The organism is Pseudomonas morbosilactucae (assembly GCF_023241715.1).
Classification (GTDB): Bacteria; Pseudomonadota; Gammaproteobacteria; order Pseudomonadales; family Pseudomonadaceae; genus Aquipseudomonas; species Aquipseudomonas morbosilactucae.
On record NZ_JALQCW010000031.1, the window covers coordinates 1 to 55,757 of the forward strand.

A 55,757-nucleotide genomic window follows, 5' to 3' on the forward strand; every position below is an offset into this window, starting at 1 on the left:
GGCCGAGACGGGTGCCGCTGCCGTTGACCACGATGCCGTCGGCCATCACCCACAGCGGCTGCCAGAACATCAGGTTGGCCAGCATGAACGCCAGTCCGCGCTTCGGCAGGCCCCCAAAGGAATGCCGGGATTGCAGGGCAGCAGAAGGCTGGCGAGCCAGGAAGGCAAACTGACGAACGTCCATGTTGTGTATCTCAAGTAAAAATCGGGATTAGAGGAGCATGTCCTAGTAGCCGCTCTCGCCCTTGAGGCACTGCTCCTTATCGCTACGGATCAAGGACTGGCTAGCCGGGGGCTAAACAGCACGTCCTTGCTGCGCGGCCACCAGCCTTTTGGCCCTTCAACGGAGTCGATACTAGATTCGCCCCAGTCACCGACACATCAGGCACTTCTGAATGTTCAAAAAAACCCTTGATCGCGGCCAGAGCAGCAAACCGCCGCTCCCCAGCTCTCACTGAACGCTCTCAGATGCCTTTGTGTGTTCTGGCTTTTGATCCGCACGCCCAGCTCCCACAGCAATGGATGTGCGTACCGACCCAAAACGAGGGGGCGTGTTAGGCCTTGAAGGTCAAAATCGGTGAAAACCGCGCCATCACCGACACCGTGCCCTCTTCCACCTGGGACTGGATCACCTGGCCAATCTCCTTGTAAGCGCCCGGTGCCTCTTCGATCATCCGCTCTTCCTTGGTGGTGATGCACTCCACGCCCTGCAGGCCGAGGAAGGCCTTGTCCTTCTTGGCCTTGAACACCACCTCACTGCGGGACATGGAACGCCCCGCACCGTGGCTGGCCGAGCGCAGCCAGCGTTGGTTGCCCAGCCCGGTGAGCAGGTAGGAATCATGCCCCATGCTCCCCGGGATCAGCAGCGGCTGCCCGGCGTAGGCCGGTGTGGCGCCCTTGCGGTGGACATTGCCGTCTTCTTCGCGCAGCACGATGTTATGGGGCACGTCGACGATCAGCGGCGCCTCGATGCCCGCACCAAAGACTTGCCGCGTACGCTGGCGCACCATCTCGGCGATCAGCGCCCGATTGGCGTCGGCGTAATGGGCAGCGCTGTGCATGGCCAGCAGGTACTCATCGGCCATGTCGCCAAGCAAGGCAAAGATTTTCGATTCGGGGTGCTTGATCCCCAACGGCCACAGGGCCTTGGCCTTGTCCATCCAGCGCCGGCCGACGTAGAAGCCCACGTCCCGGGAGCCGGTGTGGATCATCATCACCACCTGCCCCACAGACAGGCCCTGGGCGAAGCAGGCCTGGCGGTCCACCAGCTCGGTGACCACCTGGATCTCGACAAAGTGATTGCCGCCGCCCAGGGAGCCCAGGCCTGGGTCGCGGAGGATGTTCCGGGAGCGGTCCTGCAGGGCTTCCGGCGCGTAGTCGGCGCTGCCCCGGGCAAAGGAGGAAGGATGCAGCCCCGCCAGCTCGCGGCGCAGTTGTTCGAAATCCGCCCCGGCAAACAGCCCCACCGGGTCTTGCTGCTGCACCTGGGTCCAGAAGTCACCCAGGCCCGAATCAAACAACGCGGTCATGGCCATCGGGCGGGTGGGAATATTGCGCGTACCTTCCAGCAGATCGCCGCGCACCAGGGCGGTCCACTTGGCCTTTTGCGCCATGAACTGCTCGTAGTTCAGCCCCAGTTTGTGCAGGCGCATGCCGCAATTGATGTCGGTGCCGATCGCTTGGGGCACCACCATGTCATGGCTGGTGACAATCACACTGCCCACCGGAATCGGGTTGCCGGTGTGGAAGTCGGGCGTGGCGCAGGCGCACTTCACTTCGCCGCCATGAGGGTGGGCGACCTTGGCGAAATCCATCAGTTGCAGGATGGCTTTTTCTTCGATGGCAAAGCTGTCAGGCAGCAGCAAATCCACCTTGAGCCCGGCAGCATTGGTCGAAGAGATTGAAAGAGAGTTGGCATTCAGGCGTTCAATGGCCACCCCGGAACGGGCGAGCTTGTGCTGAATTCTTTTGAGAGGTGTCTGGGTCATTTTCAACTGCTTTTCTTGGACGCAACAAAACAACCACCCGATTGGTGGCTGGAATTGTCTGGTCAGCAGCGAAACGTAGACGGCGCGGATGATGAGGAATGGGAGGGTGGATGTAAAGACGGGCTGGGAGATTTTTTGCCAGGGGTATCGGGGGCGGCATCGCCGGCAAGCCGGCTCCTACATGGGTCAGCGACCTGGCTCATGAGCAATACCGCCCCCACGCTTTAGAAGCGATTGACCACCGTCACCCCTGCCACTTCGAACTTGTCCATGTTCATCAGCGCATCGATCGACTGTTCCAGGCTGATGGTCTTGCCGATCAGCTTCTGTGGCGCTAGTTTGCCCGACTGCATCATGGCGAACATCGCGTCGTAGCGGTGCGCCTGCATGCCGTGGCTGCCGAGGATTTCCAGTTCCTTGGCGATCACCGTGCTCATGGGAATGATCGGCGTGCTCTGCTCGCCCAGCATCAGCCCAACCTGCACATGCTTGCCGCGTTTACGCAGGTTGCTGATGGAATTGAAGCAGGTCGTGGGGTGGCCCAGGGCATCCAGCGAGACGTGGGCGCCGCCCTGAGTGAGGTCACGAACGGCCTCCACCACGTTCGCCACTTGGTTGGCGTTGACGGTGGCGACCGCGCCCAGGCTGCGGGCCAGTTCCAACTTGTCTTCGGCGATGTCGATGGCCACTACGTTGGCGCCCATGGCACTGGCGATCATCACCGCCGACAGGCCCACGCCGCCACAACCGTGGACCGCCACCCACTGCCCGGCGCGGACCTGGCCCTGGTCGACCACGGCGCGAAACGAGGTGACAAAGCGGCACCCCAGGCTGGCGGCGGTGGTGAAATCCAGGCTCTCGGGCAGTGCAACCAGGTTGATGTCGGCCTGGTGCAACGACACGTATTCGGCAAACGAGCCCCAGTGGGTGAAGCCGGGTTGGAACTGCCGGTCGCACACTTGGTGGTGGCCGGCACTGCACTCCGGGCAAGCGCCGCAACCGCCGACAAAGGGCACGGTGATGCGGTCGCCGACGTTCCAGCGGGTCACGTCCTTACCGACTGCCTCGACGATCCCTGCCAGTTCGTGCCCGGGCACGTGAGGCAGTTCAATGTCGCTGTCGTGCCCGACCCAGCCGTGCCAGTCGCTGCGGCATACGCCGGTGGCCATGACCTTGACCACCACGCCGTGATTCTCGGGCGTAGGGTCGGCGACGGTCTGGATGGTTGGCGGCGCGGAGAATGCTTCGAAGACCACTGCTTTCATGAACTGCTCCTTATCTGAAACATTCCATCAGTATGAAGACGCTGAGTGAATTTACCTTTCTATTTACCGTTGAATAATCGAAGAACTCGAAATAGTCTTACAGATCTCCAACCGTTACTGAAAGGATCTTGCAGGTGGAAAAATTCGACAAACTGGACGCCGCCATTGCCGACCGCCTGCAGCAGGATGGCAAGCTGTCCAACGCCAAGCTGGCCGAGCAACTGGGGATGAGCGAGGCCTCTTGCTGGCGCCGGCAAAAGCGCCTGGAAGACGCTGGGGTGATCGAGGGCTACCAGGCCTTGCTGAACCGCCGAAAGCTCGGCATGGGGGTCATGGCTTTTGTGCAGATCGCCTGCACCCAGCATGGGGAAGAGGTCACCGCCGAGTTCGAAAACATCATCATCGCCTGCCCCAACGTCCTGGCTTGCCACAACACCACGGGCGAAGCCGATTTCCTGTTGCAGGTGGTGGCCCGGGACCTGGACGACTACAGCCGCTTCGTGGAAAAAGTCCTGAGAAAACTGCCCGGTGTGCTGAGTATCTGCTCGAACATTTCCCTGCGAGACATCAAGGTCAGCAACACCTTGCCTCTCACCTACCTGACGTTGAGCTGACCCCCTGACTGACGAGCCAAGGCCCGGCCCTGCCGAGTTGCGCGACTCGATAGCCCAGGGGGCGCCATCGTGCGTATCCATTGTCTCGAAACCTTTACAAAATTCCCCGGCCGGCGGGCGTATAACGGCTTCACCCGGCCACAAATCCCACGCTACACTCGCCCAGCTTAATTTCAATTAGCCATTATCCGTTACCTCATCACCACCTTCGGGCCAGGGCAGGCCAAGCAGGCGTGCCCTCCCCCTCGAGCTTCATTGCCGGAGGAATCGCCAGCCAGGATATTGCCCCATCGCCGGAGCACAATCGGCCGAGCCCGGTTCAACACAGCCCGTTCGAAACAGGGAACCCCGAACGGCACCGGACATTCACGACACAGGGCAACAGGCGCACTCTGAACGGCAACGGCAACCTCTCGACACTGCCTCGACCCATCCCCTCCTGGCCACCTCCCGCACAACGGCGGCCATGGCCAGGAAGGCCAGCAGCACTGCACCTGTTCGGGCACTGCGCACGAACCTAAACGTCGTCAATGGAGACATGGAATGTCACGCCACCCCAAGTGTGTCCCACCGCCTGCCTGCCCGTCCCCTTTGGAGCACGAACGCCTGCGGATTGCCTGCCAACTGCACGATCACGCCGGACAGCATCTGGCACTGGCCCAACTGCGCCTGGCCGAGCTGGGAGAGCAGGTTGCCGCCAGCGACGTCAAACCCTTGGTCGAAGAGGTCCAAGCGTTGATTCGCGAAGCCTCCAGCAGCCTGCGGCGGGTCCTGGATGACCTCGGCAACCAGGCCCCGCCGCCCTTGGAACAAGGGCTGGCCAGGCTGGTCCGGGAAGTCGGGGCGCGTTTTCCCGACGCTGCGCCCATCACCCTGGAGCTGCAGCACCTTCACAGCCCATTGCCCCCGGACACCACCAAGGCCCTGTTGCGCATGGCCGAGGAGTTGCTGAGCAATGTGCGCAAGCACAGCGGCGCCACCCAGGCCACCCTGCGCTGCACCTATCAGGACCGGCAGTTGACCCTGAGCGTCGAAGACAACGGCTGTGGCTTTCCACCGGGGGTCAGAGGCTCGTCCCGAGGCTTCGGCCTGTGCAGCATCGCCTTGCAACTCAAAGCCCTGCAGGGCTCGCTCGTGCTGGATGGCAACGCAGGCCAGGGCGCTCGCGTGCACCTGCTGGTGCCAGGCCAACCGCTCGGCCGCGCGGCACGGGGTGCCTCATGACGCCCAGCCCGATGAACATCCTGTTGGCCGACGACCATGTGCTGTTTCGCCAGGGCCTGGCCGCGTTGCTGAGCAAGGAGCCCGGACTGAAAATCGTCGGGCACGCGGCCAATGGCCTGGAAGCCTTGGCGCTGATCGCCGAACAACCTGTGGACCTGGTGATCATCGACCTTGAAATGCCGCTGCTGAACGGCATCGACACCATGCTCCGCGCCCAACGCAAGGCTCTGGCGCCGCGTTTTCTCTGCGTCTCGGCCCACGGCGAGCAACGCCGGGTCAGTGCCGCCCTGGACGCCGGGGCCTCGGGGTACCTGCTCAAGGACTGCGCCGTGGATGAGTTGCTCAAGGCCGTGCAGGCCGTGGCCCAAGGCAAGTTTTACCTGTCCCCGGAGATCGCCACCGCGATGGTCATCAGCCAGCGCTCGAACCCCGCCCGACAATCCGGTGGCGACGGGCCTCCCTTGAGTCCGCGGGAACGGCAGATCCTTCAGTTGCTGGTGGAGGGCCTGACCACCCGGGACATTGCCGAGCGCATGCACATCAGCAGCAAGACCGTCAGCACCCACCGCGAGCACATCATGCGCAAGCTGGGGATCAAGGGCATTGCCCAGTTGACCCGCTATGCCCTGCGCGAAGGCTGGTGTTAATGCCCGGAGGCATCGGTAAACATACCGATGGGAAATCAGCCTCCCGGAGGCCGCAAATCAGCAGCAGGCGCAGATTCACGCACGCCACCAACCCTTAGTCTTTTGTTCCCGGCGAGCGATGGATGCACCCCATCGAGCGCTACTGGAGGTCGTGGCAGTGGCCACGATGCGCGGTTTTCCCAACCGATATGGAGCAAGACGACATGGCTAATGTGGATACGCTGGACTTGTGGAAAAAATGGATGGGAGAGCTGCAGGCAATCGCCCTGCCGGCTGGCATTGGCCCGCAGCAACAATTCAGTGCTGGCTCGACCACCCTCAATATCGATTTGGGCAATAGCGAGCCCGCCGTCGGCAACTATTACATCCATGGCCTCGGCGATGTGGTGCCGGCCAACAGCCCATCCTACTCGGCCGGCAGCAGCCTGCTTTCGAGCTATGCCACCTTCCTCGACTGGATCGACCCGGGTGCCGTGCTCAACCCGAACCTGACCAGCCAGGTGAACATCGCCACCGCCAATCTGAACTCGGCGCAAGACACCTTCACCACTGCCCAGGGCAAAGCCTTCAGCGCCTATAACACGGCCAAAAACATCTTCCCCAACATCCCGGCCTTCCAGGATTGGGTGGGGCAAAACTACCCGGCCTATGTTTCAGCGAACAATGCACTGATCGGCGCTGCCAGCGCCTATGACAGCCTGATGATCCAGGTCTACGGCCCCGGCTACACCGTCCTCCAGCAAGCCAGGACCAAAGTTGGGCTGAACGGCGCGCAAAGCCTGCTGGGCCAGAATGCCTTCAACATGAAGGTGGCCTCTGGCAGCATCGCACCACCTGGCTCCCAGCCGGTGACGATCGGCGGCAACGCGCCAACGCCCACCAGCGACCTGGTTTTCTCACTGGCACCGTCCTACGCCCTCCAGGCATTCGGTACCAAATACAGCGAGTGGCAAGCCGCCAGCGTCGCGGGCAAGCACCAAGCCGGAGGGTCGATCCGCATTACTTCCAGCAGCAACTCCTACAGCCTGGACCAGTTCGGCTGGAGCGCCTCCGCCAATGCCAGCCTGTTCGGCGACTTCTTCAACTTCTCTCTGGGAGGCTCCACCAGCGGCCAGAAAACCAGCATCAACACCAGCAGCAGCGACTTCTCCCTGCAAGTGGACTTCACCGGGCTCGGCAGCTTTTTCATCGCACCAGGGCAATGGTGGGATGCCGGCCTGGTAGCCCTCAATCACAACCGTCTGAAGTCCGGTGCACCGGCGTTTTTCGGCGACGGCGGGGCTTTGTCCGCGATCGCGACCCAAGTGGTGCTGGGTTTTGAACCCACGGTGACCCTGACCATGAACGCCAATGACTACAGCAACGTTAAAAGCAACTGGCAAGCCAACACCACCACATCGATCGGCATCGGTCCGTTCCGTCTCGGCTCCCTGAGTACCTCGACCAACGGCAGCAAGCAGGACATCAAGTTCAACGATGCCTCCGCCTCGGTGACTATCGGCCCACTGAGCAGTACCGTGCCGATCCTACTCGGCGTTATCAGCAATAAACTCGGCGTCTAGCCCCTGCCCGACTCCCCCTTGGCCACGACAACCAAGGGGGAGTCGAACGCACCACACAGAGCCTGCCTCGTGCCGAACGACTCCTCGATCTGGCAGTTGTACCAACAGACCCTCACCGAGTGGGCACAGGTCGCCATCGGCGAACAACTGTCCATCACCGCCATCAACACCTTCAGTGACCTGGGCAGCGCAGACCCCGGAATCCGCAACTGGAGCATCTACCAACTGGGCAATACCATCCCCGCCCCCACGCCCAGTTACTCGCCCCACAGCGACCTGTTTTCCGCCTACGGGGTCTACCTCGACTACCTGCTGAGCAGTGCGCCGCCCTTGCACCCGGCCGCGCCCGGCACGTCGCCAGCCATTCCGGTGGCGCCCTTGCTGACGGCCCTGAACCAATACCGGCTGGCCACCCTGCAACAACCGACCGCCGTCAATATGGCCGCCAACGCAGCGCAGGCCAGCGCCTTGTTTTGCCCCAGCTACCGCCTGGACAACTGGGACCAGACACTGCCCACTTGGCGCAACAGCACCGCGGTGCTCAGGGGCCCTGGCGCGCACCCACCATTGCTGAACCGGGTCCGTATCCGCGTATCACCCAGGCCTCAACCCGCCTTGCTGGGGCAAACCCTGGGAGGAGCACAATGGCCGCCCTTTATCGAACGGCGCCAGAGCTCGTCATTGAAATCGACCTCGCCTCCAACGGGCGATACCTGGGTCGAGATGGATCTGTCCCTGGAGCAGTTTGGGCGCTTCCCCCTCAGCCCTGGCGCCTGGTTCAACCCGGCGCTGTTCGATCCCGATCGGTACCCGCTGCCGCCGACCGCACCCGATTTCTTCAGCGCCAACGGCGCCATCGGCCTGCTGCCCAAAGGGGCACTGGTCGGCTTTCGGCCCAACATGACCCTGAGCGCCCACAGCCTGGCGCAAGCCCAGGACCTGGCCGGCAATGTCATTCGCATAGGGCCGTTTCACGTCCAGGCCACGGCGGTGATCGCTGGGGCGGGCACAGGTGAAGTGACGGTCCACTTTGCGGCGCAGGATTCGGACATGCCCGTATTGCTGGGTGTGCTCAGCCAGCCGCCGTTGCCCACGTCGTAAAAACCTCACCGGCCTCTACCAACGTTCGCTGGCCCAATGCTCCGGCAGGCCGACGACCAAGGGGAGCGCATCGTCGGTTTACAGGCCCGGTCTCGGCGCAATGGCACCGCCCAATTCCAGCACCGTCACCGGCCCTGCGCGAAAGGTCGGTTTGCACTCGCCCATGGTCACATTGGCTTGGCCGGTGCCTATGCGCCCTTCGTCTGAATGGATAGCATATGGCCACCCCGCCACCCCTTGGCGACCGACACATGGATGTTCTTATGCGCTCACTGCTCCTGCTTGGCGTTGTTTCGCTGCTGACCGCCTGCAGCATTACCCAGCACGTATCACCGGTGAACCCGACGCCCGCCGCAGGTAGCAAAATATGCCTGATCCCCGCTACCGGACTACGTGAGGGCTTCACCCAGGCCTATGGCCAGGCCCTGCAAAACAAGGGTTTCGAGGTGCTGACCCTGCCTTCTACGGCCCAGCCTGACGCCTGCCCGCTGTCCAGCCAATACATCGGCCTGTGGCGGTGGGACATGGCGCTGTACATGGCCATGGCGCAGATCACTGTGTATCAGGACGGCAAGCCCATCGGCAGCGCCAGTTACAACTCGCAATCCGGTGGCGCACGCATGGACAAATTTATCAATGCGCAGGAAAAGATCGAGGAATTGACCGACCAGCTTTTCCCCGTGGGTGTACATCCGCTACCCTCCGCCCCGTGAAATCCATCTGCAATCAAGGAAGCGGCAAATGCGTGCAATCGGCAATTTTCTCTGGTTTATCCTCGGCGGCGTGTTTATGGGCCTGCTCTGGTGGCTCTATGGCCTGCTGGCGTTTATCAGCATCATCGGCATCCCTTGGGGCCGCGCCTGTTTTGTGATCGGCAGCTTCTCGTTCTTCCCGTTCGGCAAGGAGGCCATCAGCCGCAAAGAGTTGAATAACCGAGAGGACCTGGGCACCAGCGGCCTGGGCTTGATCGGCAACATCATCTGGTTCCTGGTGGCAGGCATCTGGCTGGCCATCGGGCACCTGTGCTCGGCCCTGGCGTGCTTTATCACCATCATCGGCATCCCGTTCGGGATCCAGCACTTGAAGCTGGCCGGGATTGCCCTGGCGCCCATCGGCAAGACCGTGGTCAGCAAGGAAGTGGCTGCCGCTTCTCGTCGTTTCAACGCCGAGAGCGTGGCCCTGAAAGTGCGTCAACCGAACTGACAGGCATTAAAAAAGGCATCCTGGGATGCCTTTTTCAACGATAACGAAATTCAACGCATCAGCGGTCAGCCCAAAAGCGTCAGCATGACGATGGCGAACGCCGCCAATACCAGCAGCATCCCTGAGGCGTACATCACTAAACCTCGTCCCATCATCTGTGCTCCCCAGTAACCCAACGTTGTTGCCGCGGCTCTCTGATGGAGCCTGCGGTCTGAGGCGCATAGTAACCGCGAGCGACATCATTTTGACACGCCTCTCTTGAGGCGCTTTTTCATCTCCCGACAAATGGCAATGAACGCCAATTTAACGTCGCCATTTTTCCAGCTGCCCGACCTCTTTGAACCGCTCGCCAGGCTGCTTCAGCACAGGGTCGAGCGCGGCTCACACCGCGCTCGGGGCCATCAAGGCAGCACGCTTTCCACACCCTGCACCGGCGCCAGCGGCGACAGCAGTACCCGGGTCACCCGTCGCTCCTCCACGGCCGCCACCTGCAGGCTCCAGCCTTGCCACTCCAGGCGGTCGCCCTTGACCGGCAAGCGGTCCAGCAGGCTCATCACCAAGCCGGCCAGGGTCTGGTAGTCCTCGGTGGCTTCGGCCTGGAAGCCGGTGCGCTGGCGGATCTGCGACAGGTTCAAGGCACCGCTGACCACAAAGCCGCCCTGCTCCTCGACAATGTCCGGCCCTTCGATTTCGCTGGCGTCGGGCAGCTCGCCGGCAATCGACTCCAGAATATCGGTCATGCTCAACACGCCGACAAAGTCGCCGAATTCGTTGATCACAAAGGCAATGTGGGTCGAGGCCTTACGCATCTGCTCCAGGGCGTTGAGGATCGAAAAACTGTCCAGCAGGTTGATCGCCTGACGCGCCAGGTGTTCCAGGTTCGGCTCGTTGCCGGCCAGGTATTCCTTGAGCAACTCCTTCTTGTGCACGAACCCCAGGGGTTCATCCACCGCACCGTCGCGAATCAGCGGCAGACGCGAGTAGGACGAATGCATCAGCTTGGTCCGGATCACTTCCGGGCTGTCGGCCAGGTCGATGTAATCCACATCGGCACGCACCGTCATCAGGGTGCGAATCGGCCGTTCGGCCAGTTGCAGCACACCGCTGATCATCACCCGCTCACGGCGGTCGAACAGCTCGGCGGTGTTTTCCTCACCGTTGTCCAGCAGGTCGGCAATCTCTTCGCCCACCTCCTCGGCGGCCAGCTTGCGCCCACCCAGCAAGCGCAGAACCGCATGGGCGGTGCGCTCACGCATAGGGCGCAGGCCCTGCATGGACTTCTTGCGCCGCGCACGGGCGACCTGGTTGAACAGCTCGATGAGGATCGAGAAGCCGATGGCCGCGTACAGGTAGCCTTTGGGGATATGGAAGCCCAGGCCTTCGGCGGTCAGGCTGAAGCCGATCATCATCAGGAAGCCCAGGCACAGCATGATCACCGTCGGGTGTTCGTTGACGAAGCGAGTCAGCGGCTTGCTGGCAACGATCATCACGCCAATGGACACCACCACCGCAATCATCATCACCGACAGGTGCTCGACCATGCCCACCGCGGTAATCACCGCGTCCAGGGAGAACACCGCGTCCAGCACCACGATCTGCGCCACGATCGGCCAGAACATCGCGTAAGCGGCATTGCCGGTCCGTTGGCTGACGTGGCCTTCCAGGCGTTCATGCAATTCCATGGTGGCCTTGAACAACAGGAACACACCGCCGAACAGCATGATCAGGTCACGGCCCGAGAAGCTCTTGTCGAACACCTCGAACAGCGGCTGGGTCAGGGTCACCATCCAGGAAATACTCGCCAACAGGCCCAGGCGCATCAGCAGCGCCAGGGACAGGCCGATCAGCCGCGCACGGTCACGCTGCTCCGGTGGCAGCTTGTCGGCCAGGATGGCGATAAACACCAGGTTGTCGATGCCCAGCACCAGCTCCAGGACAATCAGGGTCAGAAGGCCAAGCCAGGCCGTGGGGTCTGCAATCCATTCCATATAAACGACGCTATCTCTCTAGTGATTTCAGACGGCCAGGCACGACCAGGCGTAAACCCTGGGCGAACGGCGAACGATGGGGCAACGTTGCACGGCAAGCCCGGCAAGGGTGGGTGAGCGTCGAATGAAGGGTAGACCGGCTAGGCAGCCGAACCGCTGAGCGAGCGAAGGCCGCGAGGCGGATTGAGCGAGGTTAGAACGGTGCGCGCGCGAGTGGCGACAACTGGGAGGCTCCGAACGGGTGTTCATGCAAATCCTGAAAGAAAAAACGGACTTGGAGATTACAGGGGCGGGTCACATTTCCCCCAGCGGGAAATCATTTCAAAGTTTTAAGAACAGCCCCGGCGCTGCCTTCACCTCCATCCGCTGCTGCAACGCTGGGCGCCTGGCGACAATTAAACGGAATCATCGGCCCGCGATGGCGGTCCTTTCTTCAGCGAACGACATCCCTTACCCCGGCTGGAGAACTCCATGGCAACCACCACCCTTGCCCAGCAACTGGCGACCACCCTTGAACAAGCCGGCGTCAAACGCATCTGGGGGCTGACCGGCGACAGCCTCAATGGCCTCACCGACGCGCTGCGCACCATGGACAGCATCCAGTGGATGCACGTGCGCCACGAGGAAGTCGCGGCCTTTGCCGCCGGCGCCTATGCGGCCGCCACCGGCGAACTGGCGGTCTGCGCAGGCAGTTGCGGGCCGGGCAACCTGCACCTGATCAATGGCCTGTTCGACTGCCAGCGCAACCATGTGCCGGTGTTGGCCATCGCCGCGCAGATTCCGTCCTCGGAAATCGGCCTCAACTACTTTCAAGAGACTCACCCCCAGGAGCTGTTCAAGGAGTGCAGCCACTTCGTCGAGCTGGTCAGCAACCCGGCGCAAATGCCCCAGGTGCTGCACCGAGCCATGCGCAGTGCCCTGCTCAACCGCGGCGTGGCGGTGGTGGTGATCCCCGGGGACGTGGCCCTGCAAGAGGTCCCGAGCCCGCAAAAACCCTGGACGCCCCTGCGCACGCCACGCACCCTGCCCGCGCCCCCGGACCTCGACCGGCTGGTGGAGATCCTCAGCCAGAGCAAGGCCGTGACCCTGCTCTGCGGCAGTGGCTGCGCCGGCGCCCACGATCAGGTAGTGGCCCTGGCCGAGGCCCTGGGCGCTCCGGTGGTGCATGCCCTGCGCGGCAAAGAACATGTGGAATGGGACAACCCCTTCGACGTCGGCATGACCGGGCTGATCGGCTTCAGCTCGGGCTACCACGCCATGCTCAATTGCGACACCCTGGTGATGCTCGGCACCGACTTCCCCTATCGCCAGTTCTACCCCAGCGACGCCACCGTGGTGCAGATCGACCGCGACCCGCAGGCCCTCGGGCGCCGCGTGACCCTGGACCTGGGTATCGCCGCTGATGTCAGCGAAACCCTCGCCGCCCTGCTCCCGCGCCTGCCCTACAAGGCCGACCGAAGCTTCCTTGAAGAATCCCTGGCGCACTATGCCAAGGCCCGCCAGGGCCTGGACGAACTGGCCCAGCCCTCTCCCGCCAACCAACCAATCCATCCCCAGTACCTGACCCGTTTGCTCAGCGAACTGGCCGACGAGGACGCGATTTTCACCGCCGACGTCGGCACCCCCACGGTGTGGGCCGCGCGCTACTTGAAGATGAACGGCAAACGCCGCCTGCTTGGTTCGTTCAACCACGGTTCCATGGCCAACGCCATGCCCCAGGCCATGGGCGCCCAGGCGGCGTTTCCCGGGCGGCAGGTAATCTCGCTGTCGGGGGACGGCGGCTTCAGCATGTTGATGGGCGATTTCATCTCCCTGGCCCAGCTCAAATTGCCGGTGAAGATCATCGTCTACGACAACGCGTCACTAGGGTTCGTGGCCATGGAAATGAAAGCCAGCGGCTACCTCGACACCGGCACCGACCTGCACAACCCGGACTTTGCCGCCATGGCCAACGCCATGGGCATTCTCGGCCTGCGGGTGGAGCAGTCCGAAGACCTTGAAGGCGCCCTGCGCACCGCGTTGGCCCATGACGGCCCGGTGTTGGTGGACGTGGTCACCGCCAAGCAGGAACTGGTGATGCCCCCGGCGATCAAGCTGGAACAGGCCAAGGGGTTCAGCCTGTACATGCTCAAGGCGGTCATGAGCGGGCGTGGCGACGAGGTCATCGAACTGGCGAAAACCAACTGGTTGAACGGTCGCCTGCTCGGCGCACTGGGCCTGGGCAAGGGCGATCGCTGACAGCCCCCCGACGCTGGCCAGGCGAACACTGCGCGGGGCGTCATGGCCCCAGCCGCCAGCACCTGCGGTTCAAGGACGGTCCGCAGATCGCTCCCCGGCCAAACGTCGGCCTCCGGGCTGCGGCTCGGGGATCGCCAGGCGGCTGGTGGCCTTGACCTCCCGCAGCGCCAGGCTCGACTGAATGGACGCAATGCCCGGCTGGCGCCTGAGCACGTGCTCAATGAAGTCGCTGTAGCTGTCCAGGTCCTGGGCCAGCACCTGCAGCAGGTAGTCGGCGTCGCCGGTGATCTTGTGGCAGGCCTGCACCTCCGGCAGGCCCATGATCACCGTCTCGAAGTCATCCGGGGTCTGGTCGGAGTGCGTGGCAAACCGCACCTGCACAAAGGCCATGATGTCCAGCCCGAGCAGACGCCGGTCCAGGTTGGCCTGGTAATCCTTGATCACCCCCTCTTCTTCCATGCGCTTGCGTCGACGCCAACAGGGCGTGAGGCTCAGGGACAGCCGCTCGCTCAATTCGGCGTTGGAAATACTCGCGTCCTGCTGCAACAGCGAGAGGATTGCCAGGTCGGTTTCGTCGAGCGCGACATGCCGAGTTGTTTTTCTCATATCAGGCCACCAAAAAGAAAAATATGACTCAAAAATCGCATTAAACACGAACAAAAAGCAAAGATTTCGCAGCCATGCCGGAACAAAATATTTGCACCGGACAATAACAATGGATGCGATCAGCATGCTTACCGTCTTCAGCGACTCCCACCGTTTGCACCATGGCACCGAATTGAAGGACGGGGTCCTAAAGCCCTCCTTCGAGCAGCCCAGCCGCGCCGATACGGTTCGCGACCGGGTCCGACATGTGGAGCTCGGCGAGATCATCGCGCCCCGCCGCTTTGACCGCGCCTGCTATGTGGCCGCCCACAGCGAACGCTATGTGAGCTTCCTGGAAAGCGCCTGGGGCGAATGGCAAGCCACCGGGCGCAGCCATGACGCCCTGCCGCTGGTGTGGCCGGTGCGCGACCTGGCCAACCAGCAGGTGCCGGAGTTTATCGACGGCAAGCTCGGGTTCTTCGCCATGGACGCCGGCTCGCCCATTACCGCCACCACCTGGGACGCGGTGCGCACCAGCGCCGACATCGCCCTCACCGGCCTGGCCCTGATCGACGAAGGCCAGGACAGCGCCTTTGCCTTGTGCCGCCCGCCGGGCCATCACGCCGCACGGGAATACATGGGCGGTTATTGCTACCTGAACAACGCCGCCATCGCCGCGCAACACGCCATCACTCAGGGCGCCAAGCGGGTCGCGGTGCTGGACGTGGACTTCCACCACGGCAACGGCACCCAGAACATTTTCTACGACCGCGACGATGTGCTGTTCGTCTCGCTGCACGGCGACCCGGCCGTGTCCTACCCCTACTACTCGGGCTTTGCCAGCGAACGCGGCAGCGGTGCCGGCGAAGGCTACAACCTGAACCTGCCACTGCCGAAAAACACCACCTGGCAGCACTACCGCGCAGCCCTGGTCCAGGCCTGCGCCCAACTGCGGGCGTACGCCCCGGAGTTGCTGGTGGTGTCCCTTGGGGTCGATACGTTCAAGGACGACCCCATCAGCCACTTCCTCCTGGAAAGCGAGGACTTCCTCGGCATGGGCCAAGTCATCGCCACGGTGGGTGCGCCCACGCTGTTCGTCATGGAAGGCGGCTACATGGTCGATGAAATCGGCATCAACGCCGTCAATGTGCTGCACGGCCACGCCCAGCGCTGACCCACCCGCGTCGCGCCCCTACGCGGCGTTCAACGCTCCGAACCCGAGGGAAAACCCCATGACATTGTTCATCGATGTGGATCACGCCGCCGCCCTGTATTCGCGCCTGGGCATCGGCCGGGCCATCCGTGAAATGGCTCAGTACATTCACGCGGATTACCTGCGCTGGCAGGCGTTCGAAAAGTCCCCGCGCACCGCCAACCATTCGGCCACCGGCGTCATCGAACTGATGCCCGCCGACGACGGCCAGCAATACGCGTTCAAGTACGTCAACGGCCACCCCGGCAACCCGGCCCGTCATCTGCTGACCGTCATGGCCTTTGGCGTACTGGCGGAGGTCGACAGCGGCTACCCGCTGCTGCTCAGCGAGCTGACCCTGACCACCGCCGTGCGCACGGCCGCGACTTCCGCCCTGGTGGCGCAGTCCCTGGCGCGCCAGGGGTCCAGCAGCATGGCGCTGATCGGCAACGGCGCGCAGAGCGAGTTCCAGGCCATCGCCTTCCACGAAATGCTCGGCATCAACGAGCTGCGAATCTTCGACATCGACGTCGAGGCGTCCCACAAGCTCAAGCACAACCTGCAAGCCTGGCCGGGCCTCAAGGTGCGCATCGCCGACTCGGTGGCCGACGCGGTCAAGGGCGCCGACATCGTGACCACGGTGACGGCAGACAAGGCCTACGCGACCATCCTCACCCCGGACCTGATCGAGCCCGGCATGCACCTCAACGCCGTGGGCGGTGATTGCCCAGGCAAGACCGAACTGCACGCCGACATCCTGCGCAACGCCCGGGTCATCGTCGAATTCGAGCCCCAGACCCGCATCGAAGGCGATATCCAGCAGTTGCCCGCCGATTTCCCAGTGACCGAGTACTTCCGCATCGCCCAGGGTCTGGAACCGGGCCGCCAAGACTCGGCCCAGGTCACGGTGTTCGACTCGGTGGGCTTTGCCCTGGAGGACTTCTCCTCCCTGCGCTACTTGCACGACCAGGCCCGTGCCCAGGCCATCGGCGAGTCGATCCACCTGGTGCCCACACCGACCAACATCAAAGACCTGTATCAACTGCTGCAAGCCAGCGCCACGGCAGTGCCAACGCGCCAGGTAGCCGCCGGCTGACGGCCCAGTCCATGAACAGGGCGGCGCGTTCCCGCCCGGGTTCATGGACCAGGCCCCGCTCCACCTGACTGCCCCGATAAAAACCACCGGCAGCAGGCCCAACCACCACCGACCTTTTTCCTGCCAAAACTCGACAACTATAAAATCAAGAGGTTTTGAGATGACTCCAGATACCCTCGGCGCCCCCGCGCGCCCAGCGTTGCAACGCACCCTGCATAACCGTCATATCCAGCTCATGGCCATGGGCGGCGCCATCGGCACCGGGCTGTTCATGGGCTCCGGCAAGATCATCGCCATGTCCGGCACCTCGATCATCCTGATCTACATGATCATTGGCCTGTTCGTGTACCTGGTGATGCGCGCCATGGGCGAGCTGCTGCTGTCGAACCTGAACTTCAAGAGTTTTGCCGACTTCGCCGGCGCTTATCTAGGCCCGCGTGCGGCGTTCTTTCTCGGCTGGTCGTACTGGCTGAGCTGGAGCGTGGCAGTAGTGGGCGATGCCGTGGTGGTGGGTGGGTTCTTCCAATACTGGTTCCCCGACGTGCCGGCCTGGATGCCCGCCATTGCCATGATGCTGACCCTGTTCGCGCTCAACGTGCTGACGGTGAAACTGTTCGGCGAAGTGGAGTTCTGGTTCGCCATCATCAAGATCATCGCCGTGGTCACCTTGATTGCCGTGAGCCTGGTGCTGATCGCCAGTTCCTTTGTCTCGCCCTCCGGCGTGACCGCCTCACTGAGCCACCTGCTGGACCGCCAAGCCGCCTTCCCCAATGGGCTACTAGGGTTCTTCGCCGGCTTCCAGATGGCGATCTTCTCCTTTGCCGGTACCGAGCTGATCGGCACCGCCGCCGCCGAAACCCGTGACCCGCACAAAACCCTGCCCAAGGCGATCAACGCTATCCCGCTACGCATCATCCTGTTCTACGTGCTGGCCCTGGCCTGCATCATCGCCGTGACCTCCTGGCAGCAGGTGTCCCCCAGCAAGAGCCCATTCGTCGAGCTGTTCCTGATTGCCGGCTTCCCGGCCGCCGCAGGCATCGTCAACTTCGTGGTGCTGACCTCCGCCGCCTCCTCGGCCAACAGCGGTGTCTTCTCGGCCAGCCGCATGCTGTTCGGCCTGGCGACCAGAACAACGCCCCGCGCCTGTTCAAGCGTCTGTCACGCCACAGTGTGCCGGTCATCAGCCTGGCCTTTACCACCCTGCTGATGCTGCTCGGGGTCCTGCTGCTGTACATCGTGCCCGAGGTCATGACCGCCTTCACCATCGTCTCCACGGTGTCGGCGATCCTGGTGATCTTCACCTGGTCGACCATCCTCGCGTCGTACATCGCCTACCGCAAAAAGCACCCGGAACTGCATGCCCGTTCGCACTACAAAATGCCCGGTGGCGTGCCCGTGGCCTGGTTCTCCCTGGGCTTCCTGATGTTCGTCCTGGGGCTGCTGGCCCTGCGCCCGGATACCCGCCTGGCGCTGTGCGTGATGCCGGCCTGGTTTATCTGGCTGGCCATCGCCTACCAACTGACCGCCGGGCGTAAACGCAAGCCTGCCCCGGAAGTGGCGGCGCAATACCGCTAACGCCAAAACGCCTCGGGCGCGCCAGGGATAGGCACGGCCCGAGGCGGATCAGCGCAGTAAAGAAACCATCGACAGCCAACCCAAGGTCTTGCTCTACTCCCGCCGCCATTGATGTAGCCAAGGAGAGGAACATGCACGCAACAGGGCCCACCTTTGAAAAGGTGCTAAGAAAAATCGTCAAACAGGTTCTGACGTACTGGACTCAGATCGGCACCCTTATCGGCTTAAGTGCTGCCGGGCTGGGAATGCTGAGTTTGTACATGTACACCCGCGCCATAGGCCGTACTGATTTGTTCATGGACGCCATTGATGCAAAATCGGCGTTACTGGTGTGGCTGTTCATGGTGCTGGTGATGATGGGGATATTCCTGATTCTGCTTTGCGTCACCACCGTGCTGTTCGGGCTGGCCACTAGCTTGTTTCACCGCACGGCGGATCGCACGAAGGATGTGGTGGTGTGGCTAGCACTCCCTGTGCTCGTCGGGTTCTCGAGCATTGTCGTCGCCATTTACTACGCAAGTGGCTCGGATTGGTGGCTCATCATTGGCCTGCTGATGATTTTTCCAGTCAGTTGTTGGGGCGTGCTATCAAGGCAGGCTTTCCAACAGGTGATCGCCGCAAACCTTGAGACGCCTACCGGTAGCGCTCCACGCGACAGGGTTAGCTTTCTGCTAAGTCTGCTGGCCTGCCTGTTGGGTACGGTCATTGCTGCACTTTTCCCCACTATGCTGGCCATGAATGCCTACGTTAATGAAGTCAGCAATGACTCTGCGCACCCCATAGCCTCACTAAGCCTGCTGACATTGGTACTCACACTGCTGCCAGTCGTTGTGTTCCATCACAAGGCCGGAAGTGTCTACAAACGTGCTTTGTACGCGGTGCTATGTGTAATCCTGATAGCCGTCGTGTTTCTTTTGATGCTGCCTGGCGCCATGAGCCAGATCACCACAAAAGCTGCCGGGGGCCTGGATATTCGTCAGAGCGTAGTGGAGCGCTTTGTATTGCGCGACGATATTGAACTGCTCGACCTGGATCCACTGGTGTGGAACACCCGTCTGATGTCGCAGAACCATCTGGAAATTCAAGGTTTCCAACTATTCTCTTTCGGTGACGTCCTGCTTATCTGTCCGCAAGGCCTGCGCCAACTCCCACTCAACCAGATGCACAGCTATACCCAGCAATGCATCAAGACACGCAACAGTGCAGTGACTCGCAAACCCACCAAGTGGCCCTATGCCCGCAAATTGGACTGCGGCGTCCGGGCAGCACCCTCCGCTTGCTGGGCACCGCCCACGTTTTGAATCAGCGGTCGGGCGTAGACACATAGGCAATGCGCCAAGCACCGCTCCCGCAGCAACGCCCGAAGCACTTACCAGCGGTACGTCACCGAACTCACCAGTTGCCGCTCATCGCCATAGCGGCAGATGGCGAACTCGCAGTAGGTGTAGCGCTTGTTGGTGAGGTTGTTGGCGTTGACCGCCACCTCCCAGTTGGCGTCGATCTCGTAGCTGGCCCGGGCGTCGTACAGGGTGTAGGCCGGCATGTCCGAAGGGACCTGGGAGGCCTGGGTGGTGCCTTTGTAACGGGCACCGCCACCGACCCGCAGCTTCGGCAGGCCAAGCTCGGCCAGGCGATAGTCGGCCCACAGCGCAGCCTGGTGATAAGGCGTGTCTTCACTGCGCTGGCCGACTTCTGCAGCGGTGTTGCTTTTAGTGATGCGCGCATCGATGTAGGCGTAGGAAGCGATCAGGCTCAGGTTGGGGTTGAGCTCGGTCTTGGCTTCCAGCTCCAGGCCGCGTGAACGCACTTCGCCGGTCTGCACAAAGGCGTCGTTGTCATTGCGGTCCGGGGTCAGGACGTTTTGTTGCAGCAGTTCATACACCGCCGCGCTCAACAGCGTGGCGCTGCCTTCGGGCTGGTAGCGGATGCCAACCTCGTACTGCTTGCCTCGGGTGGGCACGAACGCCTGCCCTGCCGTATTGGTTCCGGCCACCGGGAAGAACGATTCGCTGTAGCTGAGGTACGGCGCCAGACCATTGTCGGCCTTGTACACCAGGCCGGCGCGCCAGGTGGTGGCTTCGTCGTCCTGATGGGTGGTGCTCGAGGTGCGATAGACCTCGGTGCTCTGGTCGGCCCAGTCGTGGCGCCCGCCAAGCAGCAGAATCCAGTGCTCGTCGAACTTGATCTGGTCCTGGAAGTAGATGCCCTTTTGCAGGGTGTCGACTTGGGAACCGCGATCCGCGAGAGGGTTCTTGGTCACCACCACCGGCTGCCCGTAGTTGTAGCGGGTGAGGTCCAGGGACGGTGCAGCGCCGCGGAAGTTATGGGAGTCGTAGCTGGTGTCATAACCATCGAAGCCCAGGAGCAAGGTATGGCCCCAGTCGCCGAACTGCCATTTGCTTTCCAGGCTGGTGTCGCTGGCCAAGCCCCGGGAGCGCTCTTCGCGGTCGCTGTACTGGCGGCGCAGGATGCCGCTGCTCAAGGACCCCGGCAGCGCGGCGAGCCCGGTGTTGACCTGCAGGTAGCGCCAGGTCACGTCCGACTGGTAGTAGCGCAGCTTGTGGCTGATGCGGGTGTGCTCGTCGAAGCGGTGTTCGAACTCGTAGCCCAGGGCCGACATTTCGCCGTTCATTTTGTCGTAGTCCGGCTCGCCGATGAAATCATGCCGGCCGATCTGGAACGGGCCATTGCCCACGCCTTTGACGAATTGATAAGGCAGCGGCGCGGAAAACCCGGTTTCGGTCTTCTGGTAGAAGGACAGCAGGGTCAGCGCGGTGTCGTCATTGGGCCGCCAAGTCAGGGCCGGGGCGATGTAGGTCTTGTTGTTGTCGATGTGATCGGCGCTGGTCTCGCTCTTGCGCTCCAACAGGGTCAGGCGATAGCTCAGGGTCTCGCTGTCACCCAGGGGGCCGGTGAAATCGGCGGACAGTTGCTTGCGGTCGTTCTGCCCGGTCTGCAGGTTCACTTCGTGGTACGGCGTCTGGCTCGGGCGCTTGCTCACGGTATTGATCAAGCCGCCCGGGGACAGCTGGCCGTAGAGCACCGAGGCCGCGCCACGAATCACTTCGGCACGCTCCAGGCCATAGGGTTCCTGCACGCCGTCGTAGGAGTTGTTCTGCAAGCGCAGGCCGTCGCGCAGGGAACCGCCAGTGGCCGACTCGACATCGAAGCCGCGGATGCGGAAACGGTCGGAGGTACGGTTGAAGCTGGTGGGCTGGCTGGTGAAGCCCGGGGTCATGTCCAGGCTCTGGGACAGGGTTTCCGATTGCCGGTCGCGAATTTCATCGCTGGTGACCACCGACAGTGACTGCGGGGTTTCAATGATCGGCGTGTCGGTCTTGGTCGCGCTGATGTTGCGCTTGGCGACGTAGCCTTTGACGTAACCCGTGGTGCTCTCGGCGCTCTGCCCGGTGATGTCGGTGGGCGCCAGTTCCAGCGTGCCTTCCGCGGGGTTCACCGCCATCAGGACAAAACCATTGGTGCCCTGGCGCGCCTGGAAACCACTGCCCCGCAGCAACTGGGCAAACCCCTGGCTGATGCCGAACTCACCCTGCAGGCCCGAGGTGGACAGGCCGGCCACGGCGTTGGCATCGAACAACAGGGCAATGCGCGACTGCTGGGCGAACTGGTTCAACGCCGGCCCCAGGGCCCCGGCCGGAATGGCATAGCGCTGTGCGCTCGGGCTCTCGTTCTGGGCCAGCGCCTGGCCGCTGGCGCCCAGGCCGAGCAGCGTGCCAGCCGCCAAATGGATGGCCATCGCCAACGGCCTCAAGGGCAGGCGCTGGCGCTTGGAAGAAGGCAACACGGTGAAATCCGACGACATGGAAGACATTCCTGTAATGGTGTGCTTCCTTCCTTGACGGGGCAGGCGAAAAAAGCGGAACCGTGCAGCGAAACTTTATCGCTCGCGTGCCGGCTCCAGGCGCTCGATGGCCAGCCACCACGGGCCGAATGGACGAATGCGCACGGGCAAGGCCTCGGCAATCAATTGCAGGGCCCGCTGCGGATCATCCAGCGGCAGCACCGCAGACACTCGCAAGCCCGCCAGTTGTTCGGGGTCGAACTGCACATGCCCCGGGTACTGGCGCGCCAACTCGGTCAATACCTCGGGCAGCGGCCGGTCCTGCACCACCAACTGATGCTGTTGCCAGGCGGCATCCAGGGCGCGGCTGTCGACCTTGCCCAGCACCTGCACGCTCTGTGGGGTGATCCGCGCCTGTTCGCCGGCGGCTACTTGGGTTTCCCCGGGGTTGTCCGTGCCCTGGGCCGCGACCCTGGACTCCAGCATGGTCAGCAGCGTGCCGGGCACCTCGCGCTTGACCGTAAAGCGCGTGCCCAGGGCCCGCATGCGCCCGTCTTCGGTGACCACGGTGAACGGCCGGGCGCTGTCGTGGGCCACCTGCACAAGGATTTCCCCCCGCAGCAATTTGACCTGCCGCTGCTGGCCGTTGAAATCCAGGTCCACCGCACTGTTGCCGCTCAAGATCAGTTGCGAGCCATCGTCCAGGCGCAGGCTCTGCCATTGCGCCGGCGCGGTGCGCTGGTCGGCCAGCCAGTAGCTTGCCGGGTCACTGCGCAACACCAACGCCAACGGCAGCGCCAGCAACAGGCCGAGCAAGGCCCGGCGCGGCAGGTTGCGCCGCCGGGTCACCAGCGCCGCGTCCAACGCCGCGCGTGCCGGCGCCTGCTGGGAACGCAGCCCTTGCAAGCGGCCGATAAACCCCTGCAAACGCTCGATCGCCGCCGCATGTCGCGGGTCCTGGCTTTTCCACTGTTCGAACTGCTGCTGTTCCTGGGGATTGAGCACACCCTCGCTGAGGCGCAGCACCCAACTGGCGGCCTGATCGTCGATGGTCGATTGCGCTTCGTTCATGGACCTTCAGACGTCCAGGGCATGGTTGCAGTGGGCCAGGGCATTCATCAGGTGTTTGCGCACCATGCGTTCGGAGATCTGCAACTGGCTGGCGATCTCGCCCTGGCGTAGGCCTTCGAGGAAATACAGGAGGAACGCTTGCCGGGCATTCAGGCACAGGCCGTCGAGGACAAAGGCAATCTGTTCCAGGGCTTCGAGGGTCAGGAGGATCTGTTCCGGCGACTGCTGGCAGCCTTCCAGCACCTCGATGGTCAGGGCCAGCTCGCGCAGGTACGCGTCTTCGATCTGCCGCCGACGGGCGCGGTCGATGATCAGGTGACGCGCGGTGGTGGTGAGAAACGCCCGAGGTTCGCGCAAGGCGCCCAGTGCCTCGCGGGAGGCGAGGATGCGCACAAAGGTGTCGTGGGACAGGTCGGCGGCGTTGTGCGGGCAGCCGAGCTTTTTTCGCAGCCAGCCGAACAGCCAGCCATGGTGCTCGGTATAGAGCGCCTGGACGGCTTGTTGCAGGGGGAGTTCGGCGACGGACATGGCGGGCGACGGTATCTGCGGATAAGAACTATTCGCAAGATTAGCGGGGGCTGCGCCTTGAAAGCAAGTGGCCATTGTTGTGCCCTGCCGGCACGCTCCCCTGCCCCGCCTATGCCGGCCTTACTGGCCGCAACGCCGTCAGGGTTGGGCGACGGCCTGTGCCAGGCTCTGGAGTTTTTCCACGCGGCTCAACGACTGCCAGCGCACATGGCTCACCTTGGGGAAGTCCAGCTCCAGGTATTCCGGCGGCTCGGTGCCCTCCCAGGAATCCATCTCGACGCTGGCGCAATCCGGGCACTGGGGTCCGATCTTCAGGCTGAACAACCGGCCCTGGGCGTCCGGGTCACAGGCCACGCCGAACACCCGGGCGAGGATCTCGGAGCGCTGGTAGTCGCTCACACCCTGGCCGTGCAGCAGTTCCTTGAGCAGGTTGTCGACGTCGTCGTACACCTCATCGTTCAGGCCATCCAGGTAGCGCGTCTCCCCGGACAGGCTGCGCATCAGGAACGCGCCGTAGCTGTGGGGCGGGACCTGGGGCGCCTTGAACGAGTTGCCGCAGCCCTTGCACAGGTAGTTGTAGAGGTAAAATTTCATGGGTCTACCGGAGTAATCATCTGAGGAGTGAGGATTTCATTGAAGTTGTCGAGGACCGCCAGGTTGACCCCGCCCGGATCCCGCTCGGAGTTGAAGCGGATCACATTGTAGCCCTGGTCCCGGGCATCGATCCCGATCTGCTTGGTCTTGGAGCTGATGGGGCCGCCGTCATAGCCCCATTTGCTGGCGACCTTGGGGTCGGTCAGGTCCAGAACCTTGGTCTTGCTGGTATTGACGTTGTAGCGAATGCCGTGGGTCGGTACCGCGTTGTGGTGCGCCAGCTCGGCCAGGGGCGTGCCGGGTTTTTCGCCGACATAAAAGGCTTTGCCGAAGCGGCTTTCCGGGTTGAGGAATTTCGGGTCCACGCCTTTGAGCACGCCGGCGGCGGCCCCCTCGCTGGTGGTGACGTGGAACACCGTCTCCTCCACCGGCGGCTTGGCCTTGCCGACACCCGCCAGCTTGGCCCCAAGGCCCAGGGTCACCAGGCCGACCGTGCCTTGCAGCAGGTCGCGGTAACCCGGCCCCAGGCGATCCCCCAGGTCCCCCAGCAGCGACATGCCGACAAAGCTCGCACCGGTAATCGCTGCAAAACCGACAAAGGCCGCCAGCCCGGCAAACGCAGCAATCACCCCGGCCCCGATCAAGGCGCCCACGCCGAGGAATTCCAGCCCGGTGTGCAACCAGTCCTCGACGTCGAAAACAAAGGCCACCTGCACGCTGGCGCCGCCAATCAGGGTGTTCTCGCTACCGCTCTTGATATGGGCACCGCAGACCATCTTGCTTTGCAGGCGCGCCGCCGGCTTGCCATTGATGGTGACCTTGATGCTGCCTTCGGCGATCAGCGGCTGCGTCCAGGGGAAATGGTTGAAGGGCAAGCCGGAGCATTCTGCCGACAGGTCGATGCCGGCGCGCATGGCGTTGCGGCCGTTGATGTAGACGTTCAGGCTGCCCTGGATCAGCACCCCGGACGTGGGCTCGGGCAGGTTGAAAATGCTGCTGATGCCCTTGACCACCTGAAACATCGACAAGCCGCCCGCCGCCACCGAGCCGGCCAGGATCACCGCAGCCAAACCACCGGTGGCGGCCGTGGCGCCGATGATCGCCGCGCCGATCAAGGCCCCGGCCACCGCGCCCGCAACCATCGCCGCCACGCCAAAGCCGTGGGCGATTTCATCGCCTAAACGTGCTGCTGCCAGTGCATCCATCTACGTGCGCCCGTGCCTGTGCAGCAAAGCCCCGTGCATAGGCGAGGCTTCAGGTTGATCCGCCGAACAGCTCGGTGCAAACACCTGAGCCACCGGGTTCAAGACGCCCTCATCGGGCCCGACTCCAGCATCTCCTGCGCGCTGATGCGCAACAGTTGCACGGGGCTCAAGGTGGTGCCTTCCAGGGATCCGCCGGCATTCAACACATCAAACACGATGGACATTTCGGCGCTGCGGTTGACCACCGACTCGAAGACATCGCGTGGCAGCACCTCGCTCCAGCCGTGCTCGAAGGTCGAGTAGGACAGGTGCAGGGCGGCGGTGAAAAAGTGCTGGGTGGCCACGGGCACCTTCACTTCCTGCTCATCATCGTCATACAGGATGAAATGGTTGGGCAAGGACGCCACGCCCAGGCGCTTGAGCACCACCCAGGACAAGCCTGATGGCACCATGGCATTGAGTTTCTCGGCGGCGATCCGCGAGTAGCCCTGCTGCTGGAGCAAGGCGACGATCTCGTCTTCGCTGGCCTGCGCATGGGCGGCCATAAGGTTGATGGTATCGAGCACCGCCTGATGAGCAGTGGCGTGATCGATATCGAAGGTGTTCTCCGAGGAGCTGTCTTCGGAAGCGGGAAGCAACGGATCCATATCTCTTTCCATGAGCAATGCTGAGCAAATTCGTCGGGCAGTCTAAGGCTGAATGAGCGGCGGAGAAACGTCGCTGTGCATTTTTCTGCAATGAGCGGGCTTGAGTCGCCTGACACGGTGGCGAAGTTGCCACCCAGAGCACTGCCCCGCGCCGTGTGCACCCTGTTATTCGTCCAGCCTGCTATGCCTCAACGCGGTTATCGCGAATGCCCCTGAAGCGGCGTTGCAGGTACAGGCCGGTGCAAAAACGCCGCCCGTTTAAACCCGGATCAGCCCTTGGCAAGCAAGGCCTTTGCACCCTCGCGCAAGGAGGGCTGCACAGGGCAAACGGCTCGTCACGCGGTGGGCCTTGGACGGCGCCTGGCACGCCAGCCAAACCCAGTCGCTGCGGGCGTCAAACCGCAATGATGGCAAACTGGCATTTCGGCAAAACTCAACAATACTTCGTCGCGCAAGGACTCCGCAGCCCCTCCAACTCGAAAGGGAATTCCCCATGAAATCAGAACAACTGGAACTGGACGTTGCCGTGATCGGTGGCGGTGCGTCGGGCACCTACAGCGCCTGGCGCCTGCAACATGAACAAGGCGAACACCAGCAGATTGGCTTGTTCGAATACAGCGATCGCATCGGCGGCCGGCTGTTCAGCATCAACCTGCCGGGGCTGCCCAATGTGGTGGCGGAAGTCGGCGGCATGCGCTACATCCCTGGCGACGATGGCCATGTGCTGGTGGACAACCTGGTCAAGCAACTGAAACTGGCGAGCCAGAAGTTCCCCATGGGCGCGGATGGCCCGGTGGGTGCCGAAAACAACCTGTTCTACCTGCGCGGCAAGCGCTTCCGCTACCGCGACTTCAGTGAGGCGCCGCACAAGATCCCCTATGACCTGGCCTGGTCGGAGCGCGGCTTTGGCCCCGAAGACCTGCAAGTCAAGGTGATGAACTACGTGTACCCGGGCTTCGACAAGCTCAGCCTGTGCCAGCAGATGCAGGTCAAGGTGTTCGGCAAGGAAATCTGGAAGTACGGCTTCTGGGACTTGCTGTACCGGGTCATGAGCAACGAGGGCTACCAGTTCATGAAGGACGCAGGCGGTTATGACGCCAACGTCGCCAACGCCAGTGCGGTCACCCAACTGCCGGCCACCGAATACAGCGACAAAACCGTCTTCCTGACCCTGACCAAGGGTTTTCAGAGCCTGCCCCTGACCCTGGCGGCCAAGTTCGCCAAACTGCCGGGCAAACTGCCGGCCAAGCAACGGGTACAGATGAACCAGCGCCTGGTGGAAATCACCTACGCCAAGGACGCGGACTTCCCCTATCGCCTGCATTTCCAGACCACGGTGACTGAAGACGGCAGCACCCGGGACGGCCAGGGGCAGCAAGTGGTCAAGGCGAAAAAGATCATCCTTGCCATGCCCCGCCGCTCGCTGGAGCTGATCAAGGCGCCCGTGTTCGACGACCCGTGGCTCAAGGAAAACCTCGGCTCGGTGCTGATGCAGTCGGCCTTCAAGCTGTTCCTGGCCTACGAGCAACCCTGGTGGCGCAGCCTGGGCCTGGTGGCCGGGCGTTCGGTCACCGACCTGCCGGTGCGGCAGATCTACTACATGGGCACCGAGTGCGAGCAGCCCGGCGGCGAACCCAGCCTCAACTCCCTGTTGATGGCCTCCTACAACGACATCGGCACCGTGCCGTTCTGGAAAGGCCTGGAAGGCGGAGCACCCTTTGTCGGCTACCCGCCGGCCAGTGCCAAGGGCCTGCTCAAGGCCGAGCTGGTGGTGCCCAAGACCCAGTTCACGGTCAGCGACGAGATGGTCCGCGTGGCCCAGATGCAAGTGACCCAGGTGCATGACCAGGTGGAGCTGCCGCGCCCCTACTCGGCGGTCTACCACGCCTGGGATGCCGACCCGTTCGGCGGCGGCTGGCACGAATGGAAGGCCAACTACCGCCTCGACCAGATCATCTGCCGCATGCGCCACCCGGTGCCGGACCAGCAGATCCACATTGTCGGCGAGGCCTATTCCTTCGGCCAGGGTTGGGTCGAGGGCGCGCTGACGGTGGCCGAGTCCACCTTGCAGGACTTCTTCGGCCTCAAGCGCCCCCATTGGCTGCCGAAAAGCTACGCCCTGCTGCCGGTGCCCACGCCCGACGGTTGCTCGCTCGACCCCAGCCAGCCCCTGCCCTGCCAGGACTGCGGCACGACCCTGAAGGACGTCACCGAATTCGCCTACAAGGGGATCGACCATGGCCAGCAATGAACTTGTCAGCGTCGCCGACTACCTGCTGATCCGTCTGCAACAGCTGGGGGTGCGCCAGGTGTTCCAGGTTCCCGGGGACTACGTTTCGGGTTTCATGGACGCCCTGGAAGCCTTCGACGGCATCGACGCCGTGGGTGACATCAATGAAATGGGCGCCGCCTACGCCGCCGACGGCTATGCCCGCTACACCGGACTGGGCGCGGTGTCTTTGCAATACGGCGTGGGCACCTTCAGCGCTTTGAATGCCATTGCCGGGGCCTACGTGGAACGCAACCCGGTGGTGGTCATCAGCGCCAGCCCCTCGGACAAGAACCGCCAGTTGATCTGGTCCGAAGACGTGCTGTACCACCATTCCACCGGTGACCTGGAGGTGGGCCCCAAGGTCTTCGAGAACATCACCGTGGCCAGCCTGATCCTCGCCGACAACAGCGGCGCCGGGGCCTTGATCGACCGAGCCCTGGTCGCGGCCATCAGCCAGCGCCGACCGATCTACCTGGAGGCCTGGCAGAACGTCTGGAGCGAGACCTGCCCACGCCCCGAGGGGCTCCTGGCGCCGTTGCCACAGGCCTACGACCCCAACTCGCTGAACGCCGCCCTCGACACCAGCCGCCAGCGCCTGAACCAGGCCAGGTCGCCGGTGATCATGCTCGGCATCGAGGTGGCGCGTTACGGTCTGCAGGAGCAGGCCCTGCGCCTGATCGAAGCCAGCGGCCTGCCGTTCACCACCACCCTGGAAGCCAAGACCGTCCTCGACGAAAGCCACCCGCAATTCATCGGCACCTATGCCGGCACCGCCTCACGGCTCGAGACCAGCGCCTTTATGGAGCAGGTGGATTGCGTGCTGGCCCTGGGGGTGATCTTCACCGACGACTACCTGCAACTGCTGGCCAAGGACTTCAGCCGGATCATTCTGGTCAACAGCCAGCAGGCCCGCACCGGGTTGCAGTATTACCCCCACGTGCCGCTGGACGCCTACCTCGATGGCTTGCTGCACACCCTGGCCCCGGACCCGCGCTACCCCCTGGCCAGCCACCCGTTGCCAGCGGCCCGGGCAGCGCAGGCGGCACCGGCCGAAACGCCCCTGGATTACGACCTGTTCCTCAATACCCTGGACCAGCAGATGCGCCAGCGCGGGCTGTGGGCCAGCAGCAGCCTGATCCTCGGGGAAAGTTCGGCGCTGTACGCCGCCAGCAACCTCAACGGCCTGCCCCGGGACAGCTTTGTCGCCGATGCGATCTGGGGCTCCCTGGGCCATGAAACCGGCTGCGCCCTGGGCGTGGCCTTGGGCAGTGGACGCCGGCCGATCGTGGTCGCCGGCGACGGCGGTTTCATGATGATCTGCCAATCGCTGTCGACCCTGGTGCGCCAGCGCCTCAACGCCCTGGTGTTTGTCATGAGCAACCAGGTGTATGCGATTGAACAGGCCTTCGTTGAGATCAAGGCCTTCGATCCGGGCGGCGAGTTCGCCCCGTTCGATGTGCTTCCCGCCTGGGACTACCCGGCCCTGGCCCAGGGCTTTGGCGCGGCGGGCTACCGGGTCTCGACCCTGGCGGAACTGCACGAATTGCTGCCGCAACTGCTGGAACTGCAAGGGCGACCGGCCTTGGTCGAAGTGGTCATCCCGCAGCAGACCCTGGCACCACAAATCAGACGCCTGGCCAAGCCGGGCAGCGCGCTGTTCGTGGCCCGACACGCCCGCGACGACGACTGAACGCTTGCCCCCTGCAGGAGCTGGTTTGCCAGCGATCGCGCCCGCCAGAGCGCCATCGCCCCAAGCCAGCTCCCACACGGCCATCTATCCACACAAGGAGTACCCGCACATGGACGTCCCCTTCCTGCGCAATGCCCTGGTCAGCAGCCTGCTGCTGGCCGGCTTGCCCATGGCCCAGGCCCACACCCTCAACCACGGCGCCCCGGAGACCCTCAAGAGCTTTGTTCCGGCCCCTGCCGACCAGCCCTACCAAGAGGTGCTGCTGCAATGCGTCAGCCAGCAAGACACCGACAGCGGCGTCCTGCTCTCCGGCCTGGGCGGCACCCGTTACCCGCTGGTCAGCCTCCAGGAACCGGGGCAGGTCGAAGCCTTTTACAGCCAGGGCATGGCCCTGCAATACGGGTTCAATTTCTCCGAGGCGATCCGCGCCTTCTACCATGCCAGCCGCTTCGATAAAGACGCGGCCATGCCTTACTGGGGTATCGCCCTGGCGGCCAACTCCAACATCAACAGCGACGCCACCGACGGCTGCGATCGCCTGGCCTATCGCTCGGCGCAGACGGCCCTGGAACGGGCCCAGAGTCGCCTGCAAAACCCCGAGGCCAAGGCGCGCTTCAGCGAACGCCAATTGCAGCGCGAGGTGGATTACGCCAAGGCCTTCCTGACCCAGTACAGCGAACAGGACGGCAAGGTCAGCCTGAGCAAGGAAGGCAACCAGCGCTACGCCGACGCCATGAAGGCCCTGTCCCACACCTACTTCGACGACCTCGACGCAGCCACCTTGCACGCCGACGCCCTGCTCAACCTGACGCCCTGGAAATGGTGGGACGGTGACGAAGCGGTGTCCGACAATTTCGCGCCGACCCCGGCCGCCTACGAGGCCCTGCAGGTGCTCAACCGTGTACTGGTGCAGGACCAGCAACACACCGGCGCCAACCACTTCTATATCCACGCCATCGAAGAGTCGCCGTTCCCCGACAGTGGCCTGCCCATGGCGGATCGTTTCCGCGTGCAAAACCCGGCCATCGGCCATTTGGTGCACATGGCATCGCACATCTACCAGCGCACCGGCAACAACGCGCTGGCCAGCACCGCCAACTACACCGCCGTCGCAGTGGACCGCGCCTACGCCCACCAGGTGCAGCCGCAAAGCCCCTACCCCTTGCATTACCTGGGGCACAACATCCACTTCCTGACCTGGACCCTGTCCATTGAAGGCCGGCAGAACGAGGCGCTGAACATGGCCGAGGAACTGGTGGAAAACACCACCCAATACTCGGCCCTGGCGTTCCTCTGCCGCCAATACCCCAAGGAGATCGCCACCAAGTCCGATTATTTCTATGCGGTGCCCTATTACTTCGCCGTGCGCTTCGAGGATTGGGACGCCCTGGCCCGTATCGAACCGAAAATCACCGAAGGGCTGAAGACCATCAACACGGTCTGCAGCCAAGCCACCCAAGGCGAACCGACGCCCTGGAACCCCCTGGCCGCGCCCTACACCGGGGTGATGAAGGCCTATGCCCTGGCCTACCGGCAACTCACGGCCGCGAACCTGAGCAACGATCAGGCCCGGGACGCCCTCAAGGGCTATTGGCAAGCGGTGGTTGACGCGTTAAAGGCACATCCGAACCTGGCTTACGGCAACAACCCGGCCGTGGAATTGTTCCGTATCGCCAACCTGATTCTGCTGAACAAGGCCCAGGACGGCCGCCAGGGCCAACTCGACCTGGCCGCGCTGAAGGCCACCGCCAACCAAGTGATGAACCCGGAGCAACCCCTCAACGCCGACCTGCAAGCCCTGGACGGCAACGCTCAACAACAAGTCCTGAGTGCCTGGCGCAAGGCGGTCCAGGTACAGGATGCCCTCAGCTACAACGAACCGCCGGACTGGTATTACACCCTGCGTGAATCCCTGGGCTATGCCTTGTTGGAGCAAGGTCAGTATGCCGAAGCGGAACGGGTGTTCCGTGAGGACCTGGCCGGCAATCGCCTCAGCGGGCGTTCCCTCAATGGCCTGAAGTTGAGCCTGGAAAAACAGCCCGGCAGCACCGTCCCCGCGCTACTTGAGGAACAGTTGCAGACCGCTTGGCGCAACGCCACCGTACCTGCGGCACCGAAACACTAGAAACCGCGACCGGCGATGGGGCCCACACAAACCCCATCGCCAGCACGGCCTGCCTCAACGCCGCCAACGCAGTGCAAACGGCCAATGCCAATGTGCCGGGCGCGGACGTTGCATCCGCTCGTACAGCATCCAGCCCATGCACAGCGCCATCAACGCCACATGGCCTTGCTCCGCCAGCATCGGAAACAGCATCAAGGGCCAGCAGGAACCGATGCACCACAACCCGCTGCTCAGGCCAAAGCCCAGGCAATCGCGGACAAAACCCAGGCCAAAGGCCGAGATCCGCGGTTGATGATGGCAATGGTTGAGGCAACGCTGCTTGATCGGCGAGGCCTGCCACACCAGGCACAGCGCCAGGCAGGCGATGAACGCCGGGGTTTCGGAAACGCCCAGCCACACTCGGCTGAGCACCACCACGGTCATCAGCAACAGCCCCATCAAGGTCCAGACCGTGGCAAACCCCAGCAGGAACAGCGCCACCGCCTGCCAGCGCTTGCGCAACAGGCTGCGTTGCCAGACATAGGTCAAGGGGTGCACCAACAGCATCGGGGTCATGGCCAACAGCATCAGCAGCCAGGCCAGCAGCAATTGGCGCGGCGGATTGAACAGCAACGCCTGCTCAATCCCCTGCCAGCCCAGGGCATAACCGGCCAGGGGCAGGCTGGTGCAGAACGAGGGGATCGACAGCATCCCCGCCGAGCCGAGCAGCCAGCCCCAACCGGCCAGGCTGAGCAACAACAGCCAGGGCCGGGAGCCACGGGTCAGGGCCAGTACCAAGTACTGCCCCATGCTCAGTTGCCCTGTCGATAGAGGCTCACCCGCCCCACGGTGATCCGGTCTTCGGCGCGGACATCAGTGACTGGCACGAAGCGCACGCTCAATTGCCCCAGCAATGGTCCGCTGCTGGCGCTGAGCTTGTCGAACACCTCGGTGATGTCCAGCACATGGCTGACGCCCTTGCCGCCATGCTGGCTGTCGGGGCGGCTGGCCTTGCGCACCCCGAACAGCGAGATCGAACCCACCCGCTGGTCCGGCAGGGCCGAATGTTGCCCCGGTACCGGGAAGCTCAGGTAGACGTCGAAGGTCGCGCCATCGTTGTCGCCACGAATGTTCTCCAGGTTGAGGAATACCCGGTCCAGGGAATGCTCCGGTACCGTGGCGGCAAACGCCTTGCTCTTGAGGTTGCCCATCAGCGTGCCGGTGCTGGCCTGGTCAAGGCGCACCGAGGTGTCGACGTTGCCGCCGCTGAGCACCAGGGTCTGGTCGTTGGCGCCGAGCAGTTCGGCGGGGGTGGCTGGGGTCAAGGTCTTGTTCTCCACGGCAGCGGCGGTGATCTGTTGCGGCTGGGCACCGAGGGTTTTCAAGCGTTCGGCGAACAGTTGCTGGCCCGGCAGCGGATCACTGGTGTCCTCGTAGACGTAATCCAGTTGCGGCGCCCGGGTATCGAGCATCTCGCGGACCTTGAACGACCACGGCTGGCCGTCGCTGTGCGGCACCACGAACGCTCGACCATTGGCCGGCGGGCCATCAAGCCACAAGGACGTGCCGGGGTTGTGGTTGATCGGGTCGCGCTGCAGCCAGACATCCCACAACCGGTCGATATTGGCGTGGTGCAGCCAGAAGATCGGGTCCAGCCCGGCGCTGTCCGGGTCAATCATCAGGCCCGGCACATGGCTCAATTCCTCGCGGCCACCCACGGCCACGTGCACGTAGTTGTGGGGCTGGGATTCCAGCAGGCCACTGACCTCGCCATCGTGTTCAAAGGCCGTGACCGGCCCGCCAAAGCCCGGCGAACCGCCATTGCCGGAGCCGGCGAACTGATGGTCGGTAAGGGCCGGGCGCAGGTTGATGCGTTGCTCGTCGAGGACAATCACCCGGTTGCCCTTGGGGCCGAAACGCCGGTCCACGTACAGCGGGTTCTGTTCGCCGTTGGGCAAGTGGGTGTGACCGAAACAGGCGGGCATTTTCAGGTTTTGCGGGTTTTCGTTGTAGTTCCAGTAAGGCAGGGCCCAGTCCTTGGGACCGCCGAGGCTGACCACCGCCGCCCGTACGATCTGCTCGAAAGAGGCCACATAACCCCGGTGCCAGGGCAGGAAATACCAGGATTGGTGCTGGCACTGGTTCCAGTACAGGTCCTGGTCCGCCAGAGGTGGCAAGGGCGTGTCCGCTCGCAGGTAGCCAGCGTCTCGCCACAATTGGAAGTTGATGCCGTGGATCGCCGCCAGAAAGCGCCAGCTGGTGCGGTCGGTGATCGGTCGCTGCTGCAGAACGCCCACCCCGCGTGCGTACCACAACAAGGTGTCGCTCCAGTCCGAGCCCAGTTTCCATACATCACGCCGTACATACGCCATGGTAGATCTCCCTGAAAAACCGCGTGGATGAGGAAGTCGTTCCTCAGACGGCAACGCTAGATCAGGTGATATCAATTCGCCTTGCCTGAGCCCAGAAAAGCAGACCGGCGGCAAAGAATTTTGAACCTTGGATTTTCCGGGTTGTCCGGCGATTTGTAGGCGTCGCTCGCCGGCGATGGGGGTCTTGAGGGCCTCATCGCTGGCAAGCCAGCCCCTACAATCTAGTCGCTGGCGAGCCAGCGTTTACAGGGGGGCGGGGTTTGGGGTGTCGATGTGCTGGTAGGTGGCTTGCAGTACGTCGGCCAGGGCCCGGGCTCGGGCCAGGCGGATGGGGCCGCGTTCGATGTCCAGCAACACGGTCGGGCACGGCAGCGGCAGGGCTTGGGGCAAGGTTTTCAAGCGCCCATCGGTGATCAGCAACACCCGTTGCTGCTCCGCCGGCAGGCGCCGCTGGCGCACCGCCAACCAGTCTGCAGCTTGCTCCAGGGCCGCCGCCAGAGGCGTGCCGCCGCCGGCCCCCAGGTCGTCGAGCCAGTGCCGCAGGTCTTTGCAAGCCTTGAGGCCCTGCACCTGCCAACGGGGCACTCGGCCACTGGCGGTGAGCAGGGCCAGGCGCGCGCGCTGCCGATAGGCGTCATCGAACAACTGGGCCAGCACGCCTTTGGCGTCGCTCAGGGCCGAATGCCGCCGGGTGGACGCCGAGGCGTCGACAATCACCAGCCACAGATCATGGGGCGCCCGGCTGCGCAGTTGGTAAAGCAGGTCGGCACGTTGCCGGGGACGCCCTTTAAGCAGGGTCCCCGGCCAGTGGATCGAACCGCTGATCGCCACTCGGCTACGCCCTTGCCGGCCTTGTTCAAGCTGCCCCGCCCGGGGCCTGGCATCCGCCCCCGCGGTCGATCGAGGGCGAATGCCTAGGGCTTTTTTGGCCAGCTCGGCACGTCTCGGCGGGCGCCGGTGGGCAGCGCTTGGGCAGGCATGTCACCCCATTGGCCCTGGCCTTCGCCGGTGTTGCTGTGGTGCGGTGCCGGCGCCTGGGCAGAAGGCGGCTGGCTCGACTGAGGCGGCGGGCTCTGCCGCCGCCGATGGCGCAGGGCAAACTCGGCCACCGCGTCGATGTCTTCGTCGCGGATGGCCTCGGCCCCGCGCCAGGCCGCATGGGCCCGGGCCGCACGCAGCCAGACCAGGTCCGCACGCAGGCCATCGACGCTGGCGGCAAAACAGCGCTCGGTGATCTGCTCCAGGGCCTGATCGTCGAGCGGGATGCTGGCCAAGCGCGCCCGGGCGCTGTGGCAACGCTCCCGCAGGGCCTGTTGGGCGGCGTCCCACTGGGCGCAGAACGCCTCGGGGTCGCTGTCGAAATCCAGGCGCCGACGGATGATCTGCCCACGCTCGGCAGGTGCGGTGTGGCCGTCCAGGGCCACATTGAGGCCGAAGCGGTCCAGCAGTTGCGGACGCAGTTCGCCCTCTTCCGGGTTCATGGTGCCGATCAGTACAAATTTCGCCGAATGACGGTGGGAAATACCGTCACGCTCAATCAGGTTGGTGCCACTGGCGGCCACGTCCAGCAACAGGTCCACCAGGTGATCGGGCAGCAGGTTGACTTCATCGACGTAGAGCACGCCGCCGTCAGCCTTGGCCAACACCCCGGGGGAAAACTGCGCCCGGCCTTCGCCCAGGGCCGCGTCGAGGTCCAGGGTGCCCACCAGGCGTTCTTCGGTGGCGCCCAGGGGCAAGGTGACAAACGGGCCACCGGCCAGCAGATCCGCCAAACCCCGGGCCAGGGTCGATTTGGCCATGCCCCGCGGCCCCTCGATCAGCACCCCGCCGATCTTCGGATCGATGGCCGTCAGGCACAGCGCCAGTTTCAAGGCATCGGCGCCGACCACGGCGGACAGCGGAAAATGTGGGGTGTCGCTCATGTCGGGGTCTCGCTTGGGTCGGGTCAGGGAGTGTCCGGGGGGACGCTGGCTCGCGATCTGCGCCGGATCAGGAATCTTCTTCTATATCCAGCAGCAGGTTTTCCAGGGCTTCACGATAATCGCCGGGCTCTTGCCACAGCCCACGCTGCTGAGCCTCCAGCAAGCGCTCGGTCATGTCGCGCAGGGCGTGGGGATTATGCTGGCGAACGAACTCGCGGGTCGAGTCATCCAGCAGGTAGGCGTCCGCCAGCAAGGCGTATTGGTGATCGTCGATCAGCTCGGTGGTGGCGTCGAAGGCGAACAGGTTATCCAGGGTCGCGGCCATTTCGAAGGCGCCCTTGTAGCCATGGCGCTTGACCCCTTCGATCCACTTCGGATTGGCCGCCCGCGAGCGGATCACCCGGTTCAGTTCTTCCTTGAGCGTGCGGATCTTCGGCAGGTCCGGCTGGCTGTGGTCGCCGTGATAGCTGGCGGCCTTGGTTCCGCCGAGGCTTTCCACGGCGGCGAGCATGCCGCCCTGGAACTGGTAGTAGTCGTTGGAATCGAGCAGGTCGTGTTCGCGGTTGTCCTGGTTCTGCACCACCGCCTGTACCTGGCTCAGGCGCTGGGCGAACTGATCGCGGGCGGCCGTGCCTTCGTCGGCGCCCCCATAGGCATAACCACCCCAATTCAGGTACACCTCGGCCAGGTCCTCACGGCTTTGCCACAGGCGGCCGTCGATCGCCCCTTGCACACCGGCACCATACGCACCGGGCTTGGCCCCGAAAATCCGCCAACCGGCCTGGCGCGCCGCAGCGTCTTGGTCCAGGCCCGATTGCACCAGGGCCTCGCGCTCGGCGCGAACCTTGGCCGCCAGCGGGTTCAGGTCGTCGGGTTCATCCAGGGCCGCCACCGCCTGCACTGCCGCATCGAACAGGCGGATCAGGTTGGCGAAGGCATCGCGGAAGAACCCCGAAACGCGCAGGGTCACATCGACCCGGGGCCGGTCCAGCAGGCTCAGGGGCAGGATTTCGAAATCATCCACGCGCTGGCTGCCGGTGGCCCACACCGGGCGCACCCCCATCAGGGCCATGGCCTGGGCGATGTCGTCGCCACCGGTGCGCATGGTCGCCGTGCCCCAGACCGACAGGCCGAGCTGGCGCAGGTGGTCGCCATGGTCTTGCAGGTGGCGTTCAAGAATCAGGTTGGCTGACTGAAAACCAATGCGCCAGGCGGTGGTGGTGGGCAGGTTGCGTACGTCCACCGAGAAGAAGTTGCGCCCAGTGGGCAGCACGTCCAGGCGACCCCGGCTTGGCGCACCACTGGGGCCGGCGGGGACAAAGCGCCCGCTGAGGGCGTCCAACAGGCCGCGCATTTCCGCCGGACCACAGGCGTCCAAGCGCGGCGCAACCACCTCGCGCAACCCGTCGATAATGGCCTGCACCGGCTCCCAGCCGGCAGCGTCCAATGCCGCCACCGGCCCCTGGAGCGCGGCCTCGATCAACTGCCCTGCATAAAGCTCCAAGCGTTCGCGGGTATCGCCAGCCGTGCGCCATAGCGCCTCGCTGACCGGCTGCAATGGCGTCGGGCGGAGTCCGCTCCAGGGTTCGGCCAAGGCACAGTCCAGCGGGTCGAAACCCAGCTCAAAGGCCTTGGCCAGAGCGCGCAGCAGACTCGCGTGTTGACCCTTGCCGTCACCCCGGGGAATGCGCAACAGAGCCAGCAGGGTGTCGAGGCGCAAGCGCCCGCCGGGGGACTCGCCGAACACATGCAGACCGTCGCGGATCTGCGACTCTTTCAAGTCGCACAGGTAGGTGTCCAGGCGCGGCAGCCAGATTGCCGCATCGGCATCGCTGTCCAGCGCCTCGCCCAGTTGCAGTTCGCGGTCGATATGGGTTTCGCGCACCAACGCAAGAATGTCCCGCTGCAGTTCCCGGGCCCGACGCGGGTCCAGCAGTTGAGCTTCGTAATACTCGTCGGCCAACAGCTCCAGGTCGCGCAGCGGGCCGTAGGTTTCGGCCCGGGTCAGAGGTGGCATCAGGTGGTCGATGATCACCGCCTGGGTGCGGCGCTTGGCCTGGGCACCCTCCCCCGGGTCGTTGACGATAAACGGGTAGATGTTGGGCAACGGCCCCAGCAGCGCGTCTGGCCAGCACTCTTCGGACAGGCCCACGCCCTTGCCCGGCAGCCATTCCAGGTTGCCGTGCTTGCCGACGTGGATCACCCCGTGGGCGCCGTAGGCCTGGCGCAACCAGAAGTAGAACGCCAGGTAACCGTGGGGCGGCACCAGGTCCGGGTCGTGGTAGACCGCGCTGGGGTCCACCTGATAACCCCGGGCCGGCTGGATGCCGACGAAGGTCAGGCCAAAACGCAGGCCGGCGATCATCATTCGCCCGCCGCGGAACATCGGGTCCTGCTCCGGGCGGCCCCAACGCGCCTGCACCGCCTGGCGGTTGGCCTCAGGCAGGGCGTTGAACATCAGCCAGTAATCATCCAGGGCCAGGCTTTGCGCACAGGGGCGCAGATCGATGCTGTCCAGGTCATTGCTGACCCCGCCCAGCAGTTGCTGGATCAGCGCGGTACCGCTCTCGGGCAGCTCGGCCGGCAGCGGATAACCCTCGGCGTGCAAGGCCCGAAGGATGTTCAAGGCCGCGGCCGGAGTGTCCAGGCCCACGCCGTTACCAATGCGACCGTCGCGGGTCGGGTAATTGGCGAGGATCAGGGCGATGCGTTTGGCGCCATTGGCCAAGCGCCCCAGTTCAATCCAGCGTCGGGCCAGTTGGGCGACAAAGTCCATGCGCTCGGGCGCGGCCCGGTAACAGACCACGTCCGACTGGCTGCGCTCGCTGCGCCAGGCCAGGTCCTTGAAGCTGATGGGCCGGCTGATGATCCGCCCGTCCAGTTCCGGCAAGGCGATGTGCATGGCCAGGTCACGGGGGCCCAGCCCCTGCTCGCTGGCGCGCCAGCCAGGTTGGTTGTCCTGGGCACAGATGGCTTGGATCACCGGGATATTGCGGCGAAACGGACGCAGATGGGGCGCTTCGGGGCTGGATTGGGCGAACCCAGTGGTGTTGAGGATCACCCCGGCAGCGGCCTGGTCCAGCAGGTCTTCGACCACGCTCAGGCAGCCGGGCTCCTTGAGGCTGGCCACCGCCATGGGCAAGGGATTGAGCCCCGCCGCCTGCAAGCGCTCACAGAACACGTCGATAAAACCGGTGTTGGCCGCCTGCAAGTGCGAGCGGTAGAACAGCACCGCCGCCACCGGTTGCCCGGCCTGCCAATCGGCTTGCCAGTGATCGAGGGTGGCGTGGCTTTTATGGGGGTGGTAGATCGCCGTGCGCGGCAGGGTTTGCGGTTCGCCCCAGGGATAGGTGCGACCGAGCAACGTGCTGGCCAGGCAGCGGTAGAAGTCCAGGGCATTGTCACGCCCGCCCTGGCGCAGAAACTGCCAGAGACGATCGCGCAACTCGGCCGGCACGCTGGACAGGTCACTGAGTTCCGGGTCGGGACGATCGTCCCCCGGCACCAGGATCAGCTGCACGCCGCGCTCGGCCAGTTGCACCAGGCGCTCGACGCCGTAGCGCCAGTAGCCAATGCCGCCGTGCAGGGAAATCAGGATCACCTTGGCGTGGCGCAACACCTGGTCGACGTACAGGTCCACCGAGGCGTGGTTCTGCACTTGCATGGGGTTGGCCAGGCGAAAGCTGGGGTAATCCTCCGGCAACTGCTGGGCCGCTTCGGCCAGCAGCGCCAGGCTGGAATCGCCGCTGCACAGGATCACCAGCTCGGCGGGGGTTTGTCCTAAGTCGGCAATGTTGTCATCCGAGACAAATCCGCCGGGCTGGGTCCTGAGCAGGTGCATGGCTTAAACGCTGAGGGCAGCGCGCAGTTGCGCTTCAAGCAGGGCCGCGTCCAGTTCCTGGCCAATCAGCACCAGGCGTGTGGTACGGGCCTCATCGGCGCCCCATTGACGGTCGAAGTGTTTGTCAAAACGGGTGCCCACGCCCTGAATCAGCAAACGCATCGGCTTGTTGGGGATGGCGGCAAAGCCCTTGACCCGCAGGATGCCGTGCTTGACCACCAGTTGGGTCAGGGCGTCCAGCAGCAGGCTTTCTTCGGCCTGGGGCAGTTCGATGGAGATGGAGTCGAAGGCGTCGTGATCGTGGTCATCGTGATCGTCACCGTCGTGGTGGTGATCGTGGTGGCTGTGACGGCTATCGATGTGTTCTTCGGAGCCGGCACCCAGGCCCAGCAACACGTCCAGGGGCAGGCGGCCACTGCTGGCTTCGATGACTTTCACCGCCGGCGGCAGTTCTTCGGCGACTTCCAGGCGCACTTTGGCCAGGTCTTCAGGGCTGATCAGGTCGGCCTTGTTGAGGATCACCAGGTCGGCGCTGGACAGTTGGTCGGCGAACAGCTCGTGCAACGGCGATTCGTGGTCCAGGTTGGGGTCGAGCTTGCGCTGGGCGTCCACTTGGTCCGGGAACGCGGCGAAGGTGCCGGCGGCCACGGCCGGGCTGTCGACCACGGTAATCACCGCATCGACGGTGCAGGCGCTGCGGATTTCCGGCCACTGGAAGGCTTGCACCAAAGGCTTGGGCAGGGCCAGGCCGCTGGTTTCGATCAGGATGTGGTCGAGGTCGCCACGGCGTGCCACCAGCTCACGCATCACCGGGAAGAACTCTTCCTGCACGGTGCAGCACAGGCAGCCGTTGGCCAGTTCATAAACACGGCCATTGGCCTCTTCTTCGGTGCAGCCGATGGAGCACTGTTTGAGGATTTCGCCATCGATGCCCAGCTCGCCGAACTCGTTGACGATCACCGCGATGCGCCGGCCCTGGGCGTTGTCCAGCATGTGCCGCAGCAAGGTGGTTTTACCTGAGCCGAGAAAGCCGGTGACGATGGTGACGGGAAGTTTGGCCAGTGTTTTCATCGGATGCCCTTTGGCAAGGTGGCGGGCATACGGGACGAGGGCCGCAACGCCTGGCGCGCGGACGATTTCGCCACCGGATCACCCCGCCCGGTTGTAGTGAGAATCTGTGTCGAGGCAGGTCTCCTGGCTGACGGTGTGCCGGTCGTTCGACCGGCGGCCCCTGCGCCTTCCCGCACGCATGCCGGGAGGCAGCGGGCAGTGGCCGTGCAGAAGCGGAACCGTTCACAGTTGCGGGGGCAGCCGCGGCATTGACCGCGTTCCCGTCTTAGCTTCGGCATGCCGAAGAACCTCGAAGGCGCAAGGCTACGCAGAGCGCGGGGGCCGGTCAATGCGCAATGTGACGAGAGTGGCAACAGCCCCGGCCCAGGCCATTGCGGGTGCCTGGGGCGCTGCACGGTGCCAGTGAGAACGGTTGCCAATTGACGCCCACTCCCCGCCCATGCTCTCCTACACAACTTGTTACGGGTGCCCTTCACAGGGTGAAACGGGAAACCGGTGAATCACGTGCTTTACTCAAAGCCTTGACCAGTCCGGTGCTGCCCCCGCAACGGTAAGCGAGCGAAGTGTCAAATCCACTGTGCCACGGCATGGGAAGGAGACACTTGTCGGCCAGGCGCAAGCCCGACCCCTCGTGAGCCCGGAGACCGGCCCGCTGCACACATAAATAACAAACCCGCGGTGGGCGGGCGCTGTTAAAACCCTGCGGGCCTGCTCGCGGGGTTTTCTTGCGCACGTTGCACCCACTGCCAGACCAGAGGGAAGCGCCATGTCGATCATCAGCAGCACCAGCCATTCCGCCAGCACCACCCACACCCTGAGCCAACGCTTGGTCGCCGCCATCGGCGCGTCGATCCTCGGCGCCTGCCTGGTGTACTTCGCCGGTTTCTCGCACATCGAAGCGGTGCACAACGCCGCTCACGATACCCGTCACAGCGCCGCGTTCCCTTGCCACTGAGACCTGCCCCGATGATCAAGCGCATTGCCCAAACCGCCGGTTTCAGCGGGCTGCTGGCCGCCCTGCTGCTGACCCTGCTGCAAAGTTTCTGGGTCGCCCCGCTGATTCTGCAGGCGGAAACCTACGAGAACGCCCCTGCCGCCGAAGCCCATGAGCACGCCGACGGCGCCATGGCCGCCCACAGCCACGACGCCGAAGCCTGGGAGCCGGAAGACGGCTGGCAGCGCGTCCTGTCCACCACCGGCGGTAACCTGGTGGTTGCCGTGGGCTTCGCCCTGATGCTCGCCGGCCTGTACACCCTGCGTGCGCCGAACCGCACCTCTCAAGGCCTGCTGTGGGGCCTGGCCGGCTACGCCACCTTCTGCCTGGCGCCGACCCTGGGCCTGCCGCCCGAGCTGCCGGGCACTGCCGCCGCCGATCTGGCACAACGGCAAATCTGGTGGGTCGGCACTGCGGCGTCCACCGCCGTGGGCATCGCCTTGCTGGTGTTCGCCCAGAACTGGCTGCTGAAGGTGCTGGGCGCGGCCATTCTGGCAGTGCCCCATGTGATTGGCGCGCCACAGCCGGAAGTGCACTCGATGCTTGCACCGCAAGCCCTGGAAGCCCAGTTCAAGATCGCTTCGCAATTGACCAATGCCCTGTTCTGGCTGGCCCTGGGCCTGATCAGCGCCTGGTTGTTCCGACGCAAGAGTGACGGTCAATACTCGGCATGATCGACCTGCGCGCGGCGCCGTCCCTGGTGGTCGGCCTGGGCTGCCAGAAAGGCTGCCCGGCAAGCACGCTGCGCGCCCTGCTCGACCAGGCCTTGCAAGCCCATCGCCTTGACCTGCGGCAGGTCAAGGCGCTGGCCAGCATCGACTTGAAGCGTGAGGAGCCCGGCCTGCTGGAATTGGCCGCGCAACTGAACCTGCCCCTGACCTGTTTCAGCAGCACTGAGCTGGCCCGCTACGCCCAGCAATTGAGCCACCGCTCGCAGATCGCTTTCGAGCGCACCGGCTGTTACGGCGTGGCCGAAAGTGCAGCCCTAGCCCTGGCTGAACAACTGAGCAACGGACCGGCCACCCTGCTGATCTCGCGACAAAAATACGCCCAGGCTACCCTGGCATTGGCCGGCTGCGCGTAAAATCCCCGACAATCCCCGTTTCCGATCATGAGCGATCTTCATCTGCGGGCTCGTGTTGACCATTTTTCACAGGAGAAGGCCATGACCGTCTACTTTATCGGCGCCGGCCCCGGCGACCCGGACCTGATCACCGTCAAAGGCCAGCGTTTGATCCATCGGTGCCCGGTCATCATCTACGCCGGCTCCCTGGTGCCGACCGCCGTACTTGAGGGCCACCGCGCCGAGCAGGTGATCAATAGCGCCGAGTTGCACCTGGAACAGATCATCGAACTGATCAAGAACGCCCATGCCCAGGGCCAGGATGTGGCCCGGGTGCATTCAGGCGATCCCAGCCTGTATGGCGCCATTGGTGAGCAGATTCGCGGCCTGCGCGAGTTGGGTATTCCTTTCGAGATCATTCCCGGAGTCACCGCCACCGCGGCCTGCGCGGCATTGCTGGGGGCCGAGCTGACCCTGCCCGACGTCTCCCAGAGCGTGATCCTGACCCGCTATGCCGACAAGACCGCGATGCCACCGGGGGAGGAGTTCGCCAGCCTGGCCGCCCATGGCGCCACCATGGCGATTCATTTGGGGGTCAATCACCTGCCGAAGATCGTCAGCGAACTGCTGCCTCACTATGGCGCCGACTGCCCGATTGCCGTGGTGCACCGCGCCTCCTGGCCGGATCAGGACTGGGTGCTGGGTACCCTCGCGGACATTGCCGATCAAGTCGCGGCCAAGGGCTTTCGGCGGACTGCGTTGATTCTGGTGGGCCGGGTATTGGGCACCGACACCTTCAGCGAATCGTCCCTGTACCGCGCGGGGCATGCCCACCTTTACCGGCCCTGAGACCTTCTGTGCAAGAGCTGGCTTGCAGCGAGACGCCCCTGAGCCTGATGCAATATTCAGGGGCGTTGATCGCCGGCAAGCCGGTTCCTACAAGGGAAGCAGGCATAAAAAAACGGCGCTCACGGGGCGCCGTTTTTTTGTTCGCAGCGAACGCCTTAGTAGTAGGCGTTTTCTTTCTGCGTGTGGTCGGTGACGTCACGCACACCTTTGAGCTCGGGCACGCGCTCGAGCAGCGTGCGCTCGATGCCTTCACGCAAGGTCACGTCAGCCTGGCCGCAGCCCTGGCAACCGCCACCGAACTGCAGCACCGCGATGCCGTCATCGACCACGTCGATCAGGCTCACCTGACCGCCGTGGCTGGCCAGCCCCGGGTTGATCTCGGTTTGCAGGTAGTAGTTGATGCGCTCGTTGAGCGGGCTGTCGGCATTGACCATCGGCACTTTGGCGTTCGGCGCCTTGATGGTCAGCTGGCCGCCCATGCGGTCAGTGGCGTAGTCCACCACGGCGTCGTCCAGGAAGCCTTCACTGAAGGCATCAAGGTACGCGGTGAAGCTTTTCAGCCCCAAGGCGGTGTCTTCGGGTTTCTCTTCGCCTGGCTTGCAGTAGGCGATGCAGGTCTCGGCGTACTGAGTACCTGGCTGGGTAATAAAGATGCGGATGCCAATCCCCGGGGTGTTCTGCTTGGATAGCAGATCAGCCAGATAATCGTGGGCGGCGTCGGTAATGGTAATGGCGCTCATGGAATTTCCTCGCAGACGTTGGCGCAGTTTACGCCAATCAGGGCGCTGCACAAAGTCCTAGTGTTTTTGTCGGGATAGTCGCGACGATGGCCCCCTGCCCCACCCCGCAGCAACGGGGGCGAGGCGCCAGACACACGACCCGAAAGCCGGTCGCCGCCTAGAGGTTTTCGTAACGGTTCATGTCCAGCACCCCGGCTTCCCGGGGGTCGGTTTCATCCAGGTAACGGGTCTGGTCATGGAAGTACTGCCAAAACTGCGGGTGGCTGCGACGGATGCCCCAGCGGTCAACGATTTTCTCTAAAGCGGCGGCGTCCTTGGCATTTTCCATCTGGGTCACAAACTCCGGCACCTGCTGCGCCGGGATATTGAAGATGAAATTCGGGTAGCTGCTGAGCACCCCCGGGTAAATGGTCAGGGTGTCCAGGCCCGGCTGGTAACGCAGGGCCTCGCCCAGCATAAAGGCCACGTTGCTGTGGGCGCGGTTGCGCAACAGGCTGTAGAACTCGCGCTTGCCGCTGGCGGTTTCGATCCGCAGCAGGCTGGCTTCCGGCAGTTGATCGATGACCTTGAGCCCCGCCGCAGGCCGCGCAGTCAGGCGACTCAGGGCCTGCTCGGCATCCTGCAGCGCCGGGTCGATATTGGGCCGCGAGCAATAGGCACCGTCGCACCGGTTGATCGGGTCAGGCTTGGCATTGAGGTCGCCATAACGGGCCAGCAGTTGTTGCGCGAAGTCACGCTTGGGGTCCACCGGGCTCAGTTTCAGGGCGCTGGGTTTGTCATCGTCGATGGCTTCGTAATCCAGCCACAGCTTGAGCTTGCCGCTGTTCTGGTACCAGTCGTCGAGGAAGTCCTCACGGGTGCCGGCGGGCATCAGGCGCAGGAAGTTCTGCTCGGCACCGTTGCGGATCAGATCGAAATAAAGCCGGGTCTGGGCCTGGTGGGAGACATTGCCAAACACGTCGAAATTCACCGCCAACTGGTAATAGGTGCGCTCCAGCAAGGGGTAATCGAACAGCCACATCGTCTGCGGCACCTCACCGATCAGGCCTTTGGTGACCGAGGCGCTGTCGAAGTGGCGGAAGATGCTCAGCAGCGCGTTGTCGTTGCCGGCCCACAGCGTCGACCAACTGGGCGCGGGCAGATCGGCATAAGCGTCGCGGCGCAGGGCCTCGTACTCGTTGCGCTTGTCGCGGTAGGCCAGCCACAGGCTGAGCACACTGCCGACGTCATCGTTCTGCCCGGGCATGGCCAGCAACGGTGTGGTCTGGCCGCGATAGGCCGGATCGGTGATGTAAAGGTCGTGGCTCGGGTCCTGGAACAGGGCCCAGAAGTTATCGCGGATCACATCGGTGGCGATCTGCCCGCGGCACACCGGGCCACGGATAAAGGTGCGCACGAAGTACTCGGCGTTATCCAGCATGAACTGGTAACGGGCCTTGGCCGGGATCGCCTCGAAGGTCTCGAACGGGTTGGCCCGTCTGGCTGGGCCATAACCGGGCAAGGCCGTGACCTGCCAGTCGCCGCTGTAAAACAGGGTCTTGACCCGTGCCAGCTTGGCCGCACTCAGCGGGTAGGTGATGTGGGTCTTGTGCACAATCACCCCCTGCACCGGCCACAGGCGGTAGTAAACCTGGGTGCCCGGGTCGTCATTGGGGCGACGGGTGTTGATCAGGTCGATGGGCTGGCCGCTGGGGGTCCGCGAACGCACCCACTGGAAGTAATGCCCCGGCTCACCGCCGTCGAAATAGACATGGGCGAGGAACCAGTGTTCGTACAGCCAGCGTCCTACCAGGCTTTCCCGGGCGCCGGGGGCGTTGAGCAGGTTTTCCCACTGCAGCACCTGCATGGCTTCCTGAGCGCTGGGGGCCAGGCCTTGCGGGTCGATGGGTGCACCCGAAGCCAGCCAGCGTTGCAGGGTCTGGTATTGCTGGTCGGTGAGCCCGGTCACGGCCAGGGGCATACCTTCCTTGGGATGGGCGCCGGCGTAGGCATCGAACTCACCGGGCAGCGGGCAGACGTTGTCCCGGCTCAGGCCCAGGACGATCTCGGCGGGCAGTTTGGCGTTGGGCTGCAACGGCGTCTTGTGCCCCAGTTCCAGCATGCGCGCCATCAGCGCCGCCTGGCTGCCCTGGGCATCGAGGACCGAATAAAAATCCTTGCGCTGCCAGGCGGCTTTGCCGAAGGCGTCATAAAACAGTCGGGTCGGGGCCTGGGCCTGGCTGCGCTCGCCGTCGTAGACCGGGATCTTCGACGCGCCCCGCGCCGCGCCCTCGGCACTGCCCAGGTTCAGTTGGCAGGCGGAGTCGTAACAAGCATGGCAGGCCACACACTTCTCGGTGAAGATCGGCTGGATATCGCGGGTGTAGGAGATGGCCGGCGCTGGACCTTGCGCCGAGGCCCACGAGCTTAAAAGCAGCAAAACGCTGCTGACGACAAAGCGGTACGGCATGTCCCTGGTCCCAAAAGTAAAAATCGCCGCGATTCTACCGATCTACCCCCTGCCACAACATGAGCGATATTCATGCAAAACCGCCCCATGCTCCAATAGCTCGCAGGTTTGCTATGATCCACGCCCTTCGCAATGGCCTTACCAGGTAGTTCCCATGTCCGATCGCAGTGCTCGCCTTCAAGCCCTCCAGCAAGCTCTCAAAGAGCGCATCCTGATTCTCGATGGCGGCATGGGCACCATGATCCAGAGCTACAAGCTCGAGGAGCAGGACTATCGCGGCAAGCGCTTCGCCGACTGGCCCAGCGACGTCAAGGGCAACAACGACCTGCTGGTGATCACCGTCCGGACGTGATCGGCGGTATTGAAAAAGCCTACCTGGATGCCGGCGCCGACATCCTGGAAACCAACACCTTCAACGCCACGCGCATTTCCATGGCCGACTACGGCATGGAAGAACTGGCCTACGAATTAAACGTAGAAGGCGCACGCCTGGCGCGCAAAATCGCCGACGCCAAGACCCTGGAGAACCCGGACAAGCCGCGTTTCGTCGCCGGCGTGCTGGGCCCGACCAGTCGCACCTGCTCGCTGTCGCCCGACGTGAACAACCCCGGCTACCGCAACGTGACCTTCGATGAGCTGGTGGAAAACTACACCGAAGCCACCAAAGGGCTGATCGAAGGCGGCGCCGACCTGATCCTGATCGAAACCATCTTTGACACCCTCAACGCCAAGGCGGCGATCTTCGCCGTGCAGGGCGTGTACGAAGAGCTGGGCGTCGAATTGCCGATCATGATTTCCGGCACCATCACCGACGCCTCCGGCCGCACCCTCTCAGGCCAGACCACCGAAGCCTTCTGGAACTCCGTGGCCCACGCCAAACCGATTTCCGTCGGCCTGAACTGCGCACTGGGCGCCAGCGAACTGCGCCCGTACCTGGAAGAGCTGTCGAACAAGGCCAATACCCACGTTTCCGCGCACCCGAACGCCGGCCTGCCCAACGAATTCGGCGAATACGACGAATTGCCGACGGAGACCGCCAAGGTCATCGAAGAGTTTGCCCAGAGCGGCTTCCTCAACATTGTCGGCGGCTGCTGCGGCACCACGCCGGGCCACATTGAAGCCATCGCCAAGGCAGTGGCCGGTTACGCGCCGCGCCCGATTCCGGACATTCCCAAGGCGTGCCGCCTGTCGGGTCTGGAGCCGTTCACCATCGATCGCAGCTCGTTGTTCGTCAACGTCGGCGAGCGCACCAACATCACCGGCTCCGCCAAATTCGCCCGGCTGATCCGCGAGGACAACTACACCGAAGCCCTGGAAGTCGCCCTGCAGCAGGTGGAAGCCGGCGCCCAGGTGATCGACATCAACATGGACGAGGGCATGCTGGATTCGAAGAAGGCCATGGTCACCTTCCTCAATCTGATTGCCGGCGAACCGGACATCTCCCGGGTGCCGATCATGATCGACTCCTCCAAATGGGAAGTGATCGAGGCCGGCCTGAAATGCATCCAGGGCAAGGGCATCGTCAACTCCATCAGCATGAAGGAAGGCGTCGAGCAGTTCATTCACCACGCCAAGCTGTGCAAGCGCTACGGCGCCGCCGTGGTGGTGATGGCCTTCGACGAGGTCGGCCAGGCCGACACCGAAGCGCGCAAGAAAGAGATCTGCAAACGCTCCTACGACATCCTGGTGAATGAAGTCGGCTTCCCGCCGGAAGACATCATCTTCGACCCGAACATCTTCGCCGTGGCCACCGGTATCGAAGAGCACAACAACTACGCCGTCGACTTCATCAACGCTTGCGCCTACATCCGTGACGAACTGCCTTACGCCCTGAGCTCGGGCGGCGTGTCCAACGTGTCGTTCTCGTTCCGTGGCAACAACCCGGTGCGCGAGGCGATCCACTCGGTGTTCCTGCTGTATGCCATCCGCAATGGCCTGACCATGGGCATCGTCAACGCCGGCCAACTGGAGATCTACGACCAGATCCCGGCCGAGCTGCGTGACGCAGTGGAAGACGTGGTGCTCAACCGCACCCCGGAAGGCACCGACGCCCTGCTGGCCATCGCCGACAAATACAAAGGCGACGGTAGCGTCAAGGAAGCCGAAACCGAAGAGTGGCGCAGCTGGGACGTCAACAAGCGTCTGGAGCATGCGCTGGTCAAGGGCATCACCACGCATATTGTTGAAGACACCGAAGAATCCCGGCAGTCATTCGCGCGCCCGATCGAAGTGATCGAAGGCCCGTTGATGTCGGGCATGAACATCGTTGGCGACCTGTTCGGCGCTGGCAAAATGTTCCTGCCCCAGGTGGTGAAATCCGCCCGGGTGATGAAGCAGGCCGTGGCCCACTTGATCCCGTTTATCGAACTGGAAAAAGGCGACAAGCCGGAAGCCAAGGGCAAGATCCTCATGGCCACGGTCAAGGGCGACGTGCACGACATTGGCAAGAACATTGTCGGCGTGGTCCTGGGCTGCAACGGTTATGACATCGTCGACCTGGGCGTGATGGTGCCGGCGGAGAAGATCCTCCAGGTGGCCAAGGAGCAGAAGTGCGACATCATCGGCCTGTCCGGGCTGATTACCCCGTCGCTGGACGAAATGGTCCACGTCGCCCGCGAGATGCAGCGCCAGGATTTCCACCTGCCGCTGATGATCGGTGGTGCCACCACCTCCAAAGCCCACACCGCGGTGAAGATCGAGCCCAAGTACAGCAATGACGCGGTGATCTACGTCACCGACGCCTCCCGCGCCGTGGGCGTGGCCACCCAGTTGCTGTCCAAGGAACTCAAGGCCGGCTTCGTGCAGAAGACCCGCGAGGAATACATCGAAGTCCGCGAACGCACTGCCAACCGCAGCGCCCGCACCGAACGCCTGAGCTACGCCGCGGCCATCGCCAAGAAGCCGCAGTTCGACTGGAGCAGCTACCAGCCGGTCAAGCCGACCTTCACCGGCGCCCGGGTCCTGGACAACATCGACCTCAAGGTACTGGCCGAGTACATCGACTGGACGCCGTTCTTTATCTCCTGGGACCTGGCGGGCAAATTCCCGCGCATTCTCACCGATGAAGTGGTGGGCGAAGCGGCTACTGCGCTGTACAAAGACGCGCGGGAAATGCTCGACAAACTGATCAATGAAAAGCTGATCAGCGCCCGCGCCGTGTTCGGTTTCTGGCCGGCCAACCAGGTGCTGGACGACGACCTGGAAGTCTACGGCGATGACGGCCAGCCCCTGGCCCGCCTGCATCACCTGCGCCAGCAGATCATCAAGACCGACGGCAAGCCGAACTTCTCCCTGGCCGACTTCGTCGCGCCCAAGGACAGCGGCGTCACCGATTACGTAGGTGGTTTCATCACCACCGCCGGCATTGGCGCCGAAGAAGTGGCCAAGGCCTACCAGGACGCCGGCGACGACTACAACTCGATCATGGTCAAGGCCCTGGCCGACCGCCTGGCCGAAGCCTGCGCCGAGTGGCTGCACCAGCAAGTGCGTAAAGAGCACTGGGGCTACGCCAAGGACGAAGAACTGGACAACGAGGCGCTGATCAAGGAGCAGTACAGCGGCATCCGTCCTGCCCCGGGCTACCCGGCCTGCCCGGACCACACCGAGAAGAGCACCTTGTTCGCCCTGCTCGACCCCGAGGCCAGCGAACTCAAGGCCGGCCGCAGCGGCGTGTTCCTCACCGAGCACTACGCTATGTTCCCGGCCGCGGCGGTCAGCGGCTGGTACTTCGCCCACCCACAGGCGCAGTACTTCGCCGTGGGCAAGGTCGACAAGGATCAGGTGCAGAGCTACACCGCACGCAAAGGCCAGGACCTGGCCGTAAGCGAACGCTGGCTGGCACCGAACCTGGGCTACGACAACTGATACCCACCTTGTAGAAGCCGCTTTGCAGGCGCTGGCTTGCCAGCGATAACGCCCTCACCGCTATGCAAAACCCGAGGGGTCCATCGCCGGCAAGTCGGCTCCTACGAGAGCACGCTCCGGACCGTCTATGCTCTGTGCACACTCATCCGTGTCGAGGGCTTTATGGACGACCCAAGCAACGGCAAGCCTCCAACCTTCTGGCAGATGCTGCAAAGCGTCATCGCCGCCGCGTTCGGGGTGCAGAGCGGCAAGAACCGCGCCCGTGACTTCACCCACGGCAAACCCAGCCATTTCATTTTCCTGGGCATCCTGTTCACGGCGATTTTCGCCCTGACGCTGCTGGGCATCGTCAAGCTGGTGCTGCACCTGTCAGGGCTTTGAGCGCTTAGCGCATCAACAACTGCAAGCCGAAGGGATAGCGGTAACCGTCCGCCTGCCCCTGAGCGGACAAACGGCGAAAATCCACACCGTAATCCTGGCTGGCGCTGGCGTTCAGCAACCGTTGGGCCTGGAGCTTGGTCAGCGACTGAAACAACGCCAGTTGCCAGTCGGGGCCACCCATACGCTTGATGTCGATTCCCAAGGCATGGTCATGCACCACCACCATGGCCCAGCCCCCCAACGTGAAGTGACCGCCGAACAGCGTGCTGAGACGGCCGTCGAGCAAGGCCTGCAACGCTTGTGGCGACGTGTTGATGGCGCTGAACAACACATCCTTGCCGGGTTGGCGCTGCTGCTCCTGAAACGCCTGCATGGCCCCTAGGGCCATTTCATCGTTGGCCGACCAGACCAGGGCCGTCTTGGGGTAACGCTTGAGTAACTGGCTCGCCTGTTCATAGGCGCGCTGGCGACTCCACTCGCCGGAGACCACCTGGCGCAACCGCACCTCGGGGTGCTCGGCCAGGGCACGGCGCAACCCTTGTTCGCGCCACTGGGCAGCCGGAGTGACCTTCAAGCCGGAAAATGCCAACAGATCGATGCGCTGCCCCAATGCGACCGGGCCGTGCTTGCGGATCAACGCCTTGAGCATCTGGTAACCGGCCTCTTCGTCGTTGGCCACCATGCTGCCAATCAACTCAGGGCTGGCGCTCTGGCGCTCGCTGAGCAGGCGCTGCTGATCCGCCGTCAGCGGGCTGTTGACGACAAACAACTTGACCCCGCTGCCCTCGGCCAGACGGAAGATTTCCGGTGCCACGTAGCGTTCATTGACCAGCAGCAGGTAATCCGGGCGCCGAGCGCCTTGCAGCGCGCTGCGAGCTTGCTCAAGGGTGCGGTCGGGGTTGCGCTCGGCATAGTGGATCTGCAGATCCAACCCCAGCTCTTTGGCCGCCGCCTGCATGAACTGCGAGTAGCTGACCCAGAAGGTTTCAGTCGAGGAACCGGGGTTGAGGAACACCACTGAAGTGGCGTGGGCGCAAGCCCAGAATGGAATACTCAACCACAGCAAACATTTGCCTAACACCTTCAACATCGTGACAAGAGCCCCAGAATAATCGCCGTAGTATAGCGAGCTAAATCCTGGCCAAAGGCAGCAAATCGTCGTATTTGTCCGACAATCTGGGCTCTTTACTGCTATCGATTACTGGTGGCTGACCCAAAACACGGCCGTTCCCACGACCAGAATGATCAGAAACAGAATGGCCCAGGCATCCACGCTGCTGTCAGTTTTCCTGGCCTTGGTTGGATTGCTCATAGCATCGCCTCTTGTCGGTTTTATCGGTGATTGCTCAAAGACTCGCTCACAGTAAAGTTCAGGATTGCCCTTAGCTCAAATGTGGGTAATGCATCAGCGACTACCGTTAGTCGTTTTGGTTCTTTGCATATACTCAAACATCACTTTTGCGCATAACTGCAAACTGGTATCTTCCCCCGGCTCCGTTGGGAGTGCGCGGCCGTGCGCGCAGATTTGCTTACATGGGTGACCTGAAGCGCAAACGAAGGCAAGACGAGGCGAAGACGGGCGCAAGCGCCATGTTGACCCCGGTCAACCAGCACTGCCCCGAGGCTTTCACCGAAGTATTTGCCGAGTGCCGCTTTGTGCGACACCTGTAGCCTGAGAACTGGACCTATATGTACGTATACGACGAGTACGATCAGCGGATCATCGAGGACCGCGTCAAGCAGTTCCGTGATCAGACCCGACGCTATCTGGCAGGCGAGCTGAGCGAAGAAGAATTCCGCCCCCTGCGCCTGCAGAATGGCCTCTATATCCAACGTTTCGCCCCCATGCTGCGGGTGGCCGTGCCTTACGGGCAACTGACCTCGCGACAAACGCGAATGATGGCCAAGATCGCCCGCGACTACGACAAGGGCTACGCCCATATCAGTACCCGGCAGAACGTGCAGTTCAACTGGCCGGCCCTGGAAGACATCCCGGACATCCTTGCGGAACTGGCCACCGTGCAGATGCACGCCATCCAGACCAGCGGCAACTGCCTGCGCAACGTCACCACCGACCAATTCGCGGGTGTGGCCGCCGATGAGCTGATTGACCCGCGCCCATGGTGCGAGATCGTTCGCCAGTGGACGACGTTCCACCCGGAATTCGCCTACCTGCCGCGCAAGTTCAAGATCGCCATCAATGGCTCGACCTCGGACCGCGCAGCCATCGAAGTCCACGACATTGGCCTGGAGCCTGTGCACAACGCGGCCGGCGAACTGGGCTTCCGAGTTCTGGTGGGAGGTGGCCTGGGCCGTACCCCGGTGGTCGGCGCCTTTATCAACGAGTTCCTGCCGTGGCAGGACCTGTTGAGCTACCTCGACGCCATCCTGCGGGTCTACAACCGCTACGGCCGTCGTGACAACAAGTACAAGGCGCGGATCAAGATTCTGGTCAAGGCCCTGACGCCTGAAGTGTTCGCACAAAAAGTCGACGCGGAAATGGAACACCTGCGCGGAGGCCAGACCACGCTGACCGACGCCGAAGTGCACCGCGTCGCCAAACACTTTGTCGATCCAGACTACAAAGCCCTGGCTAACCAGGACGCCGAACTGGCGGCCCTGGACAAAGAACACCCGGGCTTCGCCCGCTGGCGCACCCGCAACACCCTGGCTCACAAAAAGCCGGGTTATGTGGCCGTGACCCTGTCGTTGAAGCCTACCGGCGTTGCCCCGGGCGACCTCACCGACAAGCAACTGGACGCCGTCGCCGACCTGGCCGACCGCTACAGCTTCGGCCAACTGCGCACCTCCCACGAGCAGAACATCATCCTCGCGGACGTTGAACAGAGCCAACTGTTCACCCTGTGGGGCGAGCTGCGCGAAGGCGGTTTCGCCACGCCGAACATCGGCCTGCTGACCGACATCATCTGCTGCCCAGGCGGCGATTTCTGCTCCCTGGCCAACGCCAAGTCGATCCCGATCGCCGAATCCATCCAGCGCCGTTTCGACGACCTGGACTACCTGTTCGACATCGGCGAACTGGACCTGAACATCTCCGGCTGCATGAACGCCTGCGGGCACCACCACGTGGGCCACATCGGCATCCTCGGGGTGGACAAGAAAGGCGAAGAGTTCTACCAGGTATCCCTGGGTGGCAGCGCCAGCCGCGATGCCAGCCTGGGCAAGATCCTCGGCCCGTCCTTCGCCCAGGAGGCCATGCCGGATGTGATCTCCAAACTGATCGACGTCTACGTGGAACAACGTACCGAAGACGAACGCTTTATCGACACCTACCAACGTATCGGTATCGACCTCTTCAAGGAGCGCGTCTATGCAGCGAATCATTAAAAACAACGAGGTGGTCGACGAAACCTGGCACTTGCTGCCCAAGGACGCGACCCTCGACGGCATCTCCAACTGCGACGACCTGATCGTGCCGTTGGCCCTGTGGCGCGAACATGCCCATGCCCTCAAGGCCCGCGATGGCGGCCTCGGCGTGTGGCTGGATAGCGATGAAGAAGCCGAGGAAATCGGCGCTGACGTGGAGCACTTCCAGGTCATCGCCCTGAACTTCCCGGCCTTCACCGATGGCCGCAACTACTCCAACGCCCGCCTGCTGCGCGACCGCTACGGTTACAAAGGCGAACTGCGGGCGATCGGCGATGTGCTGCGCGACCAGCTGTTTTACCTGCGCCGCTGCGGGTTTGACGCCTACGCGCTGCGGGCCGACAAAGACCCGTACGACGCCCTGGAAAGCCTCAAGGACTTTTCGGTGACCTACCAGGCCGCCACCGACGAACCGCTGCCGCTGTTCCGTCGTCGTTAAGCCTTAAGCGCTAAAACAAAAAGCCCTGAACCGGTCATCCCAGTTCAGGGCTTTTTTGTTCCCGCTGACAGCAAAAACCTGTAGGAGCCCGGCTTGCCGGCGATGGCGATTCCAAGACTGGTGTTGGGCTTGAGGACCCTATCGCTGGCAAGCCAGCTCCTACAAAAGCCGGCGCCTACCAATAACGTGGGGCA

The 55,757-nt window shown here is 63.4% G+C and carries 41 protein-coding genes, 2 pseudogenes and 2 riboswitches; of the genes and pseudogenes, 23 read left to right on the forward strand and 20 right to left on the reverse strand.

Going from position 1 to position 55,757, the window contains the following annotated elements:
- The 3 genes from M1B34_RS13905 to M1B34_RS13915 all read right to left on the reverse strand — a co-directional run.
- Positions 1 to 184: hypothetical protein (locus M1B34_RS13905; RefSeq protein ID WP_482827987.1), on the reverse strand; the 184-nt coding region annotated here is incomplete at its 3' end.
- 370 nt (positions 185 to 554) lie between these two features.
- Positions 555 to 1,988 carry an RtcB family protein gene (locus M1B34_RS13910; protein ID WP_268265436.1) on the reverse strand — a complete coding sequence of 478 codons (1,434 nt, stop codon included), beginning with the start codon at positions 1,986 to 1,988 and terminating at the stop codon, positions 555 to 557.
- A gap of 224 nt (positions 1,989 to 2,212) precedes the next feature.
- Positions 2,213 to 3,253 carry a zinc-dependent alcohol dehydrogenase family protein gene (locus tag M1B34_RS13915; RefSeq protein ID WP_268265437.1) on the reverse strand — a complete coding sequence of 347 codons (1,041 nt, stop codon included), beginning with the start codon at positions 3,251 to 3,253 and terminating at the stop codon, positions 2,213 to 2,215.
- A 134-nt stretch (positions 3,254 to 3,387) separates the two neighbouring features.
- On the opposite strand from M1B34_RS13915, the gene M1B34_RS13920 reads away from it, so the two are divergent.
- The 7 genes from M1B34_RS13920 to M1B34_RS13950 all read left to right on the forward strand — a co-directional run bounded on the left by M1B34_RS13920 (position 3,388) and on the right by M1B34_RS13950 (position 9,604).
- Positions 3,388 to 3,867 (forward strand): Lrp/AsnC family transcriptional regulator, encoded by a 480-nt coding sequence (locus M1B34_RS13920; protein WP_123336059.1) that lies wholly within the window; start codon positions 3,388 to 3,390, stop codon positions 3,865 to 3,867.
- A 543-nt stretch (positions 3,868 to 4,410) separates the two neighbouring features.
- The gene (locus M1B34_RS13925) at positions 4,411 to 5,091 is read left to right on the forward strand and encodes a sensor histidine kinase (RefSeq protein WP_268265438.1); all 681 of its coding nucleotides are present in this window, start codon (positions 4,411 to 4,413) and stop codon (positions 5,089 to 5,091) included.
- A complete protein-coding gene (locus tag M1B34_RS13930) occupies positions 5,088 to 5,738 on the forward strand; it encodes a response regulator (RefSeq protein ID WP_268265439.1) in 651 nt (216 codons plus the stop codon). Before M1B34_RS13925 ends, M1B34_RS13930 begins: the two co-directional genes overlap by 4 nt.
- 203 nt (positions 5,739 to 5,941) lie before the next feature.
- Positions 5,942 to 7,300: a hypothetical protein gene (locus tag M1B34_RS13935; protein WP_268265440.1), complete on the forward strand. Its 1,359-nt coding sequence runs from the start codon at positions 5,942 to 5,944 to the stop codon at positions 7,298 to 7,300.
- Positions 7,301 to 7,369: 69 nt separating this feature from the next.
- On the forward strand, positions 7,370 to 8,401 hold the full coding sequence (locus M1B34_RS13940; RefSeq protein WP_268265441.1) for a hypothetical protein: 1,032 nt from the start codon (positions 7,370 to 7,372) through the stop codon (positions 8,399 to 8,401).
- A gap of 263 nt (positions 8,402 to 8,664) precedes the next feature.
- Positions 8,665 to 9,114: an Sbal_3080 family lipoprotein gene (locus M1B34_RS13945; RefSeq protein ID WP_268263121.1), complete on the forward strand. Its 450-nt coding sequence runs from the start codon at positions 8,665 to 8,667 to the stop codon at positions 9,112 to 9,114.
- A 28-nt stretch (positions 9,115 to 9,142) separates the two neighbouring features.
- Positions 9,143 to 9,604, forward strand: coding sequence for a YccF domain-containing protein (locus M1B34_RS13950; RefSeq protein ID WP_123336047.1), 462 nt, complete (start codon positions 9,143 to 9,145; stop codon positions 9,602 to 9,604).
- A gap of 401 nt (positions 9,605 to 10,005) precedes the next feature.
- Here M1B34_RS13950 and M1B34_RS13955 read toward each other — a convergent pair whose 3' ends face one another.
- On the reverse strand, positions 10,006 to 11,592 hold the full coding sequence (locus M1B34_RS13955) for a TerC family protein (RefSeq protein ID WP_123336045.1): 1,587 nt from the start codon (positions 11,590 to 11,592) through the stop codon (positions 10,006 to 10,008).
- 471 nt (positions 11,593 to 12,063) lie between these two features.
- On the opposite strand from M1B34_RS13955, the gene poxB reads away from it, so the two are divergent.
- A complete protein-coding gene (gene poxB, locus M1B34_RS13960) occupies positions 12,064 to 13,830 on the forward strand; it encodes a ubiquinone-dependent pyruvate dehydrogenase (RefSeq protein WP_268265442.1) in 1,767 nt (588 codons plus the stop codon).
- Between the two features lie 69 nt (positions 13,831 to 13,899).
- Here the strand turns inward: poxB and M1B34_RS13965 are convergent, their stop codons facing one another.
- Positions 13,900 to 14,436, reverse strand: a complete 537-nt coding sequence (locus M1B34_RS13965; RefSeq protein WP_123336041.1) for an Lrp/AsnC family transcriptional regulator — start codon at positions 14,434 to 14,436, stop codon at positions 13,900 to 13,902.
- Positions 14,437 to 14,560: 124 nt separating this feature from the next.
- On the opposite strand from M1B34_RS13965, the gene M1B34_RS13970 reads away from it, so the two are divergent.
- The 4 genes and pseudogenes from M1B34_RS13970 to M1B34_RS13985 all read left to right on the forward strand — a co-directional run bounded on the left by M1B34_RS13970 (position 14,561) and on the right by M1B34_RS13985 (position 19,579).
- On the forward strand, positions 14,561 to 15,589 hold the full coding sequence (locus tag M1B34_RS13970; protein WP_268265443.1) for a histone deacetylase family protein: 1,029 nt from the start codon (positions 14,561 to 14,563) through the stop codon (positions 15,587 to 15,589).
- A 58-nt stretch (positions 15,590 to 15,647) separates the two neighbouring features.
- Entirely contained in the window at positions 15,648 to 16,703 is a 1,056-nt protein-coding gene (locus M1B34_RS13975; protein ID WP_268265444.1) for an ornithine cyclodeaminase, read from the forward strand.
- A 160-nt stretch (positions 16,704 to 16,863) separates the two neighbouring features.
- A pseudogene (locus M1B34_RS13980) lies at positions 16,864 to 18,278 on the forward strand (amino acid permease).
- A 131-nt stretch (positions 18,279 to 18,409) separates the two neighbouring features.
- Positions 18,410 to 19,579 carry an amino acid permease gene (locus M1B34_RS13985; RefSeq protein WP_268265445.1) on the forward strand — a complete coding sequence of 390 codons (1,170 nt, stop codon included), beginning with the start codon at positions 18,410 to 18,412 and terminating at the stop codon, positions 19,577 to 19,579.
- A 68-nt stretch (positions 19,580 to 19,647) separates the two neighbouring features.
- Here M1B34_RS13985 and M1B34_RS13990 read toward each other — a convergent pair whose 3' ends face one another.
- The 6 genes from M1B34_RS13990 to M1B34_RS14015 form a co-directional block, all read right to left on the reverse strand.
- On the reverse strand, positions 19,648 to 22,101 hold the full coding sequence (locus M1B34_RS13990) for a TonB-dependent siderophore receptor (RefSeq protein WP_268265446.1): 2,454 nt from the start codon (positions 22,099 to 22,101) through the stop codon (positions 19,648 to 19,650).
- Between the two features lie 75 nt (positions 22,102 to 22,176).
- A complete protein-coding gene (locus M1B34_RS13995; protein WP_268265447.1) occupies positions 22,177 to 23,151 on the reverse strand; it encodes a FecR family protein in 975 nt (324 codons plus the stop codon).
- Positions 23,152 to 23,157: 6 nt separating this feature from the next.
- A complete protein-coding gene (locus tag M1B34_RS14000) occupies positions 23,158 to 23,679 on the reverse strand; it encodes a sigma-70 family RNA polymerase sigma factor (RefSeq protein WP_268265448.1) in 522 nt (173 codons plus the stop codon).
- Positions 23,680 to 23,817: 138 nt separating this feature from the next.
- Positions 23,818 to 24,273 (reverse strand): hypothetical protein, encoded by a 456-nt coding sequence (locus M1B34_RS14005; protein ID WP_268265449.1) that lies wholly within the window; start codon positions 24,271 to 24,273, stop codon positions 23,818 to 23,820.
- Positions 24,270 to 25,478 (reverse strand): PAAR domain-containing protein, encoded by a 1,209-nt coding sequence (locus tag M1B34_RS33740; protein WP_123336024.1) that lies wholly within the window; start codon positions 25,476 to 25,478, stop codon positions 24,270 to 24,272. The genes M1B34_RS14005 and M1B34_RS33740 overlap by 4 nt, the downstream gene beginning before the upstream one ends.
- 98 nt (positions 25,479 to 25,576) lie before the next feature.
- The gene (locus M1B34_RS14015) at positions 25,577 to 26,125 is read right to left on the reverse strand and encodes a hypothetical protein (RefSeq protein WP_268265450.1); all 549 of its coding nucleotides are present in this window, start codon (positions 26,123 to 26,125) and stop codon (positions 25,577 to 25,579) included.
- Between the two features lie 493 nt (positions 26,126 to 26,618).
- On the opposite strand from M1B34_RS14015, the gene M1B34_RS14020 reads away from it, so the two are divergent.
- From M1B34_RS14020 to M1B34_RS14030, 3 genes are all read left to right on the forward strand, one after another.
- Positions 26,619 to 28,376, forward strand: coding sequence for a flavin monoamine oxidase family protein (locus M1B34_RS14020; RefSeq protein WP_268265451.1), 1,758 nt, complete (start codon positions 26,619 to 26,621; stop codon positions 28,374 to 28,376).
- Complete coding sequence (locus M1B34_RS14025; RefSeq protein WP_268265452.1) at positions 28,363 to 30,087, forward strand: thiamine pyrophosphate-binding protein; 1,725 nt, start codon at positions 28,363 to 28,365, stop codon at positions 30,085 to 30,087. The genes M1B34_RS14020 and M1B34_RS14025 overlap by 14 nt, the downstream gene beginning before the upstream one ends.
- Before the next feature lie 109 nt (positions 30,088 to 30,196).
- Positions 30,197 to 32,212: a hypothetical protein gene (locus M1B34_RS14030; RefSeq protein WP_268265453.1), complete on the forward strand. Its 2,016-nt coding sequence runs from the start codon at positions 30,197 to 30,199 to the stop codon at positions 32,210 to 32,212.
- Between the two features lie 54 nt (positions 32,213 to 32,266).
- Here the strand turns inward: M1B34_RS14030 and M1B34_RS14035 are convergent, their stop codons facing one another.
- The 6 genes from M1B34_RS14035 to cobW all read right to left on the reverse strand — a co-directional run bounded on the left by M1B34_RS14035 (position 32,267) and on the right by cobW (position 41,397).
- Positions 32,267 to 33,001: a copper chaperone gene (locus M1B34_RS14035; protein ID WP_268265454.1), complete on the reverse strand. Its 735-nt coding sequence runs from the start codon at positions 32,999 to 33,001 to the stop codon at positions 32,267 to 32,269.
- Positions 33,002 to 33,003: 2 nt separating this feature from the next.
- Positions 33,004 to 34,563 carry a tyrosinase family protein gene (locus M1B34_RS14040; RefSeq protein ID WP_185039387.1) on the reverse strand — a complete coding sequence of 520 codons (1,560 nt, stop codon included), beginning with the start codon at positions 34,561 to 34,563 and terminating at the stop codon, positions 33,004 to 33,006.
- Between the two features lie 243 nt (positions 34,564 to 34,806).
- Positions 34,807 to 35,475 (reverse strand): vWA domain-containing protein, encoded by a 669-nt coding sequence (locus M1B34_RS14045; RefSeq protein ID WP_123336011.1) that lies wholly within the window; start codon positions 35,473 to 35,475, stop codon positions 34,807 to 34,809.
- 2 nt (positions 35,476 to 35,477) lie between these two features.
- The gene (locus M1B34_RS14050) at positions 35,478 to 36,485 is read right to left on the reverse strand and encodes a magnesium chelatase ATPase subunit I (RefSeq protein ID WP_268265455.1); all 1,008 of its coding nucleotides are present in this window, start codon (positions 36,483 to 36,485) and stop codon (positions 35,478 to 35,480) included.
- Positions 36,486 to 36,552: 67 nt separating this feature from the next.
- Positions 36,553 to 40,326, reverse strand: a complete 3,774-nt coding sequence (gene cobN, locus M1B34_RS14055; RefSeq protein WP_268265456.1) for a cobaltochelatase subunit CobN — start codon at positions 40,324 to 40,326, stop codon at positions 36,553 to 36,555.
- A gap of 3 nt (positions 40,327 to 40,329) precedes the next feature.
- A complete protein-coding gene (cobW, locus tag M1B34_RS14060; protein WP_279653303.1) occupies positions 40,330 to 41,397 on the reverse strand; it encodes a cobalamin biosynthesis protein CobW in 1,068 nt (355 codons plus the stop codon).
- Positions 41,398 to 41,493: 96 nt separating this feature from the next.
- A riboswitch (cobalamin riboswitch) is annotated at positions 41,494 to 41,704 on the reverse strand.
- Positions 41,705 to 41,843: 139 nt separating this feature from the next.
- Positions 41,844 to 42,064, forward strand: a riboswitch (cobalamin riboswitch).
- A 99-nt stretch (positions 42,065 to 42,163) separates the two neighbouring features.
- Between cobW and M1B34_RS14065 the strand changes: the two genes are divergently transcribed.
- From M1B34_RS14065 to cobM, 4 genes are all read left to right on the forward strand, one after another.
- A complete protein-coding gene (locus M1B34_RS14065; RefSeq protein WP_123336003.1) occupies positions 42,164 to 42,352 on the forward strand; it encodes a CbtB domain-containing protein in 189 nt (62 codons plus the stop codon).
- Between the two features lie 11 nt (positions 42,353 to 42,363).
- Entirely contained in the window at positions 42,364 to 43,065 is a 702-nt protein-coding gene (locus M1B34_RS14070; protein WP_123336000.1) for a CbtA family protein, read from the forward strand.
- Entirely contained in the window at positions 43,062 to 43,475 is a 414-nt protein-coding gene (locus M1B34_RS14075; protein WP_123335999.1) for a cobalamin biosynthesis protein, read from the forward strand. The genes M1B34_RS14070 and M1B34_RS14075 overlap by 4 nt, the downstream gene beginning before the upstream one ends.
- Positions 43,476 to 43,556: 81 nt before the next feature.
- Positions 43,557 to 44,303 carry a precorrin-4 C(11)-methyltransferase gene (gene cobM, locus M1B34_RS14080; RefSeq protein ID WP_268265457.1) on the forward strand — a complete coding sequence of 249 codons (747 nt, stop codon included), beginning with the start codon at positions 43,557 to 43,559 and terminating at the stop codon, positions 44,301 to 44,303.
- A gap of 155 nt (positions 44,304 to 44,458) precedes the next feature.
- On the opposite strand, the gene nfuA is transcribed toward cobM, so the two are convergent.
- Positions 44,459 to 45,043: a Fe-S biogenesis protein NfuA gene (gene nfuA, locus M1B34_RS14085; protein ID WP_123335996.1), complete on the reverse strand. Its 585-nt coding sequence runs from the start codon at positions 45,041 to 45,043 to the stop codon at positions 44,459 to 44,461.
- 157 nt (positions 45,044 to 45,200) lie between these two features.
- Positions 45,201 to 47,492 carry a fatty acid cis/trans isomerase gene (locus tag M1B34_RS14090; RefSeq protein WP_268265458.1) on the reverse strand — a complete coding sequence of 764 codons (2,292 nt, stop codon included), beginning with the start codon at positions 47,490 to 47,492 and terminating at the stop codon, positions 45,201 to 45,203.
- A gap of 154 nt (positions 47,493 to 47,646) precedes the next feature.
- Between M1B34_RS14090 and metH the strand changes: the two are divergent.
- Together metH and M1B34_RS14100 are read left to right on the forward strand one after the other, a co-directional pair.
- Positions 47,647 to 51,356, forward strand: a pseudogene (gene metH, locus M1B34_RS14095) (methionine synthase).
- Between the two features lie 162 nt (positions 51,357 to 51,518).
- On the forward strand, positions 51,519 to 51,737 hold the full coding sequence (locus M1B34_RS14100) for a DUF2970 domain-containing protein (RefSeq protein ID WP_123335990.1): 219 nt from the start codon (positions 51,519 to 51,521) through the stop codon (positions 51,735 to 51,737).
- Positions 51,738 to 51,741: 4 nt separating this feature from the next.
- On the opposite strand, the gene M1B34_RS14105 is transcribed toward M1B34_RS14100, so the two are convergent.
- On the reverse strand, positions 51,742 to 52,827 hold the full coding sequence (locus M1B34_RS14105) for an ABC transporter substrate-binding protein (protein WP_268265459.1): 1,086 nt from the start codon (positions 52,825 to 52,827) through the stop codon (positions 51,742 to 51,744).
- A 599-nt stretch (positions 52,828 to 53,426) separates the two neighbouring features.
- Between M1B34_RS14105 and M1B34_RS14110 the strand changes: the two genes are divergently transcribed.
- On the forward strand, positions 53,427 to 55,085 hold the full coding sequence (locus M1B34_RS14110; protein WP_123335986.1) for a nitrite/sulfite reductase: 1,659 nt from the start codon (positions 53,427 to 53,429) through the stop codon (positions 55,083 to 55,085).
- Positions 55,069 to 55,563: a DUF934 domain-containing protein gene (locus M1B34_RS14115; protein WP_123335984.1), complete on the forward strand. Its 495-nt coding sequence runs from the start codon at positions 55,069 to 55,071 to the stop codon at positions 55,561 to 55,563. The genes M1B34_RS14110 and M1B34_RS14115 overlap by 17 nt, the downstream gene beginning before the upstream one ends.
- Positions 55,564 to 55,757: the final 194 nt, after the last annotated feature.

Coding starts and splice junctions, on each gene's coding strand:
- cobM (WP_268265457.1), top strand. CDS start 43,557: ATGACCGTCTACTTTATCGGCGCCGGCCCCGGCGACCCGGACCTGATC.
- cobW (WP_279653303.1), bottom strand. CDS start 41,397: ATGAAAACACTGGCCAAACTTCCCGTCACCATCGTCACCGGCTTTCTC.
- M1B34_RS13965 (WP_123336041.1), bottom strand. CDS start 14,436: ATGAGAAAAACAACTCGGCATGTCGCGCTCGACGAAACCGACCTGGCA.
- M1B34_RS13935 (WP_268265440.1), top strand. CDS start 5,942: ATGGCTAATGTGGATACGCTGGACTTGTGGAAAAAATGGATGGGAGAG.
- M1B34_RS14100 (WP_123335990.1), top strand. CDS start 51,519: ATGGACGACCCAAGCAACGGCAAGCCTCCAACCTTCTGGCAGATGCTG.
- M1B34_RS14050 (WP_268265455.1), bottom strand. CDS start 36,485: ATGAGCGACACCCCACATTTTCCGCTGTCCGCCGTGGTCGGCGCCGAT.
- M1B34_RS13915 (WP_268265437.1), bottom strand. CDS start 3,253: ATGAAAGCAGTGGTCTTCGAAGCATTCTCCGCGCCGCCAACCATCCAG.
- M1B34_RS14070 (WP_123336000.1), top strand. CDS start 42,364: ATGATCAAGCGCATTGCCCAAACCGCCGGTTTCAGCGGGCTGCTGGCC.
- M1B34_RS13945 (WP_268263121.1), top strand. CDS start 8,665: ATGCGCTCACTGCTCCTGCTTGGCGTTGTTTCGCTGCTGACCGCCTGC.
- M1B34_RS13985 (WP_268265445.1), top strand. CDS start 18,410: ATGCACGCAACAGGGCCCACCTTTGAAAAGGTGCTAAGAAAAATCGTC.
- poxB (WP_268265442.1), top strand. CDS start 12,064: ATGGCAACCACCACCCTTGCCCAGCAACTGGCGACCACCCTTGAACAA.
- M1B34_RS14005 (WP_268265449.1), bottom strand. CDS start 24,273: ATGAAATTTTACCTCTACAACTACCTGTGCAAGGGCTGCGGCAACTCG.
- M1B34_RS14105 (WP_268265459.1), bottom strand. CDS start 52,827: ATGTTGAAGGTGTTAGGCAAATGTTTGCTGTGGTTGAGTATTCCATTC.
- M1B34_RS13925 (WP_268265438.1), top strand. CDS start 4,411: ATGTCACGCCACCCCAAGTGTGTCCCACCGCCTGCCTGCCCGTCCCCT.
- M1B34_RS14035 (WP_268265454.1), bottom strand. CDS start 33,001: ATGGGGCAGTACTTGGTACTGGCCCTGACCCGTGGCTCCCGGCCCTGG.
- M1B34_RS33740 (WP_123336024.1), bottom strand. CDS start 25,478: ATGGATGCACTGGCAGCAGCACGTTTAGGCGATGAAATCGCCCACGGC.
- M1B34_RS14015 (WP_268265450.1), bottom strand. CDS start 26,125: ATGGATCCGTTGCTTCCCGCTTCCGAAGACAGCTCCTCGGAGAACACC.
- nfuA (WP_123335996.1), bottom strand. CDS start 45,043: ATGAGCGCCATTACCATTACCGACGCCGCCCACGATTATCTGGCTGAT.
- M1B34_RS14030 (WP_268265453.1), top strand. CDS start 30,197: ATGGACGTCCCCTTCCTGCGCAATGCCCTGGTCAGCAGCCTGCTGCTG.
- M1B34_RS14025 (WP_268265452.1), top strand. CDS start 28,363: ATGGCCAGCAATGAACTTGTCAGCGTCGCCGACTACCTGCTGATCCGT.
- cobN (WP_268265456.1), bottom strand. CDS start 40,326: ATGCACCTGCTCAGGACCCAGCCCGGCGGATTTGTCTCGGATGACAAC.
- M1B34_RS13950 (WP_123336047.1), top strand. CDS start 9,143: ATGCGTGCAATCGGCAATTTTCTCTGGTTTATCCTCGGCGGCGTGTTT.
- M1B34_RS13975 (WP_268265444.1), top strand. CDS start 15,648: ATGACATTGTTCATCGATGTGGATCACGCCGCCGCCCTGTATTCGCGC.
- M1B34_RS13910 (WP_268265436.1), bottom strand. CDS start 1,988: ATGACCCAGACACCTCTCAAAAGAATTCAGCACAAGCTCGCCCGTTCC.
- M1B34_RS13970 (WP_268265443.1), top strand. CDS start 14,561: ATGCTTACCGTCTTCAGCGACTCCCACCGTTTGCACCATGGCACCGAA.
- M1B34_RS13930 (WP_268265439.1), top strand. CDS start 5,088: ATGACGCCCAGCCCGATGAACATCCTGTTGGCCGACGACCATGTGCTG.
- M1B34_RS13955 (WP_123336045.1), bottom strand. CDS start 11,592: ATGGAATGGATTGCAGACCCCACGGCCTGGCTTGGCCTTCTGACCCTG.
- M1B34_RS14040 (WP_185039387.1), bottom strand. CDS start 34,563: ATGGCGTATGTACGGCGTGATGTATGGAAACTGGGCTCGGACTGGAGC.
- M1B34_RS14090 (WP_268265458.1), bottom strand. CDS start 47,492: ATGCCGTACCGCTTTGTCGTCAGCAGCGTTTTGCTGCTTTTAAGCTCG.
- M1B34_RS14075 (WP_123335999.1), top strand. CDS start 43,062: ATGATCGACCTGCGCGCGGCGCCGTCCCTGGTGGTCGGCCTGGGCTGC.
- M1B34_RS14000 (WP_268265448.1), bottom strand. CDS start 23,679: ATGTCCGTCGCCGAACTCCCCCTGCAACAAGCCGTCCAGGCGCTCTAT.
- M1B34_RS14020 (WP_268265451.1), top strand. CDS start 26,619: ATGAAATCAGAACAACTGGAACTGGACGTTGCCGTGATCGGTGGCGGT.
- M1B34_RS13995 (WP_268265447.1), bottom strand. CDS start 23,151: ATGAACGAAGCGCAATCGACCATCGACGATCAGGCCGCCAGTTGGGTG.
- M1B34_RS14065 (WP_123336003.1), top strand. CDS start 42,164: ATGTCGATCATCAGCAGCACCAGCCATTCCGCCAGCACCACCCACACC.
- M1B34_RS14115 (WP_123335984.1), top strand. CDS start 55,069: ATGCAGCGAATCATTAAAAACAACGAGGTGGTCGACGAAACCTGGCAC.
- M1B34_RS14110 (WP_123335986.1), top strand. CDS start 53,427: ATGTACGTATACGACGAGTACGATCAGCGGATCATCGAGGACCGCGTC.
- M1B34_RS13990 (WP_268265446.1), bottom strand. CDS start 22,101: ATGTCGTCGGATTTCACCGTGTTGCCTTCTTCCAAGCGCCAGCGCCTG.